This is a genomic window from Bradyrhizobium sp. BR 10289, from assembly GCF_019455385.1.
Lineage (GTDB): Bacteria > Pseudomonadota > Alphaproteobacteria > Rhizobiales > Xanthobacteraceae > Bradyrhizobium.
Window position 1 is genome coordinate 27,501 of the sequence record NZ_JACOFR010000034.1, and the last position, 42,897, is coordinate 70,397.

At 64.6% G+C, this 42,897-nt stretch carries 46 protein-coding genes (1 of these 46 cut by a window edge); 28 read left to right on the forward strand and 18 right to left on the reverse strand.

The window, feature by feature from the left end; genetic code table 11:
* The 7 genes from HYH08_RS34240 to HYH08_RS34270 all read right to left on the reverse strand — a co-directional run.
* Window positions 1-572: the 5' portion of a TRAP transporter substrate-binding protein gene (locus HYH08_RS34240; protein ID WP_220014223.1), read on the reverse strand. 520 nt of this gene lie to the left of the window's left edge; 572 of the gene's 1,092 nt are visible here — the first part of the coding sequence; it begins with the start codon at window positions 570-572; its stop codon lies off the left edge, out of view.
* Window positions 573-1,039: 467 nt separating this feature from the next.
* Window positions 1,040-2,131: a TRAP transporter substrate-binding protein gene (locus HYH08_RS34245; RefSeq protein ID WP_220014224.1), complete on the reverse strand. Its 1,092-nt coding sequence runs from the start codon at window positions 2,129-2,131 to the stop codon at window positions 1,040-1,042.
* Window positions 2,132-2,564: 433 nt separating this feature from the next.
* Window positions 2,565-3,878: an NAD(P)H-dependent oxidoreductase gene (locus tag HYH08_RS34250; RefSeq protein WP_220014225.1), complete on the reverse strand. Its 1,314-nt coding sequence runs from the start codon at window positions 3,876-3,878 to the stop codon at window positions 2,565-2,567.
* Window positions 3,879-4,037: 159 nt separating this feature from the next.
* Entirely contained in the window at window positions 4,038-4,838 is an 801-nt protein-coding gene (locus HYH08_RS34255; protein WP_220014226.1) for a phytanoyl-CoA dioxygenase family protein, read from the reverse strand.
* 140 nt (window positions 4,839-4,978) lie between these two features.
* A complete protein-coding gene (locus HYH08_RS34260; RefSeq protein WP_220014227.1) occupies window positions 4,979-5,653 on the reverse strand; it encodes a GntR family transcriptional regulator in 675 nt (224 codons plus the stop codon).
* A gap of 155 nt (window positions 5,654-5,808) precedes the next feature.
* Complete coding sequence (locus HYH08_RS34265) at window positions 5,809-6,621, reverse strand: alpha/beta fold hydrolase (RefSeq protein WP_220014228.1); 813 nt, start codon at window positions 6,619-6,621, stop codon at window positions 5,809-5,811.
* A gap of 2 nt (window positions 6,622-6,623) precedes the next feature.
* Complete coding sequence (locus HYH08_RS34270; protein WP_220014229.1) at window positions 6,624-7,442, reverse strand: alpha/beta fold hydrolase; 819 nt, start codon at window positions 7,440-7,442, stop codon at window positions 6,624-6,626.
* 135 nt (window positions 7,443-7,577) lie between these two features.
* Between HYH08_RS34270 and HYH08_RS34275 the strand changes: the two genes are divergently transcribed.
* Complete coding sequence (locus HYH08_RS34275; protein ID WP_220014230.1) at window positions 7,578-8,120, forward strand: methylated-DNA--[protein]-cysteine S-methyltransferase; 543 nt, start codon at window positions 7,578-7,580, stop codon at window positions 8,118-8,120.
* Window positions 8,121-8,238: 118 nt separating this feature from the next.
* On the opposite strand, the gene HYH08_RS34280 is transcribed toward HYH08_RS34275, so the two are convergent.
* Both HYH08_RS34280 and HYH08_RS34285 read right to left on the reverse strand, forming a co-directional pair.
* Window positions 8,239-9,783 (reverse strand): acyl-CoA synthetase, encoded by a 1,545-nt coding sequence (locus tag HYH08_RS34280; protein WP_220014231.1) that lies wholly within the window; start codon window positions 9,781-9,783, stop codon window positions 8,239-8,241.
* A gap of 116 nt (window positions 9,784-9,899) precedes the next feature.
* Window positions 9,900-11,072, reverse strand: a complete 1,173-nt coding sequence (locus tag HYH08_RS34285; RefSeq protein WP_220014232.1) for an acetyl-CoA C-acetyltransferase — start codon at window positions 11,070-11,072, stop codon at window positions 9,900-9,902.
* A 146-nt stretch (window positions 11,073-11,218) separates the two neighbouring features.
* Here HYH08_RS34285 and HYH08_RS34290 point away from each other — a divergent pair, with 146 nt between their 5' ends.
* From HYH08_RS34290 to HYH08_RS34325, 8 genes are all read left to right on the forward strand, one after another.
* Entirely contained in the window at window positions 11,219-11,878 is a 660-nt protein-coding gene (locus HYH08_RS34290) for a TetR family transcriptional regulator (protein WP_220014233.1), read from the forward strand.
* 52 nt (window positions 11,879-11,930) lie between these two features.
* Window positions 11,931-12,689, forward strand: a complete 759-nt coding sequence (locus HYH08_RS34295; RefSeq protein WP_128968562.1) for an SDR family NAD(P)-dependent oxidoreductase — start codon at window positions 11,931-11,933, stop codon at window positions 12,687-12,689.
* A 198-nt stretch (window positions 12,690-12,887) separates the two neighbouring features.
* Window positions 12,888-13,694, forward strand: coding sequence for an enoyl-CoA hydratase/isomerase family protein (locus tag HYH08_RS34300; RefSeq protein WP_220014234.1), 807 nt, complete (start codon window positions 12,888-12,890; stop codon window positions 13,692-13,694).
* 43 nt (window positions 13,695-13,737) lie between these two features.
* A complete protein-coding gene (locus tag HYH08_RS34305; protein WP_220014235.1) occupies window positions 13,738-15,609 on the forward strand; it encodes an AMP-binding protein in 1,872 nt (623 codons plus the stop codon).
* Window positions 15,610-15,763: 154 nt separating this feature from the next.
* On the forward strand, window positions 15,764-16,891 hold the full coding sequence (locus HYH08_RS34310; RefSeq protein ID WP_220014236.1) for an acyl-CoA dehydrogenase family protein: 1,128 nt from the start codon (window positions 15,764-15,766) through the stop codon (window positions 16,889-16,891).
* 15 nt (window positions 16,892-16,906) lie between these two features.
* Window positions 16,907-18,151, forward strand: coding sequence for an acyl-CoA dehydrogenase (locus HYH08_RS34315; RefSeq protein WP_220014237.1), 1,245 nt, complete (start codon window positions 16,907-16,909; stop codon window positions 18,149-18,151).
* 9 nt (window positions 18,152-18,160) lie between these two features.
* Window positions 18,161-19,405 carry an acyl-CoA dehydrogenase gene (locus tag HYH08_RS34320; protein WP_220014238.1) on the forward strand — a complete coding sequence of 415 codons (1,245 nt, stop codon included), beginning with the start codon at window positions 18,161-18,163 and terminating at the stop codon, window positions 19,403-19,405.
* A 134-nt stretch (window positions 19,406-19,539) separates the two neighbouring features.
* The gene (locus HYH08_RS34325; RefSeq protein ID WP_220014239.1) at window positions 19,540-20,238 is read left to right on the forward strand and encodes a nitroreductase; all 699 of its coding nucleotides are present in this window, start codon (window positions 19,540-19,542) and stop codon (window positions 20,236-20,238) included.
* 73 nt (window positions 20,239-20,311) lie between these two features.
* Here the strand turns inward: HYH08_RS34325 and HYH08_RS34330 are convergent, their stop codons facing one another.
* Both HYH08_RS34330 and HYH08_RS34335 read right to left on the reverse strand, forming a co-directional pair.
* The gene (locus HYH08_RS34330) at window positions 20,312-20,860 is read right to left on the reverse strand and encodes a sigma-70 family RNA polymerase sigma factor (protein WP_220014240.1); all 549 of its coding nucleotides are present in this window, start codon (window positions 20,858-20,860) and stop codon (window positions 20,312-20,314) included.
* Window positions 20,860-21,093, reverse strand: a complete 234-nt coding sequence (locus HYH08_RS34335) for a NepR family anti-sigma factor (RefSeq protein ID WP_220014241.1) — start codon at window positions 21,091-21,093, stop codon at window positions 20,860-20,862. The genes HYH08_RS34330 and HYH08_RS34335 overlap by 1 nt, the downstream gene beginning before the upstream one ends.
* Window positions 21,094-21,314: 221 nt before the next feature.
* On the opposite strand from HYH08_RS34335, the gene HYH08_RS34340 reads away from it, so the two are divergent.
* Window positions 21,315-22,121, forward strand: a complete 807-nt coding sequence (locus tag HYH08_RS34340; protein WP_220014242.1) for a response regulator — start codon at window positions 21,315-21,317, stop codon at window positions 22,119-22,121.
* 62 nt (window positions 22,122-22,183) lie between these two features.
* Here the strand turns inward: HYH08_RS34340 and HYH08_RS34345 are convergent, their stop codons facing one another.
* Window positions 22,184-22,657, reverse strand: coding sequence for a TonB family protein (locus HYH08_RS34345; RefSeq protein WP_220014243.1), 474 nt, complete (start codon window positions 22,655-22,657; stop codon window positions 22,184-22,186).
* A gap of 183 nt (window positions 22,658-22,840) precedes the next feature.
* On the opposite strand from HYH08_RS34345, the gene HYH08_RS34350 reads away from it, so the two are divergent.
* From HYH08_RS34350 to HYH08_RS34370, 5 genes are all read left to right on the forward strand, one after another.
* Complete coding sequence (locus HYH08_RS34350; protein ID WP_220014244.1) at window positions 22,841-23,440, forward strand: nuclear transport factor 2 family protein; 600 nt, start codon at window positions 22,841-22,843, stop codon at window positions 23,438-23,440.
* Between the two features lie 250 nt (window positions 23,441-23,690).
* Window positions 23,691-24,077 (forward strand): hypothetical protein, encoded by a 387-nt coding sequence (locus tag HYH08_RS34355; RefSeq protein WP_220014245.1) that lies wholly within the window; start codon window positions 23,691-23,693, stop codon window positions 24,075-24,077.
* Window positions 24,078-24,220: 143 nt separating this feature from the next.
* Window positions 24,221-26,095 carry a molecular chaperone HtpG gene (gene htpG / locus HYH08_RS34360; protein ID WP_220014246.1) on the forward strand — a complete coding sequence of 625 codons (1,875 nt, stop codon included), beginning with the start codon at window positions 24,221-24,223 and terminating at the stop codon, window positions 26,093-26,095.
* A gap of 176 nt (window positions 26,096-26,271) precedes the next feature.
* Window positions 26,272-26,550, forward strand: coding sequence for a DUF3551 domain-containing protein (locus tag HYH08_RS34365; protein WP_220014247.1), 279 nt, complete (start codon window positions 26,272-26,274; stop codon window positions 26,548-26,550).
* Window positions 26,551-26,577: 27 nt separating this feature from the next.
* Entirely contained in the window at window positions 26,578-26,847 is a 270-nt protein-coding gene (locus HYH08_RS34370; protein WP_220014248.1) for a DUF3551 domain-containing protein, read from the forward strand.
* A gap of 13 nt (window positions 26,848-26,860) precedes the next feature.
* Here HYH08_RS34370 and HYH08_RS34375 read toward each other — a convergent pair whose 3' ends face one another.
* Together HYH08_RS34375 and HYH08_RS34380 are read right to left on the reverse strand one after the other, a co-directional pair.
* Window positions 26,861-27,565 carry an SGNH/GDSL hydrolase family protein gene (locus tag HYH08_RS34375; RefSeq protein ID WP_220014249.1) on the reverse strand — a complete coding sequence of 235 codons (705 nt, stop codon included), beginning with the start codon at window positions 27,563-27,565 and terminating at the stop codon, window positions 26,861-26,863.
* A 91-nt stretch (window positions 27,566-27,656) separates the two neighbouring features.
* Window positions 27,657-28,637 carry a Bug family tripartite tricarboxylate transporter substrate binding protein gene (locus HYH08_RS34380; protein ID WP_220014250.1) on the reverse strand — a complete coding sequence of 327 codons (981 nt, stop codon included), beginning with the start codon at window positions 28,635-28,637 and terminating at the stop codon, window positions 27,657-27,659.
* Window positions 28,638-29,056: 419 nt separating this feature from the next.
* Between HYH08_RS34380 and HYH08_RS34385 the strand changes: the two genes are divergently transcribed.
* The 5 genes from HYH08_RS34385 to HYH08_RS34405 all read left to right on the forward strand — a co-directional run bounded on the left by HYH08_RS34385 (window position 29,057) and on the right by HYH08_RS34405 (window position 33,689).
* Entirely contained in the window at window positions 29,057-30,871 is a 1,815-nt protein-coding gene (locus tag HYH08_RS34385; protein WP_220014251.1) for a long-chain-acyl-CoA synthetase, read from the forward strand.
* 152 nt (window positions 30,872-31,023) lie between these two features.
* Window positions 31,024-31,269, forward strand: a complete 246-nt coding sequence (locus tag HYH08_RS34390) for an acyl carrier protein (protein ID WP_015688794.1) — start codon at window positions 31,024-31,026, stop codon at window positions 31,267-31,269.
* On the forward strand, window positions 31,256-32,638 hold the full coding sequence (locus tag HYH08_RS34395; protein ID WP_220014252.1) for a class I adenylate-forming enzyme family protein: 1,383 nt from the start codon (window positions 31,256-31,258) through the stop codon (window positions 32,636-32,638). The genes HYH08_RS34390 and HYH08_RS34395 overlap by 14 nt, the downstream gene beginning before the upstream one ends.
* Window positions 32,631-33,353, forward strand: coding sequence for an SDR family NAD(P)-dependent oxidoreductase (locus HYH08_RS34400; protein ID WP_220014253.1), 723 nt, complete (start codon window positions 32,631-32,633; stop codon window positions 33,351-33,353). The genes HYH08_RS34395 and HYH08_RS34400 overlap by 8 nt, the downstream gene beginning before the upstream one ends.
* A 126-nt stretch (window positions 33,354-33,479) precedes the next feature.
* A complete protein-coding gene (locus tag HYH08_RS34405) occupies window positions 33,480-33,689 on the forward strand; it encodes a hypothetical protein (RefSeq protein WP_220014254.1) in 210 nt (69 codons plus the stop codon).
* 6 nt (window positions 33,690-33,695) lie between these two features.
* Here the strand turns inward: HYH08_RS34405 and HYH08_RS34410 are convergent, their stop codons facing one another.
* Window positions 33,696-34,073: a hypothetical protein gene (locus HYH08_RS34410; RefSeq protein ID WP_220014266.1), complete on the reverse strand. Its 378-nt coding sequence runs from the start codon at window positions 34,071-34,073 to the stop codon at window positions 33,696-33,698.
* Window positions 34,074-34,293: 220 nt separating this feature from the next.
* Here HYH08_RS34410 and HYH08_RS34415 point away from each other — a divergent pair, with 220 nt between their 5' ends.
* On the forward strand, window positions 34,294-35,445 hold the full coding sequence (locus HYH08_RS34415; protein WP_220014255.1) for a DUF3095 domain-containing protein: 1,152 nt from the start codon (window positions 34,294-34,296) through the stop codon (window positions 35,443-35,445).
* On the opposite strand, the gene HYH08_RS34420 is transcribed toward HYH08_RS34415, so the two are convergent.
* The 3 genes from HYH08_RS34420 to HYH08_RS34430 form a co-directional block, all read right to left on the reverse strand.
* Window positions 35,442-35,876 (reverse strand): DUF2147 domain-containing protein, encoded by a 435-nt coding sequence (locus HYH08_RS34420; protein WP_220014256.1) that lies wholly within the window; start codon window positions 35,874-35,876, stop codon window positions 35,442-35,444. The genes HYH08_RS34415 and HYH08_RS34420 overlap by 4 nt on opposite strands.
* A 95-nt stretch (window positions 35,877-35,971) precedes the next feature.
* Window positions 35,972-37,357, reverse strand: coding sequence for an MATE family efflux transporter (locus HYH08_RS34425; RefSeq protein ID WP_220014257.1), 1,386 nt, complete (start codon window positions 37,355-37,357; stop codon window positions 35,972-35,974).
* An 82-nt stretch (window positions 37,358-37,439) separates the two neighbouring features.
* Entirely contained in the window at window positions 37,440-37,967 is a 528-nt protein-coding gene (locus HYH08_RS34430; RefSeq protein WP_220014258.1) for a GNAT family N-acetyltransferase, read from the reverse strand.
* 233 nt (window positions 37,968-38,200) lie between these two features.
* Between HYH08_RS34430 and HYH08_RS34435 the strand changes: the two genes are divergently transcribed.
* The 7 genes from HYH08_RS34435 to HYH08_RS34465 form a co-directional block, all read left to right on the forward strand.
* The gene (locus HYH08_RS34435; protein WP_220014259.1) at window positions 38,201-38,797 is read left to right on the forward strand and encodes a superoxide dismutase; all 597 of its coding nucleotides are present in this window, start codon (window positions 38,201-38,203) and stop codon (window positions 38,795-38,797) included.
* Between the two features lie 394 nt (window positions 38,798-39,191).
* The gene (locus tag HYH08_RS34440; protein ID WP_220014260.1) at window positions 39,192-39,803 is read left to right on the forward strand and encodes a permease; all 612 of its coding nucleotides are present in this window, start codon (window positions 39,192-39,194) and stop codon (window positions 39,801-39,803) included.
* The gene (locus HYH08_RS34445; protein WP_008138982.1) at window positions 39,800-40,300 is read left to right on the forward strand and encodes a hypothetical protein; all 501 of its coding nucleotides are present in this window, start codon (window positions 39,800-39,802) and stop codon (window positions 40,298-40,300) included. The genes HYH08_RS34440 and HYH08_RS34445 overlap by 4 nt, the downstream gene beginning before the upstream one ends.
* 43 nt (window positions 40,301-40,343) lie before the next feature.
* Window positions 40,344-40,592, forward strand: coding sequence for a hypothetical protein (locus HYH08_RS34450; RefSeq protein ID WP_220014261.1), 249 nt, complete (start codon window positions 40,344-40,346; stop codon window positions 40,590-40,592).
* Window positions 40,593-40,594: 2 nt separating this feature from the next.
* Window positions 40,595-41,350, forward strand: a complete 756-nt coding sequence (locus HYH08_RS34455; protein WP_220014262.1) for a metal ABC transporter ATP-binding protein — start codon at window positions 40,595-40,597, stop codon at window positions 41,348-41,350.
* A gap of 6 nt (window positions 41,351-41,356) precedes the next feature.
* Complete coding sequence (locus HYH08_RS34460) at window positions 41,357-42,226, forward strand: metal ABC transporter permease (RefSeq protein ID WP_220014263.1); 870 nt, start codon at window positions 41,357-41,359, stop codon at window positions 42,224-42,226.
* A gap of 2 nt (window positions 42,227-42,228) precedes the next feature.
* Window positions 42,229-42,897 (forward strand): metal ABC transporter solute-binding protein, Zn/Mn family (locus HYH08_RS34465; RefSeq protein WP_220014264.1); only part of this gene is annotated, 669 nt, incomplete at its 3' end.

The window sequence follows — 42,897 nt, forward strand, 5'->3', positions numbered from 1 at the left end:
CCGCCGACTTTCGCGATGATCGTGCCGGCAAAGCCGCCGACGCGGAATTTCAATCCCTTGAAATCCTCCATCGACTTGATCTCCTTCCGGAACCAGCCGCCCATCTGCGCGCCGGTCGAGCCGGTCGGAATGCCGACTGTGTTGTACTCCTTCAGCAGGTCGTTGAGCATCTCCTGTCCGCCGCCGAACAGCAGCCAGGAAATATGCGCGCGCGTGTTCAGTCCGAACGGCAGCGAGGTGCCGAACGTGAAGGCGGGATTCTTGCCCCAATAATAATACAGCGCCGTGTTGCCGATCTCGACGGTGCCGTTCGACACGGCATCGAGCACCTGCAGCCCCGGGACGATCTCGCCGGATGCGAATGGCTGGATCTGGAATTTGTTGTCGGTGGCCTCGGCCACGCGCTTGCAGAAATATTCGCAGCCGCCATAGAGCGTATCGAGCGCCTTGGGCCAGCTCGCCGCAAGCCGCCATCGCAGCTCCGGCGACGATTGCGCGATGGCCGGTGCGGCAACCGCGGCGCTGGCCGCAAGGCCGGCGCCCGTCACTCTCAGGAAATCACGACGTTTCATGCGTATCCCTCCGTTGTGCCGATTGCTCGACTTAAGGGAACGATCTTCGTGTCGTCTTGGCTTCGCCGATAACCGACGTTGGTGTGTGACGATGTGAATGTGTCTGACGGCCCTTCAGGGCTCTTGGCGGAGTCCGTGCGTTGCGCTCCGGCGCCGAGGATGGGCGCTCGTCGCGCGATAATCAAGCGCTGTCGTAGTGCTCGCAGTTGCGAAGGCTCCGTGTAGAGCCACACCCACCGCCGTCATGCCCCGGCTTGACCGGGGCATCCAGTACGCCGTGGCGGATGTAGCGAGAGCGAACTCTCCAATGCCCGCCTCTGGAATACTGGATCGCCCGGTCAAGCCGGGCGATGACACCTTTCGAACGGCTCGCGAATTCGCCCGATCGCGCGCTTCACCCCAAAACAAAAAGCCCCGGAGACATCTCCGAGGCTTTCGTCGTTTTCGGCTCTTGAGCCGTCATCGCCTCACGTCTTCGTCCGCATCCGCATCATGAAGCTGTCGAAGCTCAGCTCCGCCACCTGGAACCAGGGCAGGGCCTCGCCGCGATAGGCGGTCAGGCTCGCATACATCTTGCTGAAATGCGGGTTGGTCTTGGACAGTTCGGCATAGGTCTCGTTGGCGGCGGCGTAGCAGGCTTCGAGCACCTCCTGCGGAAACGCCTTCAACGTCGCGCCCGCGACCAGGAGCCGCTTCAGCGCCGGCGCGTTCAATGCGTCGTACTTGCCGGTGATCCAGGTGAAGGTATCGCGCGAGGCGGAATCGATCGCTGCCTGGTAGTGCTTGGGCAGCGCATTCCACTTGTCGAGATTGACGATGTTGTGGCCCTGGCTCGTGCCTTCCCACCAGCCCGGATAATAGTAGTACTTCGCGACCTTGACGAAGCCGAGCTTCTCGTCGTCATAGGGGCCGACCCACTCGGCCGCATCGATCGTGCCCTTTTCCAGCGCCGGATAGATGTCGCCGCCGGCGATCTGCTGCGGCACTGCGCCGAGCCTGGCCATGATCGTGCCGGCGAAGCCGCCGATGCGGAATTTCAGGCCCTTGATGTCCTCGAGCGATTTGATCTCCTTGCGGAACCAGCCGCCCATCTGGGCGCCCGTGGAGCCGGTCGGAATGCCATAGCAATTGTGCTCCTTGAGGAGGTCGTTCACGAGCTCTTGCCCGCCGCCCCAGAGCAGCCATGAGATCTGCTGCCGCGTGTTCAATCCGAACGGCAAGGCGGTTGCAAAGGTGAAAGCGGGATTCTTGCCCCAATAGTAATAGAGCGCGGTGTTGCCGATCTCGACGGTGCCGTTCGACACGGCATCCAGCACCTGCAGACCCGGGACGATTTCGCCCGCCGCGAACGGCTGGATCTGGAATTTGTTGTCGGTGATCTCGGCGACTTTCTTGGCGAAATATTCGCAGCCGCCATAGAGCGTATCGAGCGACTTCGGCCAGCTCGTTGCGAGCCGCCATCTGATCTCCGGCGAGCCTTGCGCGATCGCAGGCGCAGCAACGGCTGTGCTCGCGGCGAGGCCTGCGCCGGTCACCTTCAGGAAATCACGACGTTTCATGCGTACCCTCCGTAATGCCGATGCTTCGACTTCAGGGACGATCTTGCTGTCGTTTTTCTTCGTCGAGGCTCGACGTTGTTTTGTTCGAGGCTTGTTGGCGTTTCCGAACGGCCCTGATGGGCTCTTTTTGTTGGAATTCCGATCATTGCGGTTCCGTCAGCAAGGATGACCGGATGGCCGGGGATAATCAAGCCTCATGCCGACCTTGCGGGTGCGAACACTGACAGACGAAAGTCGGGGGGGGTCGGTGATCTGCTGCGCAATTGAGCAACAACGGCGGTGCGCTCCCTCCCCCGCCTGCGGGGAGCGTCGGGCAGAGGGCGTCTCGACAACGAAGATTCCCCAGAGGAGAAAACCCTCACCCGCGCCTTCGGCGCGACCTCTCCCGCAAGCAGGAGAGGCGAAGAGCCTGCGGCTCCGATCTTTTCCCTTGCTACCCCTCCTTCGCGAAGGCTGTCTCCATCGCCTTGCGCGTCCTGATCGTCTCGCTGTTTGCGTCGAACTCGACATCGCTCCAGCGCACGATCTCGCCATGGGGGACGTCGTGCTTCAGCTTGAGCCGATGGGCGAGGCCGATCGGCAGCGCGCCCGCCTTGAGGCTCGCAGCCGCCGGCACCAGCTTGCCCCATACGGTGTAGCCGCCTTCGCCGTCCAGCATCTCGCCGGCACGCAAGTTTCGCTTGGCCACGGCGGCGACGTCGCCGCGGAAAGCGTGGGGCTGCCCGGTCGGCTCGCCGCGCAGCGCGGCCGACAGGATCGAGATGTTCAGCTCCAGCCCGATCAGGTGGTAGGGCTTGTACATCGCTGCGAAGCGTCCGCTGGAATCCGTCTTCAGGCCATATTGCCTGAAGCAATCGGCGGCATAGTCGTTCGGCGCCTCCAGCACGACATAGACACCCCAGCGCAGGTCGCGGAATACCGGCCGTCCGTCGCGCTCGAGCGAGGAGACGACCTCGACGACGCCAGGCCGTTCGAGCACGCCGCCGCGCGATCGCGGCCGCATGATGTGCGGGAGATCGTCGACGCCGCAGGGCGGAAACAACAGGCCGCCAGCGGGCACGTCGAGGCCGCAGGCGTTGGCGATCGCGGCCATCTCGATCGCCGATTTGGTGCCGTCGAGGAAGGAGTTGAACATCTGCGGATTCATGCCGGCCGACTGCGCTTCGCTCGCGGTCAGCCCATAATGCTGCCAGACACCGTCAGGCGTCACGTCGTGATAAGCCGGCAGATATTTTGTGCCCTTGCCGGCAGCGACGACGCGAAAGCCGGTGGCGCGGGCCCAATCCACCATCTCCGCGGTCAGCGCCGGCTGGTCGCCATAAGCGAGCGAATAGACCACGCCCGCCTTGCGCGCCTCTTCGGCGAGCAGCGGCCCTGCCAGCACGTCGGCCTCGACATTCACCATCACGACATGCTTGCCCGCGGCAATCGCTGCACGCGCATGCCTGATACCGACGGCGGGATTGCCGGTCGCCTCGACCACCACGTCCATCGCGCCGCCGGCGATGGCGCGTGCGCCGTCATCGGTGAAGACGGTTCTGGCGATGAGTTCGGCGCTCCAGCCGACCGTGCGGCAGGCCTCGCGTGCGCGGTCGCGGTCGATGTCGACGATGATGGGCACCTCCAGTCCCGGCGTGTGCGGCACCTGCGCCAGAAACATCGAGCCGAATTTGCCCGCGCCGATCAACGCGACGCGAACGGGTTTGCCGGCGGCCGCGCGGGCCTGGAGGAGGCGGAAGAGGTTCATGGGGGAAATGTCCTGCGAAATGATCGTGTCCCGGACGCGGTGCAGCGTGTAACGCTGCTCCGCAGAGCCGGGACCCAGAGTGAGGGAATCCGTGGCGGCGGGCCCCGGCTCTGCAGCGCACCGCTGCGCGCTGCGCTGCGTCCGGGGCACGAGACCTGTTTACTCCGCCGCCTGCCGTGGCGCGCGCGCGAGCCGCACCAGGGCATCATCGTCCACCGTCTTGATCGGCGCGAAATCGCGGTGTGCGATATACTCCGGCCGCGTCGGTTTTCGGATGTAGTTCGAGACCGCGTTCAGCGTCAGATACACGATCTTGCGCGGATAGGGCGTGATGTTGCCGGCCGAGCCGTGCACCAGATTACCGTGGAACATCAGCATGCCGCCGGGCTTGCCGGTCGGAGCGACGATGCCGCCCTGCTCGACGAGCCGCGTCACCGTGTCCTCGTCCAGCGTCCACAGCGGATAGGACGTTGTCGAAAGGTCATGCGAGGCCTGGAGGTCGCCGGCGTTCTGGCTGCGCGGCACCAGCATCAGGGGGCCGTTGATCGGCATCACCTCGTCGAGGAAGATCGCGATGTTCATCGCGCGCGGCTCCGGCATGCCGTCGTCGCGCTTCCAGGTGCCGTAATCCTGGTGCCATTGCCAGACGTCGCCGGTGAAGGCCGATTTCGCGTTGATCTTGAACTGGTGCATGTAAACCGGCTCGCCGAACAATTGCTCGACCGGCTCGATCATGCGCGGATGCGCGCCGAGAATGCCAAAGGCCTCGTTGTAGAGATGCGCGGCAAACGCCGTGCGCGGCGCGCCGCTCTTCTCGCGCCAGACCTCGGGGCGGTTGGCGTCATAAATGCCGACCGCCTCGCGCGCGAGCAGATCAACCTCCTCCTGGCTGAACAGTTCGGGCAGGAACAGCCAGCCCTCGCGGTGGAAGAACTCCAATTGCTCCTGAGACAATTTCATGGGTCGTTCTCCTTGGTTATTTTGTTTGTCCTCTCGTCATGCCCGGGCTTGTCCCGGGCATCCACGTTCTTTCTTCACCGTGGAGCGAAGACGTGGATGGCCGGGTCAAGCCCGGCCATGACGACGGCATCATTGGTCAGCTACGCGGCCTCGTCCGTCGCCCTCAATCTCTCCTCGGTCATCCGCCCCGCCGTCTGCGCATGCGCCAGCGCGGCGCGTTCGGCCGCCGTCGCATCGCCCGCGAGAATGTGTTTTGCGATATCGGCATGCTCTGACCAGGCGCTGCCGCGATAATCCAGCTCCGAGAGCACCGTCGCCATCGATCGCCGCATATGCGGCCATTGCGGCGTGATCGTTTCCTCAATCACCGGATTGCCGGCGAGCTGATAGATGGCGCGATGAAAATCGACGTCGAGCGCGATCAGCTCGGCCAGCGATGTGTTGCGATCGATGCTGCGTCCGGCCGCGAGCGCCGCATCCAGCCGCGCCCGTCCCGCTGCATCGCTGGCGGCGCGCATGGCGGCAAGCCGCGCGGCGAGTGCATCGATGGCGCCGCGCACCTCGTAGAGTTGGCGGATGCGGGAGGGATCGAGCTGGGTGACGGCAAAGCCGCGCTTGCCGCTCTCGGCGACGAGGCCCTGCCGGTGCAAGAGATGCAGCGCATGCGACACCGGCTGCCGCGACACGCCGAGCTTGTCGGCGAGCTCGTTCTGCCGGATGCGCTGGCCGGGCTGAAGCGTGCGATCGGCGATCGCCTCGAGGATCCGGGCATAGACCTGGTCGATCAGGTTCGGCAGCGGGTCGAGCGGAATCACGCCTATAGCTCCGAAAAGGAATACGGAATTCCGTATTCGAAACTATAGCAAGAGGGGCAGGACGTCAAATTTGTCGTTCCGGCCGATAAGCCTTTGATTTTATTGAGCCGTTCTACTGTGCATGGGGTTGTTTTCGCAAAAGTGAAGGGCCCCCGCTACTCCGCCAAAAACCCGCTCACCACCTCGCCAAATTCCAGCGGCGCCTGTTCGAACATCCAGTGCCCCGCATTCTCGATCACGGCCGTCCTGCTGCCGGCGATGTGCTCCGCCAGGACCCGCCACATCACCGACAGGCTGCCGGTGGTGGCACCACCGCCGATCAGCAATGTCGGCGTCCTGATTGCCTGCGTATCGCTGAGCGTATAGGGCCGCCGCTGCTCGTTGACCTGGCCAAGGAAGGTCAGCGCGTTGTCGCGCAGCTGCTGTTTTGCGGCTGCCGGCACACGCCGCCACGAACCGTCGCCCTCAATGCCTTCGTAAAAATTCTGCAGCGCGCCCTCGCTATCGCCGGCGCGGATCATCTCGACGGAGCGCGCCGTGCGTGCGGCGAGCGAGGGATGCGCAGGCGTGCCTTCAGGCACCGGCAGGCTGGCATCGAGATCGCCGCCCGGCTCGGCCAGCACCAGCTTGCGCACCAGATCCGGACGCGCCTGCGCGACGCGAAACGCAATGTGGCCGCCGCGCGAATGGCCCATCAGATCGACCGGTCCGGGCTGGACCTGCGCAATGAAGGCGATCGTGTCGGCGACGTGCTGCGCCATCTTGTAATCGTCGCCGACGGCCTCCCAATGCTCGGGGAAGAAATGCCGCAGGCTGACCGCGATCACCCGATGGCGCTTCGACAGCGGGCCGAGCACCGAATACCAGGTGCGGAAATCGCCGAGCGTGCCGTGCACGCAGACCAACGGACGGCCCTCGCCGACCTCGAGATAGGCCATGTCGTAGCCGTTGACGCGAAAGCTCTGCATGATCAGCTCGCCAGAAAGTCCAGAACCACTTCGGAATATTTCTGCGGCGCCTGCTCGAACATCGGATGCGTCGCGTTCGGGATGATCGCCGTCTTGGAATAGGGCACATGCGCGGCCAGCGCGTGCAGCACCTTCGGCAGCAGCCCCTTGGTCCGCGCGCCCAGGATGAACAACGTCGGCATCTTGATCGATTCAGCATCGGCCTTGGAGAACGGCGGCCGGTTGTCGCGAACCTGGCCGATCAGCGTGGTGGCATTGTCGCGCAGGTTCTGCTTCACCATCGCCGGCAGCCGCGGCCAGGTGCCGGCGCCCTCCAGCGTGTCGACGAACACGGCAAGGCCGCCATCGATATCGCCGGCGGCGATCTTCTCGGCCGAGGCCATGAACCGCGCCAGCAGCGGCGAGGGACCGCCGGTATAGTCAGGATCAAGGCTCGCATCGAGCTCGCCGCCGGGTTCGGCCAGCACCAGCCGGCGCAGCAGATCCGGCCGCTGCTGCGCCACGCGGAAGCAGATGTGCCCGCCGCGCGAATGGCCCATCAGATCGACCGGCCCGAGATCGAGCTTCTCGATGAAGGCAATGACGTCTTGGACATGCTGGGCGATCGAATAGGTGCCGCCGACACCGTCCCATTTCGCCGGGAAGAAATGCCGGAGGCTCGGGACGATCATCCGGTGCCGCTGCGTCAGCGGGCCGAGCACGCAGCCCCAGACGCGGAAGTCGGAGAGCGAGCCGTGCACGCAGACCAGTGGCGGCCGGCCTCTGTCCTCGCCCACGTCGAGATAGGGCATGTCGTATCCGTTGACGCGGAGGCTTTGCATTCGAGGCTCTCGGAAGGGGGCGGAACTCCTGTGCAAGATTCCCGGAAACCGGGTGGATCGCAACTATTTCCAAGCCTAGATTTGAGGACCAATCACATTGGGGCATGCGACGAACACGCATCCAGGAACCAGACAATGACCGACCAGCATTTCGCCCTGTTCGACACGAAAATCGGCCTCTGCGCCATCGCGTGGGGCCCGCACGGCATCAACGGCACGCAGCTGCCGATGGGCGGCGAGCAGAAGATCCGCACCCGCATCAGCCAGCGCCACGCCGATGCCACCGAAGCCGAGCCGACCGCCGAAGTGCAAGCGGCGATCGACCGCATGACAAGACTGCTCGCGGGCGAGCCCGACGACCTCGCCGATATCGAACTCGATCTCGACGGCGTGCCCGAATTCAATCGCGGCGTCTACGAGATCGCCCGCGCCATTCCGCCGGGCAAGACCGTCACCTATGGCGACATCGCCAAACAGCTCGGCGGCGTCCAGCTGTCGCGCGACGTCGGCCAGGCGCTCGGCCGCAACCCGTGCCCGATCGTCGTGCCCTGCCATCGCGTGCTGGCGGCCGGCAACAAGCCCGGCGGCTTCTCGGCGAACGGCGGCGTGGTGACCAAGCTGAAGATGCTGGAGATCGAAGGCGCGCTGGTGAACCACACGCCGAGCCTGTTTGATTGAAGCGGCTCGCGCCGGCGTCGTAGGGTGGGCAAAGCGAAGCGTGCCCACGCATTCCTCGTGGTCGAGACAGGTCGTGGGCACAGCGCTCTCGCGCCTTTGCCCACCCTACGCATCCCACCTAAATCTTGGCCGCCGTCTTCGGCCAATACTTGTCGCGCAGATGCCGCTTCACCAGCTTGCCCGTCGGCGTACGCGGCAGCTCGGCTTCGAAGTCGATCGAGCGCGGGCACTTGATGGCTGAAAGACGCGACTTGCAATACGCGATCAGGTCGGCCTCGAACGCCTTCCCCGCGCGCGTCAGGTCGTGCGGCTGCACCACCGCCTTGACCTCTTCACCCATCTCCTCGTTCGGCACGCCGAACACCGCGACGTCGGCGATCTCGGGATGGGTGATGAGAACGTCCTCGGTCTCCTGCGGGTAGATGTTCACCCCGCCCGAGATGATCAAGTAGGACTTGCGGTCGGTGAGGAACAGAAAGCCGTCCTTGTCGAGATAGCCGACGTCGCCGAGCGTCGACCAGCCCTTGGCGTTGTAGGCCTTCTTCGTCTTCTCGGGGTCGTTGTGATAGGTGAACGCGGGAGCGTCGGCGAAATAGACCGTGCCGATTTCGCCGACCGGTTGCTCCTCGTCGTTCTCATCCAGAATCTTGATCTTGCCGACCACGGCGCGGCCGACGCTGCCGCGATGCTCCAGCCATTGCTGCGAGTTGCAGACGGTGACGCCGTTGCCTTCCGATCCCGCATAGTACTCGATCAGGATCGGGCCCCACCATTCGATCATCTTGGCCTTGACGTCGACCGGGCAGGGCGCGGCGGCGTGGATCGCGCCCTTCAGCGTCGAGACGTTGTACCTCGCGCGGACCTCGTCCGGCAGCTTCAGCATGCGCACGAACATCGTCGGCACGAGCTGGGATTGCGTGACCTTGTATTTTTCGACGAGCTTCAAAAACTCCTCGGCGTCAAAATGCTCCATGATGATGGAGGTGCCGCCGAGCACGGTCGCCATCATGTTGAAGCGCAGCGGAGCTGCGTGATAGAGCGGCGCCGGCGAGAGATAGATGCTCTGGTCGTTCATGCCGCACATGTCGGCGCAGAGCACCTTCAGAAGCGGGTTCGGCGCATCGATGCTCTTGCCCTCGAAGGCTTTCTTGACGCCCTTGGGCCGGCCGGTGGTGCCGGACGAATACAGCATGTCGTAGCCGGCGATCTCATCGGCGATCGGCGTTGTCGGTTGCGCGGATGCTTCCTTGTCGTAGGAACGGAAACCGGGCAGGGGCTCATCCATCATGTAGAAGATCGGCTCGCCCGCGTTGCCCTTGATCAGCCCCTTGATCTGATCGGCGCAGTTCGGCGTGGTGATCACGACCTTGGCGCCGCAATCCCTGACGATGTAGTCGATTTCGTCCTGCTTCAGATAGCGGCTGATCGCGGTGTAATAGAGGCCGCTCCGTTGCGCCGCCCAGCAGATCTCCATGAAAGCGAGGCGGTTTTCCATCAGCAGCGCGATGTGGTCGCCGGCCTTGAGGCCCAGCGAGCGGAACAGGTTTGCGCCCTGGTTCGAGAGTTCGTCGAGCTCGCGATAGGTGATGGCCTTGCCGGTCCCCGCCATCCGGTAGGCGATCTTGTCGGGCGTGGCGCGGGCGTGGATGGAGGGATGGGTCATGGCGATTTCTCAAAACGCGAATGGCGAGTAGCGAGTGGCGAATAGGAAGAAGGGGAAAATTGCTCTTCGCTTGTTTCACCGTTCGCTACTCGCCATTCACTATTCGCCTTTGCTTTTTACAGCCGCTCCACGATCGTCACGTTGGCCATGCCGCCGCCTTCGCACATGGTCTGCAAGCCATAGCGCTTGCCGCGCTGATGCAGGGCGTGAACCAGCGTCGTCATCAGCTTGGTGCCGGAGCCGCCGAGGGGATGACCGAGCGCGATGGCGCCGCCATTGACGTTGAGGCGTGCCGGATCGGCGCCGGTGGTCTTCAGCCAGCCGGTCGGCACCGAGGCGAAGGCCTCGTTGACCTCGAACAGGTCGATGTCGTCGATCGTCATGCCGGCCTTTTCCAGCGCCTTCTTGGTGGCGTGCAGCGGCGCGTCCAGCATGATGACGGGATCGCCACCGGTCATGGTCATGTGGTGGATGCGCGCCAACGGCGTCAGGCCGAGCTGCTTGAGACCGCGCTCGTTGACCACCATGACGCCGGAGGCGCCGTCGCAGATCTGGCTGGCGCTGGCGGCGGTGAGCTTGCCGTTCTCGGCGATCAGCTTGACGCCCTTGATGCCGTCGAGCGTGGCGTCGAAGCGGATGCCTTCGTCGATGTGATGGGTGTCCTTGCTGCCGTCCGCGCGGGTGATCTCGAGCGGCACAATCTCCTTCTTGAAGTGACCGGCTTGCGTCGCCGCGATCGCGCGCTGATGGCTCTGGAATGAGTATTCGTCGAGATCATCCTTCGACAGGCCGTACTTCTCGGCCATCATCTCGGCGCCAGTGAACTGGCTGAACACGATGTTCGGATATTTTGCCTCGATGCCGGGGCTCTTGTAATTGCCAAAGCCGTTCTTGGCCGGGAGCTGCGACGAGAGGCCCATCGGCACGCGCGTCATCGATTCCACGCCGGCCGCGATCACCACGTCCATGGTGCCGGACATCACGGCTTGCGCCGCAAAGTGCAACGCCTGCTGCGAGGAGCCGCACTGGCGGTCGATCGAGGTGCCGGGCACGCTCTCCGGCAGCTTCGAGGCCATGATCGCATTGCGCGCGACGTTGTTGGACTGCTCACCGACCTGCATCACGCAGCCCATGATCACGTCCTCGACCAGCGCGGGATCGACCTTGGTGCGATCGACCAGCTCATCCAGCACTTTTGCGGCGAGATCGGCCGGATGCCAGCCGGCGAGGCGGCCCCCCTTGCGCCCGCCGGCGGTACGCGCAGCGGCGACGATGTAAGCCTCGGCCATTTCGGTCTCTCCCATGATTGTTCTGAATTGGGTTTGTCGGGTTTTAAGGGGTGGGATATCATTTAGTCAATCGATCAATTAACCCTTGTGATGAGGCGCTGCTTGCGCTTATCTGCGCCCGCTTCCAGCGCCAAACAGGGATCTCCGTGGCTACCAGCGTACCGAACAGGCTCCCAAGCGGGAAAAATTCCACGGCAGAGAAATTGCTCGTGGCCGCCAGCGAGCTGATGATCGAACGCTCCTCGATCGAGATCTCGCTCTCCGACATCGCCCAGAAGTCGGGCGCCAACGCCGCGCTGGTCAAATATCACTTCGGCAACAAGGACGGCCTGCTGCTGGCGCTGCTCGCGCGGGATGCTGCGACGGAGATGTCCAATCTCGAATACCTGCTGGCGCAGCCGATCAGCTCGACGGCGAAGCTGAAGCTGCACATCGCCGGCATTATCCGCGCCTATCACCGGTTTCCTTACATGAACCGGCTGATCCATTATCTGCTGCACGAAAGCGTCGCCGGCTCCGCAGACGAGGTCTCAAAATTCTTCGTCGCGCCGTTGCTCGACTTCCACCGCCGCCTGCTCGCTGAGGGCGTCAGCCGCGGCGAATTCCGCCAGACCGATCCGGTGCTGTTCTACACCAGCCTGATCGGCGCCTGCGATCATCTGTTCTTCGGCCGGCACGCGATGTCTCGCGCGACCGGCGTCGGCCCGGTCACCGACGACGTCTGCCGGCAATACATCAAGCACATGGAAACGCTGATCTGCGGCGGCATCCTCACGCAAGTCGGGGAAGCTGCCGCCGCCGGATAATCCGGCCAACTCTCAAGTCTAGAGAAGAAACGTCCAAGGAAAGGTTGAAGCGATGGAATTGAAAGACGTAGCCGTTCTCATCACCGGCGGTGGTTCGGGTCTTGGCGAGGCGACCGCGCGCGCCATGGCGGCCAAGGGCGCCAAGATCGGCGTAATCGACCAGAACAAGGAGAATGCCGAGAAGGTCGCCGCCGAAGTGAAGGGCATCGCGCTTCATGCCGACGTCACCTCCGAGGAGCAGATCAAGGCCGCGATTGCGAAAGCAGAAGCGGCGCATGGCGTTGCCCGCGTGCTGATGAACTGCGCCGGCATCGGCGGCTCGCAGCGCATCGTCGGCCGCGACGGCGTCTATCCGCTCGAAAAGTTCGCGCGCATCATCAACGTCAATCTGATCGGCACCTTCAACTGCCTGCGTCTGTTCGCCGAACGCCTGGTCACGATCGAGCCCGTCGGTGAAGAGCGCGGCGTCATCATCAACACCGCGTCGGTGGCCGCTTACGAAGGTCAGATCGGCCAGATCGCTTATTCGGCCTCCAAGGGCGGCGTCGTCGGCCTGACCCTGCCGGCCGCGCGCGACCTCGCGAGCCAGAAGATCCGCGTCAACACCATCGCACCCGGCCTGTTCTTCACGCCGCTGCTGATGGGCCTGAACGAGGAAGCCCGCAAGAGCCTCGGCGCCCAGGTGCCGCATCCCTCGCGCCTCGGCGATGCCAAGGAATACGGCGCGCTCGCGGTGCACATTGTCGAGAACGCCATGCTCAACGGCGAGACCATCCGTCTCGACGGCGCGATCCGCATGGCTCCGCGGTAGGCGGTGCTCTTCTTCCTTCTCCCCTTGTGGGAGAAGGTGGCGCGAAGCGCCGGATGAGGGGTCTTTATCCGCAATCTCGTCTGCGGCGACAGACCCCCTCACCCAAGCGAGTATGTGGCTAGCGATGCACATGCATTCTCCCACAAGGGAGAGGGCGCAGCAATCGGCGCCGCGACCCGCGGCTAGCACGAGGCTCCCATGTCCCAACCGCTGCTGATCGAGCATGACGACGGCGTCGACCGGGTGACGCTCAATCGTCCCGACAGCCTCAACGCGCTCGATCCCGCGCTGATCGATGCGCTCAACGTCTATTTCCAGGGCCTGCAGCGAAACCGCGACACGCGCATCGTCGTTCTGCGCGGCGCCGGCAAGAATTTCTGCGCAGGCCTGGACCTCAAGGCGGCGATGGTCCGCCGGGCCGGGCAGCAGGAGCCGCCCGGCGTCACGGAGTCGCTGGATTCGCAGCGCCGCATCGCCGACATCGTGATGCTGATGCGGCGCTGTCCGCAGCCGATCCTGGCGCTGGTGCAGGGCGCGGCGGCCGGCGGCGGCTTTGCGCTGGCGCTGGCCTCCGACATTCGCATCGCGACGAAATCGGCGCGGATGAACTGCGCCTTCATCAAGCTCGGCCTTGGCGGCTGCGACATCGGCACCAGTTATTTTCTGCCGCGGCTCGTCGGTGTTTCCGTGGCATCCGAGCTGATCCTCACCGGGCGCTTCATCGGCGCCGAGCGCGCGCTCGCGGTCGGGCTCGTGTCCGAGGTCGTGGATGAAGACAAGCTCGATGCGGCGGCCGAGCCTTATATCGACGCGATGATGGCGGCCTCGCCCGTGGGCCTGCGCCTGTCGAAGGAATGTCTCAACATGAGCGTCGATGCGGGATCGCTGGAAGCGGTCATCGCGATGGAGGATCGCAACCAGGTGCTGTGCAGCCGTTCGGAAGAGTTTTCGGAAGGCATCAGGGCCTTCCTTGAGAAGCGAAAGCCTGTCTATATCAAGCGCTGAACAACGAAGATCCGCAAAGGACAATAATTCCGGGAGACGCAAAATGAGTGGAAGCGCGGCGGCGGTGATGACGAAACCCGCCTTTCGCAAGGTCGAGTGGCTGGCGCGCGACATCGATGTCGAGCGCCGCGCTGACGGCACGGTGGTGCTGAAGTCGCGCATTCCGCTGCAGGCTTACGAAAAGCATCTTCCGGCGTCGCTGGCGAAATGGGCCAAGGAAGCGCCCGAGCGCATCTGGCTCGCGCAGCGTGGCGGTCCCAACCGCGAATGGCGCAAGGTGTCCTATGGCGAAGCCAAGCGCACCGTCGATGCGCTGACGCAGGCGCTGCTCAATCTCAAGCTCGACGGACGCCCGGTGACCATCCTCTCCGGCAATTCGATCGAGCACGCGCTGATGACGCAGGCGGCGATGCAGGCGCGCTCCCCGGCGGCGCCGGTGTCGCCAGCCTATTCGCTGATGAGTCACGATCACGTCAAGCTGAAGTACCTGTTCGACCTGATCAAGCCGGCCGTGGTGATGGTGCAGGATGGCCCGACCTTCGAGAAGGCCTTAAAGGCACTCGATCTCACCGGCGTCACCGTGGTCCATGTCCTGCGGCCTTGCGACGGCATCAAGAGCGTCAGCTTCGCTGAATTGGCCGCAACGCCCGTAACTGCCGATGTCGATGCGTCGATCGCAAAGATCACGCCCGACACCGTCGGCAAGCTGTTGTTCACGTCGGGATCGACCGGCATGCCGAAGGCCGTCATCAACACGCAGCGCATGATGTGCGCCAATGCGGCGATGATGATGCAGGTGCGGCCGCGCATTCCCGGCGGCCCGCTGCCGGTGGTGCTCGATTGGATGCCGTGGAATCACACCATGGGCGGCAATGCTGCGTTCCATCCGGTGCTGATCGACGGCGGCACGCTCTATATCGATGATGGCCGCCCGATGCCGGGTCAGCTCGAGGAGACGATCAAGAACCTCCGCGAGATCTCGCCGACCTATTACGCCAACGTGCCGGCCGGCTACGCTGCGCTCGCGGCCGCGATGGAGAAGGACGACGCGCTGTGCCGCTCCTTCTTCAAGAACCTGTCGATCATGGCGTATGGCGGCGCGCGGCTGCCCGACGATCTCTACGACCGCATGCAGGCGCTCGCGGTGAAGACCACCGGCGAGCGCATCGTGTTCTATACCGGCTGGGGCTCGACCGAGACCGCACCGACCTCGACCGGCACCTATTGGGACACCGAGCGCGTCGGCCTGATCGGCCTGCCGTTCCCCGGCGTCGAGCTGAAGATGGTGCCGTGCGGCTCGAAATATGAGCTGCGCCTGCGCGGCGTCAACGTCACGCCCGGCTACTTTGGCCAGCCTGATTTGACCAGAAAGATGTTCGATGAGGAGGGCTTCTACTGCATCGGCGATGCCGGCATCTTCGTCGACGATGCCGATCCGGTGAAGGGAATCATCTTTGCTGGCCGCGTGGTGGAAGACTTCAAACTCACCACCGGCACCTTCGTGCATGTCGGTTCGCTCCGGACCGATGCGATCGCGGCCGCAACGCCCGTCGTGCATGACGCACTCGTGGCCGGGCAGGATCGTGCCTTCATCGGGCTCCTGGCCTGGCCGAACCTGCACGCCTGCCGCCAGTTCGTCGGCAAGCCCGATCTGAGCTTCGAGGACGCGGTGAAGCACCCCGAGGTGATCGCCTGCTTCAGGCGCGGGCTGGAAACGCACAACAAGGAGTGCGAAGGCGCCAGCAGCCGTATCATCGCCCGGGCCATGCTGATGGCCGAGCCGCCATCGATCGACGGCAACGAGCTCACCGACAAGGGCTACATCAACCAGCGCGCCGGCCTCGAGCGCCGCGCCGCGCTGGTGGAGCGGCTCTATGCCGACAGACCGGATCAGGATGTGATCGTGCTGCGATGAGTGCGCAAGTCTTTCACCTCGTCATTCCGGGGCGCGACGAAGTCGCGAGCCCGGAATCCATAACCACCAGTCGGGGTTATGGATTCCGGGCCTGGCCCTTCGGGCCATCCCGGAATGACGGCACCAAATGATTGACAACGAATAAGAGGCCGCCATGAACTTCGATTTCTCCGACGACCAGAAGCAGCTCCGCGATCAGGCGCGCAAATTCCTCGCCGAAAAATGCTCGCCCAAGGCGGTGCGCGTCGTGCTTGACGGCAAAGCGCCTTACGACAAGGAACTGTGGAAGGGCCTCGCCGAGATGGGTTTTCTCGGCGTCGCAATCCCGGAAGAGTTCGGCGGTGCGGGTGCCGGTCACCTCGAGCTTTGCGTGATCGCAGAAGAGATGGGTCGGGCCAATGCACCGGTGCCGTTTTCCTCGACGGTTTATCTCGCCGCCGAAGCGTTGCTGATCGCGGGCAGCGATGCGCAGAAGAAGAAGTGGCTGCCCGCGATTGCTTCCGGTGAAGCGATCGGCACGCTGGCGCTGTTCGAGGGCAAGGGCAATCCGGCGCCGAAAAATGTCAAGCTCACGGCTGCGAACGGCGTGCTCAATGGCGTCAAGAAGCCAGTCGCAGACGGCGCGATCGCCGACTTTGCGGTGGTGGCCGCGCGCACGGGATCGAGCGGACGCGACGGCGATATCTCGCTGTTCCTGGTCGACTTCAAGGCTGGTGGCGTCGAGGTGAAGAGCCTCACCAATCTCGATCCGACTCGCGGGCAGGCCGAGATCACCTTCAAGGACGCGAAAGCCGAGCCGCTCGGCGCGGCCGGCGAAGGCTGGAGTATTCTGACCCAGGTGCTCGACCGCGCCGCGGTGCTGTGCGCGTTCGAGCAGGTCGGCGGCGCCGACCGCGCGCTGGAGATGGGCCGCGACTACGCGCTCGACCGCATCGCCTTCGGCCGCCAGATCGGCTCGTTCCAGGCGGTCAAGCACATGCTCGCCGACATGTACGTCTCCGCGACGCTGGCGCGCTCCAACAGCTATTACGGCGCCTGGGCGCTCTCGACCAACGCCGCCGAATTGCCGGAAGCCGCCGCCGCCGCGCGCATCAGCGCGACGCAGGCGTTCCAGCACTGCGCCAAGAACAACATCCAGGTTCATGGCGGCATGGGATTCACCTGGGAGTTCGACTGCCACATGTACTACCGCCGCGCCAACGCGATGGCGCTGGGGCTCGGCAGTCTGTCCTATTGGGAAGACCAGTTGATCGACCGCATGCGCAAGAAGAACGCGGCGTAAGCGAAGGGCACGCATATGAACTTCGATGACACCCCGCAGGAAGCCGAATTCCGTGCTACCGCTCGCGCCTGGATCGGCGCCAACGCGCCCAAGCAATACGAGGACGAGCTGCGCAAATCCTCGCTCGGCCGCACCGTGCTCAAGAACGCCAACATTCTCGAAGTGGCAAAAGCCTGGCAGAAGAGGAAGGCCGATGCCGGCTGGGCCTGCCTGCACTGGCCGAAGGAATATGGCGGCCGCGGCGCCTCGCCGATCGAGCGCGTGATCTGGTCGCAGGAAGAGGGGCCGTTCGGTCAGCTCTCTCGCATGTTCATCATCGGCCACGGCATGTGCGGGCCGACCATGATGGCATTCGCGCGCGAGGAGCATAAGCGCACCTATCTGCCGCCGCTCGCCTCCGGCGAGAAGGTCTGGTGCCAGCTGTTCTCCGAGCCCGCTGGCGGCTCGGACGTCGCGGGTCTCCGGACCCGCGCCGAGAAGGACGGCGACGACTGGGTCATCAACGGCCAGAAGATCTGGACCTCGGGCGCGCATTATTCCGACTACGGCATTCTCCTCACTCGCACCGATCCAACCGTGCCCAAGCACAAAGGCCTCACCATGTTCTTTCTGGACATGAAGAGCCTCGGCGTCGAGGTGCGGCCGATCAAGCAGGCGAGCGGCGCCTCCGACTTCAACGAGGTCTATTTCACTGATGTCCGCATTCCCGACCACCAGCGCCTCGGCGAGGTCGGCGACGGCTGGAACGTCTCGCTGACCACACTGATGAACGAGCGTAGCGCGATCGGTGCCGCTGTCTCGACCGGTTTCCCTGAATTGTTCGAATATTGCTCCAGCCTGATGCTGGACGACGGCCCGGCCATCGAGGATCGCGCGGTGCGCTCGAAGCTGGCGAACTGGGCGGTGAAGGCGAGCGGGCTGAAATACACCAGCATGCGCGCGATCTCCGCGCTGTCGAGGGGCGAGCGGCCCGGTCCGGAGAATTCCATCGGCAAGCTGGTCGCGGGCTCGATGATCCAGGACGTCGCGACCTACGCGCTCGACTTGCAGGGGGCGAGCGGTGTGATCAGCGGCGAGAATGCCGAACTCGCCGGCCGTTTCCAGGCCATGCTGCTGCGCGCGCCGGGCACCCGCGTCGAAGGCGGCACCGACGAGATCATGCGCAACATCATCGCCGAGCGGGTGCTGGGCCTGCCCGGCGATATCCGTGTCGACAAGGACGTGCCGTTCAACAAGATCCCGACAAAGGGAAGAGGGTAGAGGTCCGCCATGAATTTCGACGACACCCCCCAGGAAGCCGCATTCCGCGCAACCGCGCGCAAATGGGTCGACGCCAATGCACCGAAGGAGCTGCATGCCGAGCTGTCAAAATCCTCGCTCGGGCGCATCAAGCTCGCCAATCACGACATCGTCGAAGTCGGCAAGGCCTGGCAGAAGAAGAAGTTCGAAGGCAATTGGGCCTGCCTGCACTGGCCGAAGGAATACGGCGGTCGCGACGCCACGCCGATCGAGAAGGTGATCTGGCAGCAGGAAGAGGGCGTCTACGGCAAGCTGACGCAGCCGTTCCAGATCGGTGAGGGCATGTGCGGCCCGACCGTGATGGCCTTCGGCAGCGAGGATGCCAAGCGTCGCTATCTGCCGAAACTCGCTTCTGGCGAGGAGATCTGGTGCCAGCTGTTCTCGGAGCCGTCGGCCGGCTCCGACGTCGCGGGGCTTCGCACCCGTGCGGAGAAGAAGGGTGACAATTGGGTCGTCAACGGCCAGAAGATCTGGACCTCGGGCGCGCATTATTCCGACTACGGCCTGTTGATCGCGCGGACCGATCCCAATGTCCCCAAGCATAAGGGCCTCACCATGTTCTTCCTGGACATGAAGAGCCCCGGCGTCGAGGTGCGGCCGATCAGGCAGGCCAACGGCATGCAGGAGTTCAACGAGGTCTATTTCACTGATGTCGTGATTCCCGACAGCCAGCGGCTTGGCGCCGTCGGCGAGGGTTGGAGCGTGTCGCTGACCACGCTGATGAACGAGCGCATGTCGATCGGTGCGCGGCTTGCGACCGGCGTGCCTGAGCTGTTCGAGTTCTGCTCGAACCTGATGCTGGAGGACGGGCTCGCCATCGATGATCCCGCCGTGCGCTCGAAGCTGGCGAGCTGGGCGGTGAAATCGAGTGGGCTGAAATACACCAGCTACCGCGCGATCTCGGCCCTGTCGAAGGGCGAGCGGCCGGGGCCGGAGAACTCGATCGGCAAGCTGGTCTCGGGCATGATGCTGCAGGACATCGCGACCTACGCCATGGACCTGCAAGGCGCGGCCGGCGTCCTCACCGGCAGCGATGAGGAGACCGTGCAGGGCCAGTTCCAGCAGATGCTGCTGTCTTCGCCCTCGATGCGCATCGCCGGCGGCACGGACGAGATCTTGCGCAACATCATCGCCGAGCGGGTACTGGGATTGCCGGGCGACATTCGTGTCGACAAGGATGTGCCGTATAACAAGATCCCGACCAAGGGGCGGTGATGTGTCCACCTCCAGCATCTCGTAGGGTGGGCAAAGCGAAGCGTGCCCACCATATGCAGATGCGCCGGGGAAAGTCTGTCGGTGGGCACGGCGCTACGCGCCTTTGCCCCACCCTACGAAGGGCGAACGAATCCATGGACGCTAGAGTGAATCAAAACGACCGTATCGGCGTGCTCGAAGAGCTGCTCAACGAGCGCTATTCCGTCCGCGCCTTTCTCCCGCAGGAGGTCGATCGCGCCACCATCGAGTATGTGCTGAAAACAGCGCAGCGGACAGCTTCCTGGTGCAACAGCCAGCCCTGGCAGGTCATCGTCGCCAGCGGTGAAGCCAAGGAGCGCTTCCGCCAGCTGATCTACAAGGAAGCATCTAGCGGCCTCGGTGACGACTACGACTTCACGCCGCCGCGTGAATATGTCGGCGTCTATCTCGAGCGCCGCCGCGAGAGCGGCTTCCAGCTCTATAACACGCTCGGAATCGCCCGCGGCGACAGAAGCGCTTATGCCAAGCAGGCGCTGGAGAACTACAATTTCTTCGGCGCGCCGCATGTCGCGATCATTCACACCAACGAGCCGCTCGGTATCTACGGAGCGATCGATTGCGGTGCCTATGTCAGTAACTTCATGCTGGCGGCGCAGGCGCTCGGGCTCGGCACCATTCCGCAGGCCGCGCTGGCGCGCCATTCCAGCCTGATCCGCCGTCACTTCAATCTGCCCGACGACCGCCGCATCGTCTGCGGCATCTCGTTCGGCTATGCCGACAATGCGCACAAGGTGAACAGCTACCGCACCTCGCGCGCAACCGTCGCCGACACCGTGACGTTCTTCGACGAATGATCCGACACACGTGCAAAGGCGGCCGCAGAAACGGCCGCCTTCACGTCAGTCCAGGATCAATTGACTCCTGCCGTTATCCGCCGCTGCCGCCGATCACGGCGCGCACGGTCTCGTCGGGCCCAAAGTCCTCGGCGCCGTCGACATAGAGCAACGCGGCGAGCTTCGAGCGCGCGCGGTTGACGCGGCTCTTGATCGTGCCGACCGCGCAGCCGCAGATCGAGGCGGCGTCCTCGTAGGAGAAGCCGGAGGCGCCGACCAGGATGAGCGCTTCGCGCTGGTCCTGCGGCAGCTTTTCGAGCGCGCCGCGAAACTCCTCGAATTCGAGATGCGCGTTCTGCGAGGGCTGCGTCTTCAGCGTCTTGGCGTAATTGCCCTCGGCATCCTCGACCTCACGCCGCCGCTTGCGATAGTCGGAGCGGAACAGGTTGCGCAGGATCGTGAACAGCCACGCCGGTAGATTGGAGCCGGGCTGGAACGAGTCGATGTTGGCAAGCGCGCGCAGCAGGGTTTCCTGCACCAGATCGTCGGCGCGGTCCGCATTGCCGCTGAGCGAGATGGCGAACGCGCGCAGGCTCGGCACGGCCGCGAGGATGTCGTTACGCAGGGAGTCGGTGAGAGGCATTAATCCCTCCCATTGTTGTTGTCGTTAGAGCCCCCGTCCGTTTCCACCTGGTGTGCGCCTCCCGGCGCATCAAGCTTCTTGATCAGTTCTGCGAACCGGTCCGGAACCCCCTGGCGCACGACGTCGTCGTACATGGCACGGAGCTGATGCCCGATCCGGGACTGGATCTCCGGAGTGAGCCCTCCTTTGCCGGGGGTCGTGCTTTTGCTGGCTTGAGACTTGAGATCTTTCATGACCTGTTCCACGTTTCCCCGAGTTAAGTGACTGTAAAATCGAGAAGTTCTCTCAACCGGGAGCCGTTCCCTGGACGAGTTCAATTCCAGGTGCGAGAAAAAGTTCCGCCCCCACGGGAACTTTTCTTGTCCTGAGGCGTAATCAGCCGCGGTAGGGGAACCCGGGCCTCCTCTCGCAGTTCCTGATTTCTTAGGCTTGGCCCAAAATGAATGGAGTGGGGATGTCCCGTTCACAGCTTGTTGCTGAACACTTGCCGTTGTTGCGCCGGTACGCGCGCGCCCTGACAGGCAGCCAGGCCTCCGGTGACGCCTATGTCGCAGCCATGCTGGAAGCCATGCTTGGGGATCCCAGCGTCCTCGACGAGAGCCATGGGCCGCGCGCCGGCCTGTTCCGGCTGTTCACCCAAATCTGGAATTCCGTCTCCGTCAACGACGATTCCGAGGTAGCCACGCTGCCGATGCCGCCCGAGCGGCGTCTGTCGAACATCACGCCGCTGCCGCGGCAGGCCTTCCTGCTGCTCTCGCTCGAGGGATTTTCGGAGGAAGAGGTCGCCTTCATCCTCGGCACCGATGTTGCCGAGACGCGGCGGCTTGCGGACACCGCGGGACGCGAGATGGCGGCCGAGATCGCCACCGACGTCTTGATCATCGAGGACGAGACCTTCATCGCCATGGACCTCGAGAGCCTGGTGAAGAATCTCGGCCACAATGTCGTCGGCGTCGCGCGCACCCATGCAGATGCGGTCGCGCTGGCCAAGAACAAGCGGCCCGGGCTGATCCTCGCCGACATCCAGCTCGCCGACGGTTCGTCGGGCCTCGACGCCGTCAACGAGCTGCTGCGCACCTTCGAGGTGCCGGTGGTGTTCATCACCGCCTACCCCGAGCGCTTCCTCACCGGCGAGCGCCCCGAGCCGGCGTTCCTGATCTCGAAGCCGTTTCAGCCTGCAATGGTGTCTGCAGTGGCGAGCCAGGCGCTGTTCTTCCAACGCAACTCGCGCAACCGCACGCCGAAGGCGCCGGCGGCGTAGCGACGCTTCCATCGAACAAGAAGACGGCGCGTCGCAAGGCGCGCCGTTTTTGCAGCTTTATTTCAGCAACCTCGGCAGATGCTGCGCATCCTGGCATCGATCTTGGCTTGTTCTGCGGCCGACTCTGCCGGCGGCACGCTGCCCGACCACAGTCGCGTCGTTTTGGCCTTGAAGATGATGGGCGCCGTGAGGTGAAGACTGTCCTCCTCAATCTCGGCGGGCGGCTCGGGAAATGGCGCCGCCGCTTCCACCATCGCCAAGGCCGCGGCGTCCAGTTCGCTGGAGCCCGTGCTTTCGACCAGCGCGCACGAAATCAAATTGCCTGTCCGATCGAGAACAAACAGGACTTTCGCCGTGCCGCCTTCGGCAGGCGAATTGCGCGGGTAAGTCCTCTTGCTGACCAACTGATTGGAAACTTGCCTCTTCCAGGCTTTGATAGAGTTCTCTTGGGCGTCCGGCGCCTCAGCCTGCACATATGCTGGGAAAGCCGCCAGCACTCCAAGAAGCGCGGCCAGCAAAAGGAATTTCATCTGCATCGGTGCGGATACTAATCGCCACCAGGTTGATTGCAAGGCTCGCTGCCCGTATCGCGTTTGCGCTCCTGTGGGCAATTCGAACGATCGCGAGACATCGGGCGCTTGACGGAAACCTCATTGCCCCGTTGATATTTCGGGCCGATGGCATCCATCGGAGCCTCGAGCCGCCGGGAGAGACGTACCATGGACCAGCAACTCCTCGACCGCCTCGCCATCCGCGACCTCGTCGAGAACTGGGCGCTGTGGCGCGACGCCGGCGATTGGGAGCGCTTTGCGACCGTCTGGCACGAAGAGGGCTGGATGTCGGCGACCTGGTTTCAGGGGCCGGCGCGGGATTTCATCCGCGTCAGCCAGGAGGGCTTTGCGAAGGGCGTGCGCATCCTGCATTTCCTCGGCGGGACCAGCATCGACCTCGCCGGTGAGCGGGCCATCGCCCAGACCAAGATGACAATCTCGCAGCGCGCGCCCGTGCACGACGTGCTCTGCGACGTGGTCTGCACCGGCCGCTTCTACGATTTCCTGGAAAAGCGGCAGGGCCAGTGGGGCATCGTCCGCCGCCAGCCGATCTACGAGAAGGACCGCATCGACCCGGTCGACCCCGCTGCGACGCTTCAACTCGACCAGAAGACGCTCGCCGCGCTGCCCGAAGGCTATCGCCACCTCGCCTACATGCAGGAGCTGATCGGCTACAAGGTCAAGCGCGACATGCCAGGCCTGATCGGGCCCGAGGTCGAGAAGCTCTATGGCGAGGGGCGGGACTGGCAGGCGGGGAAGACAAAGTGAACCCCAGACAAAAGTAAGGCGCGACTGGCATCACCACAGTCGCGCCCTACGTCGCCGGCTTATGGGGCAGGGGGGAATAGCCGGCTGTTGAGACGACTCCCGGGCGCCGGAGTCGTTCCAGCTGGGTGCGAATTTTTTTGCATGAGGCTGCCGCGTTTCGCACACGGTTAAGTGATCGTGACTACCGAGAACTCCCGATCCGTCGCCCGCGTTGTTCCCGCGATCGCCATGGGGCGAGGGGTCGACAGCCATGTCACAGATTCACAAAGCATTTTTCGGCGCCGTCGCGATCACATTCGCGCTCGGCGCGGCGCAATTGGCCTCCGGCCATGATCTGGCCGACCGTTGGCAGGCGGTCGCCGACCAGCCGGGCCACAACGTCAACCGGTCCGCCAAGTCGGACCGGCTCGCTGACCTCAAGCCGGGAGTTCCCACCCGCACCGTGTCGATGCGGTTGAACGAGCTTGCCGACACCTCGGTGGTGATGCGGGTCCCCGCAGCGATTGAAACCGGCAACGCCAAGCCGCCGACGCTGCTCCAGAAGCAGGGCCGCAAGCCGGCCATTGCCTGCGAGCCGATGGTCAGCGCCCTGACCGAGGTCGCAAAACTGCTTCAGCCCGGTCGCTGCGTGACCTGAGGCGGCATTGCCGGCGGAAGACCTTGGCTGTGCTGGACAAATCGCCCTTCCGCAGGATGGGCGATTTTTCGCGTCTACTTGATCCCCTTTCTCGTTGCGTTATATCCCGGGTTTCTTCCCCTTTTGATTGACCGGGTAAACGCATGACGACGTCAGATACGGCTGTGCACACGCAGCCCTTCCAGGCCGAGGTTTCCGAACTTCTGCATCTCATGGTGCACTCCGTCTACTCGGAGACCGACATCTTCCTGCGCGAACTTGTCTCCAATGCTTCCGATGCCTGCGACAAGTTGCGTTACGAGGCGATCGCAAACCCCTCGTTGATCGGCGAGGGCGAGGCCCTCAAGATCCGCATCATCCCGAACAAGACGGCCGCCACGCTCACGATCGCCGACAACGGCATCGGCATGGAGCGCCAGGAACTGATCGACCATCTCGGCACCATCGCCCGTTCCGGCACCAAGGCCTTCGTCTCGAAGCTGAAGGAGGCCAAGGACGGCCTCGGCCTGATCGGCCAGTTCGGCGTCGGCTTCTATTCGGCCTTCATGGTCGCCGAGAAGATCGTGGTGGTCAGCCGCCGCGCCGGCGAGAGCGACGTCTGGACCTGGACGTCCTCCGGCGGCTCCGGCTTCGAGATCGCGAGGGCCAGCGACGAGGAAGCCTCACGCCTCGTGCGCGGTACCGAGATCGTCCTGCACCTGAAGGATGACGCCAAAAAATATCTCGAGACCTACGAGATCGAGCGCATCATCAGCGCCTATTCGGACAACATCCTGTTCCCCATTGAGCTGGTGCCGGAACAGGGCGAGCCGCGCCAGATCAATTCGGCGAGCGCGCTGTGGCAGCGCTCGAAATCCGAGCTGACGGCGGAGGACTACAAGAAGGCCTATCAGCAGATCGCCTCCGCCTTCGACGACCCCGCGATGACGCTGCACTATCGCGCGGAGGGCCGCTACTCCTACGCCGTGCTGCTGTTCGCGCCGTCGACCAAGCCGTTCGACCTGTTCGAGCCGAACCGCAAGGGCCGGGTCAAGCTCTACGTCCGCCGCGTCTTCATCACCGATGACGCCGACCTGTTGCCGGGGTACCTCCGCTTCATCCGCGGCGTCGTCGACAGCGAGGATCTCCCGCTCAACATCTCGCGCGAGATGCTGCAGAACAATCCGCAGCTCGCCCAGATCCGCAAAGCTGTGGCGAGCCGCGTCGTGTCCGAGCTCGAAAGTCTTGCGGACAAGGACCCGGAGAACTTTGCAAAAATCTGGGACGCCTTCGGCGCGGTGCTGAAGGAAGGCATCTACGAGGATTTCGAGCGCCGCGAAAAGCTGCTGGCGCTGTCGCGCTTCACCACGACCACAGGCGAAAAGCGGTCGCTGAAGGAGGTGGTCGCCGGCTTCAAGCCGAACCAGACCGAGATCTATTATCTCGTCGGCGACAGCTTGGAGCGGCTGAAATCCAGTCCGCGGCTGGAAGCTGCGACCGCGCGCGGCATCGAGGTGCTGCTGCTGTCCGATCCGGTCGACGCGTTCTGGACCTCGATGCCATCAGAGTTCGACGGCAAGCCGCTGAAGTCGCTGAGCCAGGGCGATCTCAATCTCGACCTGATCCCGCGCGTCGATGAGGCCGACGATGCGAAGAAGGACGAGCCTGTCGCCGATGAAGCCGCCACCATCGCGGTGATCAAGGCCGCGCTCGGCGAGCGCGTCAGCGACGTCAAGGCCTCGACCCGCCTCACCAGCTCGGCCTCCTGCCTCGTCGCCGACAGCCAGGGCCCGAGCCGTGAGCTGGAGCGCCTTCTGGCGCAGCAGAACCGCGGCATGCGCACCAAGCCCGTGCTCGAGATCAATCTGCGCCATCCGATGGTCGCGGCGATCACGAAGGCGCAAGCCGGCTCGAAGGCCGTGGACGATCTCAGCCTGCTCCTGCTTGAACAGGCGCAGATTCTGGACGGCGAACTGCCGGAAGACCCCGCGGCGTTTGCGGCGCGGTTGAACCGGCTGGTGTTGCAGGGATTGGGCTAGCGCTGTTTCGTTTGGTCGTCATGGCCGGCTGAGCCCGGCCATGACGCGTGCGTTGCAAGAGCGCATCTCACCTTGCCGTCATCTGTTCTCAGGAACAGTCGCCTCCGCCGGGGTGTTGTGCCATAGGAGGCCGTCGGCGTCAGATCCGCCGACCCCCATGATTCGAGGAAGTCTCCATGCGTTTGCCGATCCTGACCCTCACCGCGATTGTCACGCTGTTTGCCGCGGCAGACGCGCGCGCCCAGACCTATGATCCGCGCTATCCGGTGTGCATGCACGTCTACACGCCGGGCGGCCGGGGCGGCGGCGGCGATTATTACGACTGCTCGTTCACCTCGATTCCGCAGTGCCGCGCCACGGCGTCGGGCATCGCCGCGAGTTGCGACGTCAATCCCTATTACGCCTTTGACGAACCGCCCCCGCCGCCGCGCAAGCGTCACAAGAAGGTGTATTGAGCGATCCGGAGCGCAGGAGCCTTCTTCATGCGTTTCTCGTTCGGCCTAGTCGTAATCGTCGGTGCGGTGCTCGCAGCCGCGCCGTCGCACGCGCAGACCTTCGATCCCCGTTATCCCGTCTGCATGCACGTCTATTCCGGCGCGAATGGCGGTGGTGGAGAGTGGTACGACTGCTCCTTCACGTCGCTGCCGCAATGCCGCGCCACCGCTTCGGGCCGCCCCGCGACCTGCGATCTCAATCCGTATTATCCGGTCAACGCGCCGTCGCCGCGTCCGCGTCGCGCGAGAAGCGGCTAAATCTACCTTTGCTTCAGGTGCCGTGAGACGCCTTGCTGGCCGCGGCGGCGATCGCGTCGGCCAACTGCCAAGTCATCTTGTCCGTGGTCCAGTCGCTGACATGCAGCCGGGTGTCATCGCCGGGATCCACCAGGCGATCGAACGGGATCTTCGCGACCTGGTACCATCCCTCCATCAGCGCAAAGCGGCCGAAGACGTTGACGCGTTTCTCGTGCGCGATCTGTCTGATCGCCGCGACCATGGCCTCCGCCTTCGGGCGCTTGGCCGGTGTCAGCACCGCAGGCACATATTGAAGGTCCATCAGGATCACGTCGATCCCCTCGGCGCGGAGCAATCGGTCGACACCTTCACGGATGGCGTTCGTGGTCTCCTCGAACGAGGGACCGTCAACCTGCCACACCGAATTGGTGCCGATTTGCCATATGACGAGATCTGGCTTCAGGTCGAAGACGTCGTGCTCGAACCGCTTCAGCTCCAAAGGCGCATCTTCGCCGCCGACGCCCCGGTTGATCACCTCGATCGCAACATTTCGAAATTTGATCCGAAGATCCGCCAGCAGCCGCTGCGGATAGGGAGCAATGCCGCCCTCGCCCGCCGTGGTCGACGAGCCGATCGCGACCACTCTGGCCTGTCCGCCCTTCACGCGGCTGGCGAAATTCGTCATCGGCTGCTCGAACGGTGCGACCTGGACAGGAAACTCTAGGGGATCGAGAGCCACGGGTCGCCTCCCTTTCAAACTCTGACAACGCAGGGTAGAAAAGGATAGCGCGTTTGCCTGGAATCGCCTAGCCGCCAGCGGGCCTGAGCCGCTATTCTTTCCTGATTCCCGACAGCTCGACCACTTTACGCCAGCGCTCGGTCTCTGCCGTCAGCATGCCGCCGAATGCGCCGGCATTGCCATGCAGCGGGATTGCGCCGAGCTCGGCGATACGGGCCTTGATCTCGGCATCGGACAGCGCGGCGTCGATCTCGCGATTGAGCAGGTCGATGATCTCGCCCGGCGTGTCGTGCGGGGCCCCGACGCCGTAGAAGGACGACGTCTCATAGCCGGGGAGCGTATCCGCGATCGGCGGCACGTCCGGCAAAATCTCCGAGCGCTCGCGCGTGGTGACACCGAGCGCGCGCAGCTTGCCGGCGCGCACCAGCTCGAAGGACGAGGTGACGTTGTCGAACATGCCCTGGATCTGGCCGCTCATCACGTCGGTGAGGCCCGGTGCCGAGCCGCGATAGGGCACATGGGTGAACTGTACGCCGGCGAGCGACTTGAACAATTCGCCGGACAGATGCAGCGAGGTGCCGATACCGGAGGACGCGATCGACATCTTGCCGGGATTGGCCTTGGCATGGGCGATGAAGTCGGCGACGTTTTTGACGGGCAGATCGTTGTTGACCACCAGCACCAGCGGAATCCGCGCGACACCCGCGACCGGCGCGATGCCCTTGGCGAAATCATACGGCAGCGCCGGATCGAACGAGGCGTTGATCGCATTGGCGGTCGAGGTCAGCAGCAGCGTGTAGCCGTCGGGCGCCGAGGCAATCACCGCCTGCGTGCCGATATTGCTTCCGGCACCGGGTTTGTTCTCGACGATGAAGGTCTGGCCGAGCCGGTCGGACAGGCGCTGGCAGATCAGCCGCGACAGCACATCGGTCGCCCCGCCCGGCGCATAGGGCACCACCCATTTCACGCTGCGCGAGGGATAGGATGGATTGCTCAGCGCGAAGGCGCGTGGTGCGGCGAGTACAACTGCTGCACAGGCGGCGGTCTGAAGGAAATGGCGCTTGGTGATCATGACGGTCTCCGCTTCACCTCGCCCCGCTTGCGGCAGGGCAATCGCATATGGATTTCACGGGGATTGCCCGTGGGGCTCCGCCTCTCCCGCTTGCGGGAGAGGCCGACGCGCTCGCAGAACGCGGCGGGTGAGGGCTCTCTCCGCGATGAGATATTCTCCGCAATCCGCGGCAATCCCGATGCGGAGACACCCCCACCCCAACCCTCCCCCGCAAGCGGGAGAGGGAGCCTACCGCCGATGCCGCTGCATCGTGCGCGCCATATGCGCTATCGCAAGAATCGCGCCAATGCGCACGCCGATCCCGTCGGCTTGGTAAAGGATGACTGGAGTTAATCGAGAGCTAACCGGCTTTTACCTTGTCTCTTAACACCTGGGCAGGGCGTGCAGGCTAAGCTGCCGAAATCACACGTTCCGAAAGAATGAACGGCATGACCATCGGCGTCATCGAGCAACCGAAAGCCGCGCGCGCGCCGTCGGCATCGAAGATCTGGCTGAAGGCGATCGAGCTCACCGCGCGGATCGAGACGCTGCCGGGCCGGCTGTTCGCGGATGTCGTCGACGATTGGGCGCGGCGGCAGCCCGACCGCGTTGCGCTGATCACGGACGATTCAAGCTTCGATTACGACAGCCTGTCGAAACGCATCAACCGCTATGCACGCTGGGCGCGCTCGGTCGGAATCGTCAAGGGCGACACCGTCGCGCTGATCATGCCGAACGGCCTCGACTATGTCGCGGCCTGGCTCGGCATCAGCCGCGTCGGCGGCGTGGTCGCGCTGATCAACACCAAGCTCGTCGGGCCGTCGCTCGCGCATTGTCTGGACGTCGCGAAGCCGCTGCATATCATCATTGCTCATGACATGGCGGAGACGCTGGAGAGCGCAAAGCCGCATCTGAAGACGGATGCGAAGATCTGGATCCATGGCGATGCCCGCAGCGAGCGCGCCATCGACGTTGCGCTCGCCGCGCTCGACGATGCTCCGCTCTCGCCGGAGGAGCATGGCGACGTCACCATCGACGACCGCGCGCTGCTGATCTACACGTCCGGCACCACGGGCCTGCCCAAGGCCGCCAGCATCAGCCATCGCCGCATCCTCAATTGGGGCTTTTGGTTCGCCGGACTCACCGGCGCCACGCCGCAGGACCGGCTCTATGACTGCCTGCCGCTGTTCCACTCGGTCGGCGGCATCGTCGCGCCCTGCAGCATGCTCGCTGCCGGCGGTTCGGTGGTGATCGCCGAAAAATTCTCGGCCTCGCATTTCTGGCCCGACATCGTGCGGCACGACTGCACGCTGTTCCAGTATATCGGCGAGCTCTGCCGCTATCTGCTGAAGGCGCCGCCGTCCGAATACGAAAACCGCCACCGGCTGCGGCTCGTCTGCGGCAACGGTTTGCGCGGCGACATCTGGGAAGATTTCCAGAGTCGCTTCGCCATTCCTCGCATCCTCGAATTCTACGCGGCGACCGAAGGCAATTTCTCGCTGTTCAACGTCGAGGGCCAGCCCGGTGCGATCGGCCGGATCCCGCCGCTGCTCGCGCACCGATTTCCCGCAGGCCTCGTCAAGCTTGATCCGGACAGCGGCGCGCCGCGGCGCAATGACGAGGGTTTTTGCATTGCCTGCGCTCGCGGCGAGGCCGGTGAAGCCATCGGCCGCATCGGCACGGCCGACCAGGGCGGCGGTCGCTTCGAGGGCTATACCGACGCCGGCGAGACCGAGAAGAAGATCCTGCGCGATGTCTTCGCCAGGGGCGATGCCTGGTTCCGCACCGGCGATCTGATGCGGCTCGACGACAAGGGTTTTTTCCATTTCGTCGATCGCATCGGCGACACCTTTCGCTGGAAGGGCGAGAACGTCGCGACCTCGGAGGTCAACGACGCCGTGCGCGATTTCCCCGGCGTGATCGATGCCACGACCTATGGCGTGGCCATTCCGGGCACCGATGGCCGCGCCGGCATGAGCGCCATCGTGGTCAACGAAGGTTTTGACCTCGCGGCATTCCCTGCGCATCTCGCGCAGCTTCTGCCGGTCTACGCCCGCCCGGTCTTCATCCGCATCTCGCGCGAGCTCGATGCGACCGAGACCTTCAAGCAGAAGAAGGGCGAGCTTGCCCGCGAAGGCTTTGATCCGGCCGCGATCGGCGATCCGCTGTTCATGCTCGAACCGAAATCCGGCGCCTATATCGCGCTGGATGCAGCGGCATATGCAAAGGTCGTGGACGGTACGAGCCGGCTGTAGTCCGCGCAAAATCGAGAGATAGGTCCAATTTTATCTGAATTGTCCAAGAGCCCATTTACTTCTGTCCGGTAAACACACGGGCATGGGAGGCGGTCCTCAAGAGCCGCCCACAAGAAACACGATCGATTAACTAAGCATGAGGCGATTAAGCCATGTCGGTACGGTCCAAGGTCATTGAGGCGATCCAGCAGATCGCCAAGGAACAGCACGTCACGCTTCCCGCGCTTTCGGACGATCTGTCCCTGCACGAGACGGGTTTCGACTCGCTCGCCTTCGCCATTCTCGTCGCGCGTCTCGAGGACGAGACCGGCGTCGACCCCTTCACCATTTCCGAGGACGCAGCGTTCCCCGCCACAGTTGGCGATTTCGTGCGGGCCTACGAAAATGTCCCCGCGTGAGATCTTTGCGCTTCGCGACTATCTCAGTCCGGAGCTGACCGGCCGCACGATCTCGGATGCGCACCATGTCGTGTCGCTGACCGATATCCTGTCGCACACGGTTCTGGACGGCCGCCTGCGCGAGCTGTCCGGCCGCGCCGTGCTGCTCAAATTGTCCGATCAGCTTCGGTCGGGCCTGGCCATGATCGAGCTCGACGGCATCGCCCGCCGCATGCTCTTGTGCCCGCCCGATCTCAACCCTGCCCATCTCGACGCGCTGATCGCCGATGCCGGGATCGACGCCGTCGTCACCGACGAACCGGATCGCTGGGTTGAGACCGGCGTTTCGCTGGTCGTCAGCGCGCAATTACCGCTTCAAGCGACCACTCCAGCAAAGGCCGAGCGCGCCACCGAATGGCTGATGCTCACCTCCGGCACCTCAGGCGTGCCGAAGATCGTCGGCCATACGCTGGAAGCGTTGACCGGGGCCATCGTCGCCGAAGGCCCCGGACGCGGGCCTGCACCTGTTTGGGCGACCTTCTACGACATTCGCCGCTATGGCGGCCTGCAAATCTTCCTCCGCGCCATCCTCTCCGGCGGCTCCATGGTGCTGTCCGATCCGCATGAATTGCTCGGCGATCACGTCGCGCGGCTGAATGCGCGCGGCGTCTCGCACATGTCCGGCACGCCCTCGCACTGGCGCAAGCTCCTGATGAGCGGCTCCGCCGCACAGTTTGCGCCCGGCTATGTCCGTCTCTCCGGCGAGATTGCCGACCAGGCGGTGCTCGACGGCCTGAAGGCGGCCTTCCCCAATTCCTCCGTCGGCCATGCCTATGCCTCGACCGAGGCCGGCGTCGGCTTCGCCGTCAATGACGGCCTCGAAGGTTTTCCGGCCAATTATCTCGGCAGCCGCAATGGCGTGGAGATGAAGGTCGTGGATGGCTCGCTCCGCATTCGTTCGACGCGCACCGCTCATGCCTATATCGGCCGCAACGCTGCCGCGCTCACCGATGCCGACGGATTCGTCGACAGCGGCGACATCGTCGAGCTGCGCGGCGACCGCTATTATTTCGTCGGCCGCCGCGGCGGCATCATCAATATCGGCGGGCTGAAGGTTCACCCCGAAGAGATCGAGGCGGTGATCAACCGCCATCCGGATGTGCGGATGTCGCGGGCAAAATCCCGCCGCAGCCCGATCACCGGTGGTATCGTCGTCGCCGACGTGATCCTGGCGGACGGTACAGATCAGGCACGCGTGAAGGACATCCGCGACCAGATCCTGGAGCAGTGCCGCGCCCAGCTCGCCTCCCACAAGGTGCCGGCGGTGATCCGCTTCGTCGAGGCGCTCGACGTCACCCCGGCCGGCAAATTGGCGCGCACCGATGCATAATGTCCTCGTCACCGGCGGCAGCCGCGGTATCGGCCTTGCGATCGGCACACGCCTCGTCGGTGCCGGTTACAACGTGATCGCAGCGGCGCGGCGCGAGAGCGACGAGCTCAAGGCTGCGATCGCGGAGTCCGAGGGCCGGTTGCATTTCCGCACCTGCGACCTCGCGGTGATCGACGCGATCCCGGCTTTCGCAAAGCTGGTGCGCGACGAATTCGGCCCGATCTACGGCCTCGTCAACAATGCCGGCCTCGGCACCGAGGGCCTGCTCGCGACCATGCACAATTCGGAGATCGAGGCGCTGGTGCAGCTCAACGTGCTGTCGCCGATCATCCTCACCAAATATGTCGCACGGCAGATGATGGCGGATGGTGCGGGACGCATCATCAACATCTCCTCGATCATCGCGACCACGGGCTATAATGGTCTCTCCGTCTACGGAGCGACCAAGGCCGCCGCGACCGGCTTCACCCGATCGCTCGCGCGCGAGGTCGGCAAGCTCGGCATCACCGTGAATGCGATCGCGCCCGGCTTCATCGACACCGAGCTGACGCACAATCTTTCCGACGAGGGCCGCAAGCGCATTGCGGGGCGCAGCGCGCTGCGGCGTCTGCCGGAGACCGATGACGTCGCACGCATGGTGGAATATCTGCTCGGCGAGGGCGGCCGCAACGTCACCGGGACCGTGTTCACGATCGATGCGGGGAACACCGCATAGGCGGAACCCCGCTGCCACAATTGCGTTGATCCGGAGCAATGACATCGAGCCGGATTTGGTCGTAAGATGCCCCGCAATCGATTGGATTACGTCAATCGATCTGCCCTAAACGAAGGGGAGCAGTCGATGGCCACTTCGAACATGACCGCCTCAAGTCAGGGCCGGACCGAGCAGCCTCGCGCGAAGCTCGACGACATTCATTGCCTCCCAATGGCAAATCAGAATTCCGGCAGTCACGGCTACGAGATGTATCCGCAGCAGTTCGTGCGGCTGGTCGGCTGCCACGACGCGTCCCTCGACGCCTTGCGCAAGCGCGAGGACGAGAAGCTGCATTAGGCAGCTTCAGTCGCGGTGCTGCTTCGGCAAGTCGATCCGCTGATGTGAGAATTCCGGCGGCCCCTCGGTGAGGCGGCGGATGCGGCGCTCGCGTTCGTCCGCCGGCAATGCGGGATCGAGCAGCGCCTCGATCTCGTGTACGGCAATCGCCTCGATCCGCGTGGCATCCGATGCAAAGGATTGCGCCGACGCCGATGCGGCCGGCGCAATCTTCAGGCCGAGCTCGACCAGCTTGCAGATCGCATCCGAGCGGGTGAGATGATGGGCTTCGGCCCAGGCATCGACAGCCGCGGTCAGTACCGCCGGCATCTTCACCGCGCTGATCGGATCGAGCCGCCGAGCCGGAGCGATGGTGTCCCTGTTGCCGAAATCGGGCACGTCGATATCCCGTTGAACCCCTGGGTGATGATCCAAGCGTAGCCACTCTTCGAACGTCCCTGTTTGACGTCGATCAATGACGACGTGCGGCAATGCAGCGCGGCCAGATCTTGTTGCCCGGGCCGGATTCGGCCAATGATTGCAAGGGCGCCTCATCAGGCGAACCCCGATCGATCCCGCCACGTATATCTCTCGGACGCGCTTCCCAACCATCCGGCATCACCCGATGACATCAGGCGAATCCTTCTATGGCGGCATTCCCGTCTTTCGCAGCTTCACCAGCCTGATGGACCCGGCGCTGTATGCGCCCTTGCCTGACGACTGGAGCGTCGGCGTCGCCGATATCGTCGATTCCACCAAGGCGATCGCGGCGCAGCGCTACAAGGCGGTCAACATGGCCGGCGCCGCGGTGATCGCGGCGGTGACGAACGCGCTGGAGGGGCGCGAATTCCCCTTCGTGTTCGGCGGCGACGGCGCAAGCTTTGCCATTGCGCCTGATGAGCTCGAGCGCGCCCGCGACGCACTGGCTGCGACCGCGACCTGGGTGCGGGAGGATCTCGATCTGAAGATGCGCGTCGCGCTGGTGCCGGTCAGCGCGATCCGCGCGCAAGGTCTCGACGTGCGCGTCGCGCGCTTCGGGCCGTCGGCAAACCTGTCCTATGCGATGTTCTCCGGCGGCGGGCTCGCCTTCGCCGATGCCGCGATGAAGCGCGGTGAGTTCGCGATCGCGGAGGCACCCGCCGGCACGCAGCCTGATCTCTCGGGCCTGTCCTGCCGCTTCGAGGTGATGCCGGCCGCGCGCGGCCTGATCCTGTCGGTGCTGGTGATGCCGGCGCGCGGTGCCGATCCGCTCGCGTTCCGCAAGGTGATCGAGGACGTCATTCACCTCGTCGAGCGCAGCCCCGATGGCGGCCGCCCGGTGCCGCCGCAGGGGCCGCCGCTGAAATGGCCGCCGCAGGGGCTGGACTTCGAGGCCCGCACCAAGCGCGGCGGGCCGCTGGTCGTCCGCCGCGCGGGCGTGCTGGCCTACACGCTGTTCGCCTATCTGATCATGCGCTTCGATCTCAAAATCGGCGGCTTCGTGCCTGATGTCTACAAGCGCCAGGTGGTCGAGAACTCGGACTTCCGCAAATACGACGACGGCCTGCGCATGATCCTCGACTGCACGCCGCAGCTCGAGCGCGCCCTCAGCGATCGTCTTGCCGCCGCCGCGCGCGAGGGAATCGTGCGCTATGGCCTCTACCCGCAGGACGCCGCGATGATGACCTGCTTCACGCCTTCGGCACTGCGCAGCGACCACGTCCATTTCATCGACGGCGCGCGAGGCGGCTATGCCTCGGCGGCGACCGCGCTGAAGGCGATGACGGTGGCGAGCTAACGCCCCGCGCGCGTCCAGGTCTCGCCGCCGCAGAGCGCGCCGACGCAGCCTTCGACCCGCAGCGAATCCGCGCCCGTGACCGTGACGCTGCTGGCATAGGTGCTGCCGTCGTCGGCATTGTAGATCTGGCCCGACCATTTGTTCGGGCCTGAAGGCTGCATGCCGCTGAACAGCGGCAGGCCAATCATCGGGCGCTTGGCGAGCGCGCGATTGGGATTCTTGCTGTCGGTGGCGGGCTGGCCGGTCGTGGTGTCCATGGGCTCGCGCAGCCAGACGATGTGGCCGCAGATCCCGCCGCCGCACTTGCTGATCTTGACGCGGGCATCGCCGGCCTGGGTGAGCCAGGTGCCGTCGGCGCTCTGCGCTCGGGCGGAATTCGCGCCGAACAGCGCAGCCAGAATGACGATGAGAGCGGCGAATCTGATTGTCATGGAGAGGGTCCCGGAATTGAGGCGCCTCCATAGCAGCAAATCGGGCGCGTGCAACGCCCGATGGAATCACATTCTTGCGCTCATTCGACCTGCGCTCATTTGCCCCAGCGTGCCAGGGCGACCGAGGCCGCCGTCGCGAGCCCGAACACGACCATGGCGCCGCCGATCAGCGCGAACAGGGTCCAGGCCGGCGCCTGCGCCAGCATCAGGCCGACGCCACCGATCGCAACGATCAGAAGCCGCCCCGTCGAGGCCAGCACCGGCCCGCCGACGCGTGCGGCGCCTTGCGAGGAGAAATACAGCGAGACGCCGATGCCGAAGAATGCGAAGGCCGGCCCCGCCCAGTGGAAATAGCTGTGTGCGGCGGCGGTGACGCCGGTATCGCGCGTGAACAGCGACACCCAGAGCGCCGGATCGAGCGCGATGACGAGGCCGATCGTGCCGACGGTCAGTCCGGAGGCCGCGGCCGCAGTCCAGGCGACGCGCCGCGCGCGCTTGAGATCGCCGGCGCCGATCGCCATGCCGACCATCGGCACGGAGGCGATTCCGAAAGCGAAGGTGATGGGAATCAGCAGGAATTCCAGCCGCGAGCCGATGCCATAGCCGGCCAGCATCTCGGTGCCGAAGGTTGCCAGGATCTTCGTGAAGATCAGGATGGTCAGAACGGTCTGGAGCGGCGACAGGCAGGCGACGGCGCCGACCTTGAGGATGTCGAAGAACATTGCCCGCTCGACATGAAACGCGCGAAAATTCAGCGGCAGCCGGCTGCGGCCGGACAGCAGATACCAGAGGAAGAAGATCGCGGCGCAACTGAACGCGATCAGCTGGCCGGCAGCAACGCCGGGCATGCCGAACTGCGTCACGCCGAACAGGCCGAGCCCGAGCGTGCCGCCGAGCGCGATCTGGAGCACGCTCGTCCCGATCAGAATCATCGAGGGCAGGCGCATGTCGCCGGTGCCGCGGATGATCGAGGCCAGCGTATTGACGAGCCAGATCGCGACCGCGCCGGAGAACAGGACTTGCGAATAGCCGCAGGCCTCCTCGAGCACGCGCTCGCGGCCGCCGAGCAGCGTGAAGAACGCGCGGCCGAAGGCGAGCATCATCACCGTGAAGAACAGCCCGCCGCAGAGGCCGATGATGCCGGCATGAACCGCCAGCGTCGCGGCGCGGTTGCGATTGCCGGCGCCGAGCGCGCGGCTGATCGCGGAGGAGACGCCGCCGCCCATCGCGCCCGCGCTCATCATCTGCGTCAGCATCGCGAACGGAAACACCAGCGCGATCGCCGCCAGCGGAATGGTGCCGAGCCGGCCGATATAGGAAGTCTCGGCGATCGCGACCAGCGTGCTGCCGACCATCGCGATCATGTTGGGAATCGCGAGCCGCAATAGCGTCGGCAGGATCGGCGCCGTCAGCAGGCTGGCAATCGGGGAGGCGACCGGCGCAGGCGGCGCGGCGGTGTCTATCGGAGCGTCGATCGTCATATGTCACGGAGCGGAATATCAGATGATGATCGACATATTACCGGGCGAGCTGCGCCCGCGCCAGCCGGCCGTCACGCAGGGCTCACCAGGGCAGGCCGCAGAGGTCGATGGTGCCGAGCGTCGGGGCGCGGACGATGTTGAAGACATAGGGCGCCATGGCGGTGAAGCGGACCCGTCCCTCCGGCTGCTCGCAATAGACCTCGCCCTTGAAGGGCAGCCAGCTCCGTCTCTCGTAGAACCCGAAATTGTGCGGCTCGCAGAACAGCAGCGCGAAGCGTACGGCCTCGTTGGCGCGCATGGTATGCACGGCTGCGTCGATCGCCACGGTCGCATAGCCGCGGCCGCGCCGGTCCTCACGGGTGCAGACCCCGCCGATGCCGCCGATATGAACCTTCTGTCCGTTCCAGGTGACGGTGCGGAAATAGATGCCGACATGGCAGACGAGGCCGTCCTCGGGCGTCTCGATCAGCACGCGGAGGTCGGCATGGGCCCATTTGACGTGAGCCCAGGGCTTGTCCGCGACCTGCTGCGGCCCCCAGACCGCCTGATGCAGCGGCTCCGCAATCTTCCACGAGGCGTCGCCGTTGAGGATGTCGATCTCGATGCTCATGACCTTCTCTTTCGCATCTCCGCGCCGTGGCGCGTTCGTTCTCCCATAAGCGCCTCAAAGGCAATGATATTTTGCGGCCGGTCGAGCTGCTGAGCGTTTGCGTCGATTTTATGCAATCCGGCCAAACGGTCGCATCACGCAATTTCGCAAATTGGCGGTATTTAACGGCGCCGGAACATTCTATAAGGGATGACCGTTAAGCCTCGTTCCCCACCAGTTGCGGACAAGAACCCATGACATTCACGCTGCCCCCACTCCCTTACGCCTATGACGCCCTCGGCCAGTTCATGTCGAAGGAGACGCTGGAATTCCACCACGACAAGCATCATCAGGCCTACGTCACCAACGGCAACAACGCGCTCAAGGGCACCGAATGGGAAGGCAAGTCCCTTGAAGAGATCGTCAAGGGCTCGTTCGGCAAGAACCCCGCGGTGTTCAACAACGCCGGCCAGCACTACAACCACATCCACTTCTGGAGCTGGATGAAGCCCAATGGCGGCGGCGACAAGCTGCCGGGCAAGCTCGCGAAGAAGATCGACGAAGACCTCGGCGGCTTCGAGAAGTTCAAGGCGGACTTCCAGGCGGCGGGCGTCGGCCAGTTCGGCTCCGGCTGGGCCTGGCTCCAGGTCAAGAACGGCAAGCTCGAGATCGCAAAAACCCCGAACGGCGAGAATCCGCTGGTGCATGGCGCCACCCCGATCCTCGGCGTCGACGTCTGGGAGCACTCCTACTACATCGACTACCGCAACCGCCGCCCCGACTATCTCAAGGCGTTCGTCGAGAACCTCGTGAACTGGGAATACGTCGAGTCCCTGTTCGAGAAGGCGTAAGCTGGTTTCACCGTAACAGCGAAAGGCGGTCGCTCACGCGGCCGCCTTTTTGCTATGCGGAAACTAAAATCTGCGCACTTGGGCTCGGTTCACCTCTCCCCAGCGGGGAGAGGTCGATTTGCGTCAGCAAATCGGGTGAGGGGGCGCTGCCCCACGCTGGGACCTTAAACCCTCACCCGGATTGCTTAGGTGCGCAATTGCGCACCAGAGCAATCCGACCTCTCCCAAGGGAGAGGTGAATTCCCGATGCCGCACCGGTTCAGGCCGATCTTACGGAGGCTTGCCCCCCGCACAGTCCTGCGCGCTACGCGCACCGGCCTGCCATCGTACCGTTTGCATCGCATGGACGGCGCCCTTAATCAGGATGGGCATCCCATCCGATCGACCCCGCCCATTGTCAGTGCCTTCCCAGAAAAACCCGCCGCCTGCCGAGGACGCGGAGTCCGAGCCGCGGCCGGGGCGCGTGCGCAAGCCGATCGGCTGGTCGACGATCATCATTGCCGCCCTGGTGGCGGTGAGCGCGGCGCTGGTCTGGCGACGTGACGGCACCGACGGCGTTCTCGACATCCTCACCCACGATCTCTCGCTGTTCTCAGGCATCCTGCCGCGTGTGCTCGCCGGTTGCCTGCTCGGCGCCTTCATCTCGGAGATCCTGCCGCACGAGAAAGTCTCGCGCTCGCTCGGGCCGAAATCCGGCCTGATGGGCCTGCTGATCGGGACTGCCTTCGGCGCGATCCTGCCCGGCGGGCCCTTCACCGCCTATCCCGTCGCGAGCGCGCTGCTCGCGGTCGGCGCCGATTTCGGCGCCACCATCGCCATGGTCGTGAGCTGGACGCTGATCGGCTACGGCCGGGCGGTGGCCTGGGAAATCCCGATCATGGGCACCGATTTCACGCTGTGGCGGATCGTGATCTCGCTGCCGCTACCGGTGCTCGCGGGCGCGCTCGGCCGCTTCGTCTATGTCCGGGTCTATCCGAAGCGCGACAGCGACGAGGACGCGGCATGAGCGCGGCGCTTCTGATTGACATCCTGCTCTGGGGCTCGGTGTTCGGCGTCGGCCTGATCGCCTTCCGCCGCGGCCCGCCGGTGTTCAAGGCCTCGCTCCGCGAAGGCTCGATGGACTTCATCAACATCGTGCCGCGGATCGCGCTCGGCGTAATCGGCTCCGGCTACATCGCCGCCATCATCCCGCAGGAGGTGATCACCGGCTGGCTTGGCCCGGACAGCGGCTGGCTCGGGGTTGCCACCGCCGTGGTCGCCGGCGCGGCCACCCCCGGCGGCCCGGTGATCGGCTTCTCGATCGGGACCGTGGCGCTGAAGTCGGGCGGCGGAGTGCCCCAGGTGGTTGCCTATGTCGTGGCCTGGGCCCTTTTTGCCTTCCAGCGAGTGATCTTGTGGGAAATCCCGTTCATGCCGGCCCGTTTCGTCTGGTTCCGCTGCGCCGTTTCGGTGCCGTTCCCGTTCGTGGCCGCCGCCATCGCGATGGTGATCGGCAAGCCATGACCGACCGTGGACAGAGGTAATGTTATAATATAACGTCCTTGGCATGGTTCCCGCCGCGTCCCACGCCCATCACCACGATCGCGCCCATGGTCATCCTCCTGGCCATTCCCACGACCACGGGCATTCGCATGGGCACGACCACTCCCACGCCCATGTCCACGATGCGGCCTCGCCGCATCCGGCCCAGGACGCGCCCTGGTCGATCCTGCGCATGACCATGGCCGGCCGTCTTGCGGGCGCCCTAGCCGTCTGCGCCGTACTCTGGGGCATCGTTGTCCTGGCGATGAGGTGAGGATGGCGGCTCTTCATTTCCACAACGTCACGCTCGGCTATGACCGGCATCCGGCCGTGCACCATCTGAGCGGCGAGGTCGCATCAGGCGCGCTGGTCGCGGTGATCGGCCCCAACGGCGCGGGCAAGTCGACCCTTCTGCGCGGCATCGTCGGCATCCTCAAACCGCTCGACGGCCACATCCACCTCGGCGGGCTGGATGCCCGCGACATCGCCTATCTGCCGCAGAGCGCGGAGATCGACCGCAGCTTTCCGATCTCGGTGTTCGATTTCGTCGGCACCGGGCTGTGGCGCGACGCCGGCCTGTTCGGCGGCATCGGCAAGGCCGCGCGCGACAGGATCCTTCGCGCGATCGCATCCGTCGGGCTCAACGGTTTCGAGAACCGCCCGATCGGCACGCTCTCGGGCGGGCAGATGCAGCGCGTGCTGTTCGCGCGCGTGCTGCTTCAGGACGCGCGCCTGATCGTGCTCGACGAACCCTTCAACGCCATCGACAGCAAGACCACGACTGACCTGCTCGCGCTGGTGAAGCACTGGCACAGCGAGGGCCGCACGGTGCTCGCCGCGCTGCACGACATGGAGATGGTGCGCACCCATTTCACCGAGACGCTGGTGCTGGCGCGCGGCCCCGTCGCCTGGGGACCGACGGCCGAGGTGCTGACGCCGGAAAACCTGCTGGTTGCGATGCGGATGTGCGAGGCCTTTGACGACAGCGCGACGGCCTGCGCGGCCGACGATCCCCGCTCGCGGGCGGCGTGATCTCAGATGATCTACGACGCTCTGATCGGTCCGTTCACCGAGTTCGAGTTCATGCGGCGGGCGCTGGCCGCGGTCATCGCGCTGTCGCTGGCGGGCGCGCCGATCGGCGTGTTCCTGATGCTCCGGCGGATGAGCCTCGTCGGCGACGCCATGGCGCATGCGATCCTGCCCGGTGCGGCCGTCGGCTTCCTGCTCTCCGGCCTCAATCTGTTCGCCATGACGGCCGGCGGCCTGATCGCCGGCTTTGCCGTCGCGATCCTCGCCGGCGTGGTCGCGCGATCGACCGGGCTGAAGGAGGATGCCTCGCTCGCGACGTTCTACCTCGCCTCACTCGCGCTCGGCGTCACCATCGTCTCGATCAAGGGCACCAATATCGACCTCTTGCATGTGCTGTTCGGCAACATCCTTGCGATGGACGACCAGACCCTGCTGGTGGTCGCCTTCAACGCCACGGTGACGCTGCTGGTGCTCGCGGTGATCTATCGCCCGCTGGTGATCGAGAGCGTCGATCCCTTGTTTTTGCGCACCGTCAGCCGCGCCGGCGGCCCCGCGCATCTCGCCTTTCTCGCGCTCGTCGTGATCAACCTCGTCAACGGCTTCCAGGCGCTCGGCACGCTGCTAGCGGTCGGCCTGATGATCCTCCCCGCAGGCATCGCGCGGTTCTGGTCGCGCGATCTCACCGCGATGATCTGCATCGCGGTGGTCGCGGCCGCCGTCTCCGGCTATGCCGGCCTCGTGCTGTCGTTCCAGACCCGCGTGCCTTCAGGCCCCGCGATCATCCTGGTGGCGACGCTGCTCTACATCGTCTCCGTCCTGTTCGGCCGCGTCGGCGGCATCGTCCGTCAACTGTTTCCCGGTCGGCATCTGGAGGCGTGACGATGCGGCGCCTCCTGCTTTGCATGCTCCTGCTGATCGCCTCGCCGTTGCACGCGGCTGAGCGGCTCAATGTGGTCGCGAGCTTTTCGATCCTCGGCGATTTCGTTCGCAACGTTGGCGGCGACCGCGTCAACGTCACGACGCTGGTCGGCCCCGACAGCGACGTCCATGTCTATACGCCGGCGCCAAGCGATGCGAAGCGCATCACGGATGCCAGGCTCGTCATCGTCAACGGGCTCGGCCTCGAAGGCTGGCTGCCGCGCCTCGTGCAGTCCTCCGGCAGCAAGGCGATGGTCGTCACCGCGAGCGCCGGCATCGCCCCGCACAAGCTCGGCTCGGGCGCCGATCCCCATGCCTGGCAGTCCGTGCCGAATGCCAAAATCTACGTGACCGACATCGCCAACGCGCTGGCCGCCGCCGACCCTGATGATGCCGAGGTCTTCCGCACCCAGGCCAAGGCGTATCTGGAAAAGCTCGAAACGCTGGATCGCGAGGTCCGGGAGGCCGTCGCAAAAATCCCGCCCGACCGGCGTAAGGTGATCTCGACCCACGACGCCTTCGGCTATTTCGCGGCCGAATACGGTATCCAGTTCATAGCTCCCCTGGGCGTCTCCACGGAAACCGAGCCCAGCGCGCGGGACATTGCCGCCATCATCGGCCAGATCAAGGCC

Bases quoted from the DNA above. Each gene is read 5' to 3' on its own strand.
- HYH08_RS34245 (WP_220014224.1), bottom strand. From the start codon at position 2,131: ATGAAACGTCGTGATTTCCTGAAGGTGACCGGCGCAGGCCTCGCCGCG.
- HYH08_RS34250 (WP_220014225.1), bottom strand. From the start codon at position 3,878: ATGAACCTCTTCCGCCTCCTCCAGGCCCGCGCGGCCGCCGGCAAACCC.
- HYH08_RS34255 (WP_220014226.1), bottom strand. From the start codon at position 4,838: ATGAAATTGTCTCAGGAGCAATTGGAGTTCTTCCACCGCGAGGGCTGG.
- HYH08_RS34265 (WP_220014228.1), bottom strand. From the start codon at position 6,621: ATGCAGAGCTTTCGCGTCAACGGCTACGACATGGCCTATCTCGAGGTC.
- HYH08_RS34270 (WP_220014229.1), bottom strand. From the start codon at position 7,442: ATGCAAAGCCTCCGCGTCAACGGATACGACATGCCCTATCTCGACGTG.
- HYH08_RS34275 (WP_220014230.1), top strand. From the start codon at position 7,578: ATGACCGACCAGCATTTCGCCCTGTTCGACACGAAAATCGGCCTCTGC.
- HYH08_RS34280 (WP_220014231.1), bottom strand. From the start codon at position 9,783: ATGACCCATCCCTCCATCCACGCCCGCGCCACGCCCGACAAGATCGCC.
- HYH08_RS34285 (WP_220014232.1), bottom strand. From the start codon at position 11,072: ATGGCCGAGGCTTACATCGTCGCCGCTGCGCGTACCGCCGGCGGGCGC.
- HYH08_RS34295 (WP_128968562.1), top strand. From the start codon at position 11,931: ATGGAATTGAAAGACGTAGCCGTTCTCATCACCGGCGGTGGTTCGGGT.
- HYH08_RS34300 (WP_220014234.1), top strand. From the start codon at position 12,888: ATGTCCCAACCGCTGCTGATCGAGCATGACGACGGCGTCGACCGGGTG.
- HYH08_RS34305 (WP_220014235.1), top strand. From the start codon at position 13,738: ATGAGTGGAAGCGCGGCGGCGGTGATGACGAAACCCGCCTTTCGCAAG.
- HYH08_RS34310 (WP_220014236.1), top strand. From the start codon at position 15,764: ATGAACTTCGATTTCTCCGACGACCAGAAGCAGCTCCGCGATCAGGCG.
- HYH08_RS34315 (WP_220014237.1), top strand. From the start codon at position 16,907: ATGAACTTCGATGACACCCCGCAGGAAGCCGAATTCCGTGCTACCGCT.
- HYH08_RS34320 (WP_220014238.1), top strand. From the start codon at position 18,161: ATGAATTTCGACGACACCCCCCAGGAAGCCGCATTCCGCGCAACCGCG.
- HYH08_RS34325 (WP_220014239.1), top strand. From the start codon at position 19,540: ATGGACGCTAGAGTGAATCAAAACGACCGTATCGGCGTGCTCGAAGAG.
- HYH08_RS34330 (WP_220014240.1), bottom strand. From the start codon at position 20,860: ATGCCTCTCACCGACTCCCTGCGTAACGACATCCTCGCGGCCGTGCCG.
- HYH08_RS34335 (WP_220014241.1), bottom strand. From the start codon at position 21,093: ATGAAAGATCTCAAGTCTCAAGCCAGCAAAAGCACGACCCCCGGCAAA.
- HYH08_RS34340 (WP_220014242.1), top strand. From the start codon at position 21,315: ATGTCCCGTTCACAGCTTGTTGCTGAACACTTGCCGTTGTTGCGCCGG.
- HYH08_RS34345 (WP_220014243.1), bottom strand. From the start codon at position 22,657: ATGCAGATGAAATTCCTTTTGCTGGCCGCGCTTCTTGGAGTGCTGGCG.
- HYH08_RS34350 (WP_220014244.1), top strand. From the start codon at position 22,841: ATGGACCAGCAACTCCTCGACCGCCTCGCCATCCGCGACCTCGTCGAG.
- HYH08_RS34355 (WP_220014245.1), top strand. From the start codon at position 23,691: ATGTCACAGATTCACAAAGCATTTTTCGGCGCCGTCGCGATCACATTC.
- htpG (WP_220014246.1), top strand. From the start codon at position 24,221: ATGACGACGTCAGATACGGCTGTGCACACGCAGCCCTTCCAGGCCGAG.
- HYH08_RS34365 (WP_220014247.1), top strand. From the start codon at position 26,272: ATGCGTTTGCCGATCCTGACCCTCACCGCGATTGTCACGCTGTTTGCC.
- HYH08_RS34370 (WP_220014248.1), top strand. From the start codon at position 26,578: ATGCGTTTCTCGTTCGGCCTAGTCGTAATCGTCGGTGCGGTGCTCGCA.
- HYH08_RS34380 (WP_220014250.1), bottom strand. From the start codon at position 28,637: ATGATCACCAAGCGCCATTTCCTTCAGACCGCCGCCTGTGCAGCAGTT.
- HYH08_RS34385 (WP_220014251.1), top strand. From the start codon at position 29,057: ATGAACGGCATGACCATCGGCGTCATCGAGCAACCGAAAGCCGCGCGC.
- HYH08_RS34390 (WP_015688794.1), top strand. From the start codon at position 31,024: ATGTCGGTACGGTCCAAGGTCATTGAGGCGATCCAGCAGATCGCCAAG.
- HYH08_RS34395 (WP_220014252.1), top strand. From the start codon at position 31,256: ATGTCCCCGCGTGAGATCTTTGCGCTTCGCGACTATCTCAGTCCGGAG.
- HYH08_RS34400 (WP_220014253.1), top strand. From the start codon at position 32,631: ATGCATAATGTCCTCGTCACCGGCGGCAGCCGCGGTATCGGCCTTGCG.
- HYH08_RS34405 (WP_220014254.1), top strand. From the start codon at position 33,480: ATGGCCACTTCGAACATGACCGCCTCAAGTCAGGGCCGGACCGAGCAG.
- HYH08_RS34415 (WP_220014255.1), top strand. From the start codon at position 34,294: ATGACATCAGGCGAATCCTTCTATGGCGGCATTCCCGTCTTTCGCAGC.
- HYH08_RS34420 (WP_220014256.1), bottom strand. From the start codon at position 35,876: ATGACAATCAGATTCGCCGCTCTCATCGTCATTCTGGCTGCGCTGTTC.
- HYH08_RS34425 (WP_220014257.1), bottom strand. From the start codon at position 37,357: ATGACGATCGACGCTCCGATAGACACCGCCGCGCCGCCTGCGCCGGTC.
- HYH08_RS34430 (WP_220014258.1), bottom strand. From the start codon at position 37,967: ATGAGCATCGAGATCGACATCCTCAACGGCGACGCCTCGTGGAAGATT.
- HYH08_RS34435 (WP_220014259.1), top strand. From the start codon at position 38,201: ATGACATTCACGCTGCCCCCACTCCCTTACGCCTATGACGCCCTCGGC.
- HYH08_RS34445 (WP_008138982.1), top strand. From the start codon at position 39,800: ATGAGCGCGGCGCTTCTGATTGACATCCTGCTCTGGGGCTCGGTGTTC.
- HYH08_RS34450 (WP_220014261.1), top strand. From the start codon at position 40,344: ATGGTTCCCGCCGCGTCCCACGCCCATCACCACGATCGCGCCCATGGT.
- HYH08_RS34455 (WP_220014262.1), top strand. From the start codon at position 40,595: ATGGCGGCTCTTCATTTCCACAACGTCACGCTCGGCTATGACCGGCAT.
- HYH08_RS34460 (WP_220014263.1), top strand. From the start codon at position 41,357: ATGATCTACGACGCTCTGATCGGTCCGTTCACCGAGTTCGAGTTCATG.